Genomic DNA, 54,722 nt, shown 5'->3' on the forward strand with positions numbered 1-54,722 from the left:
CCATCCAGGCAAATATTTAATTTCTGTCTTGACAGAAATTTGTGTAAGCATAGAATGACAGGCATGGAACTGAAACCGATAGCCGAACGATTTGTACTGCACTGGGGCGAGATGGGTTCGCGCTGGGGCGTCAACCGCACCGTGGCGCAAATTCATGCGCTGCTGTACCTGGCCGCGCGTCCCATGGACGCCGAGGAGATCCAGAATACGCTGGGCGTGGCGCGCTCCAACGTCAGCAACAGCCTGAAAGAGCTGCAGTCCTGGAACCTGGTGAAAGTGGTGCACCTGAAGGGCGACCGCCGCGACCATTTCGAAACCTCGACCGATGTGTGGGAGCTGTTCAAGCTGATCGTGGCCGGGCGACGCCAGCGCGAGATCGATCCCACCGCCGCCGCGTTGTCGGAGTGTCTCGCCAACCCTGCGATGGCGGACGAGGACGAAGGCACGCGTGAACGGATCGAGGAAACGCTGAAGTTCATCGAAGTGATGGCGACGCTGTCGGATGAACTGCTGCGCTACAAGCCGGAAACGCTGATGAAGACGTTGGGCGTCAGCGCAAAAATCAGCCGGGCCATTCGCGGCAAGCAGTGATCGGGCAATAACGGAGGCGGGCGGCAATGCCCGTTTTTTTGAACATAAAATTTCTGTCTTTACAGAAATTACTGTCTGGGGAGGTTGTAAAATGTTGATCGCCTATGAAATCGTGATACCGCTGCTGGTTGGCCTGGCTGTCAGTCGCTACTTGCGTGATGTGCTGCGCCGCCTGCTGGTCGACCTGTGCGGAACGGCGGAACGCTCCGAATTCTGGGTGCGTGTGACCACGGTCCTGATTACCGCCTTCCCGGTGCTGTTGGCCTTGTGGTTCGGCCACAGCGACGCGCGCGATGCCAACCTGGCCAGCGTGCTGCGTACAACGCTGATCATGACTACCGCAGGCATCGTGGCAGGCGTCGCCGTGATGGCCTGGAGCATCGCAAAGTCGATTCCCAAGGCGGCCAAATGAAGGTCCTTGTTTGCGGCGCGGCTGGCTTCATCGGCCGCGCCATTTGCCTGCGATTGGCAGCGGCCGGACACGAAGTCCTGCGCGGAGTGCGCCGTCCTGCAAGGGGCGACGTGGCAGTCGATTACTCTGCCGACCTGCAGGCGGCCGACTGGCTGGAGCGCCTGCGCGGCGTCGATGCCGTAGTGAATGCTGTCGGCATCATCAGCGAAAACGGCGCGGCCACGTTCGAAGCACTGCACGCCCGCGCGCCGGTTGCCTTGTTTGCCGCATGCGCCCAGGCCGGCGTACGGCGCGTCGTGCAAATCTCGGCGCTCGGCGCGGATGGCGGCGACACCGCCTACTTCACCAGCAAGCGTGCGGCCGACGAAGCGTTGATGGCACTTCCATTGGAATGGATCATTTTGCGCCCATCGCTCGTGTTCGGTGCGGAAGGCGCGTCGGCTGCAATGTTCTGCCGGGCCGCCAGCATGCCGATGATTGTTGCGCCGGCCTTGGGCAAGGCGCGCTTCCAGCCGCTTCACGTCGACGACCTGGCGCAGGCGGTAGCAGCTGCGCTCTCTCCGGCGACGCCAGCACAGCGCGTGATCGATATCGCTGGCGACAGTGCCGTCAGCTACGATGGCATGCTGTCCGCCTACCGTAGCGCGATGGCCTTTCCTCCTGCCCCAGTGCTGCACGTTCCCGCAACGATCATGGCGTGCGCGGCCTGGGCCGGACAGTTCTGCGGCGCGCTCCTGACGCCGGAGACCTGGCGCATGCTGCGTGCAGGCAGTGCACTTCCGGAAGGCTGCGCCGCCAGCGCCGCCCCGATATGCGAGCTATTGGGCCGTTCGCCGCGCGGCATCAACGACTTCATGACGCCCGCCGAACGTGAACTGTTTCGCCTGCGCGCGCTGGCCGGCTGGCGCACCGCTTTGCTGCGCTGGGTCATGGCGATCGTCTGGCTGGCGACGGCCATCGTGAGCGCCTTCGTCCACCCGCAAGCGGACAGCCTGGCATTGCTGGCACGTGTCGGCATTGAAGGAATCCCAGCCATCGCCGCGCTGTATGGCGCAGCGGCCCTGGACTTCGTATTCGGCATCGCCTGCATCGTCCGCCCGCGCCGCGCGCTCTGGCTGGCGCAGGGCGCGCTGATACTCGGCTACAGCGCGGCAATTGCGGCCTGCCTGCCGGAATACCTGTGGCATCCCTTCGGCCCCTTGCTGAAAAACCTGCCGATCCTGGCCATCCTGTTCATCTTGTTTGCGGAGGAAAAAACGTGGACTACCTGACTGTCAAGACCATCCACATCCTGTCCTCGGTGCTGCTGGTCGGCACCGGTTTCGGCACGGCGTTCTACCTGTTCTTCGCCAACCGTTCGCGATCGGTAGAGGCGATTGCCGTGGTCTCGCGGCTGGTGGTGCGCGCCGATTGGTGGTTCACCACGCCGGCCGTGATCGTGCAGCCCCTGTCCGGCGCCTGGATGATCCACCTCGCCGGCCACCCGCTGGACGCGTTCTGGATCAGGGCTTCGCTGGCGCTGTACGTCCTGGCGGGCGCCTGCTGGCTGCCGGTGGTGTGGTACCAGGTCAGGATGGGCAAGCTGGCGCTGGCAGCGCATGCCGCCAACATCGCGCTGCCGGCCCAGTACTGGCGTTATGCGCGGCGCTGGGAACTGCTTGGCTATCCGGCCTTCATCGCCATGCTTGCCGTGTACTGGCTGATGGTGCACAAGCCGGTATGAGGCTTACTTGTCCTGCGACTGCGGCTTGCCCTTGTCGATCACTTCTCGGCAGTCGCCTTTGAACCTTGCGTTGTCGTAGTTGGTCCAGCCGTAGCTGTCCACCACCCGCTTGTGCACCTGGAAGTCCTTGTTGAGGAAGCTCCAGGCCGGCTTGTCGTCCGGGTAGCGGATGTTTGCCACGTCCAGCATGGTATGGAAGATGTTTTCCGTTGCCAGCTTGGCCTTGCGGTTGCGCAGCAAGGCGCCCACCTTGTCCGGGTAGCGATCGAGATACTGGTCCGAGAACCACATGAAGGCCGGCACATGGAATTCATAGTCCGTGTTGTGGCCGTGGAAGGCCAGGCGGCATGTGCCGTCGTACAGGGTCTGGCCATGGTCGGCGACGTACAGCATCGATGCCAGCTGGCCCGTGCCTTTCAGGTCACCGATCACCTGCGACAGGAACCAGTCGGTGTACAGGATCGAGTTGTCGTAGCTGTTATTCAGTTGCTGCTTGATCTTCAGGTCGGTGTAGGCCGGCTTGTCGACGCCGAACAGCGAGGGCTGCCACTTGTCGAATTCCTTCGGGTGGCGCTGGCTGTAGTTCCAGTGGCTGCCCAGCGAGTGCAGCACGATCAGCTTTTTCGGCGCCGGGTCGGCCAGCGCGCGCTTGAGCGGCTCGAACAGCACGTCGTCGTAATTGGAGTGGTTGGTGAAGCCGCCCAGGTTGAGGAACTGGATCACGTCCGCTTCCTTGGCAAACACCGACACCGGCGTATCGTACTGGCCGAACGAGATCTGGTTCGACAGCCACCAGGTCTTGAAGCCGGCTTCCTTGTAGGCCGTCAGGAAGGATTTTTCGCTGAAGCCATCCTTCAGGCTCTGCGTGGCGGGCTTGCGCGAAATGATGACCGGCACCGACAGGCGCGTCGCCGATACCGACGTGATCACGTCCGACAGCGGCACCAGGTTGCTTTCCTTGGCCAGCAAGGGATTGGTCTCGCGCTTGTAGCCGTTCAGGCTCCAGCGGTCGTAGCGCGACGATTCGCCCACCACCATCACCACGATTTCCGGCTGCGTGCCGCCGTCGACCTGGCGCGCGCCGAACTCGAAGCTGGCGCTGCGTTCATTGAGGTCTGCCAGGTAGCGCCGCTCCTTGTAGAAATCATAGCCGCGCGCGGCCAGGCCGAAGGGCCAGGATTCGACGAAGGCGCTCGGATCGAACGGCAGGCGCGCCCAATAAGGCAGGGCCGGACCGGGCAGGTGCAGGGCGTGGGCGCCGGCTACTGCGGCGCGCGCTGAGGCGCTCTCGCTGGAATCGTCATCGCTGGCGGCGCTTTCGCTTGCACTGTCGCTGTCTTTCGCGGCGCTGGCGGCCACGCTGGCTGCCGGGCGCGCCGGCGCCGCGTTGATGCCGAATTCATAGCCCCAGGCCGCCGTGGCGGCCAGTACGACCAGGGAGAACAGTGCCAGCCAGCGCGAGCCACCATGCCAGTCCAGCCCGCGCGTCTGGCGCGCAGCGCGGAAGGTCAGTACCCACCATACGGCGACGCCCACCATCACGGCCAGCATGGTCCATACCTTGCGGCCGAGGAACTCCAGCGCTTCCTGCGGGCTGGTTTCGGCCAGGATGCCGAGGTGGTGGGTGGAAATGCCCTGGCCGTAAAATACGAACAGGTAAATTTCGGTCGGCAACGCCAGGAAGGCGGGGATCAGCAGCCAGTGGAAGTAGGCCGGGCGCTTGAACAGTGCCCATATCGTGACCCAGGCCACGAACTCGATTCCCAGCAATTGCCACGGCTGCTCCACCGGCTTGCCCAATAGCAAAGGCAGGAAAGGCACTGCGGATAGCGCCAGGTAGCTAAACAGGATGAACAGGGTGGAAGGGCGCGGCAGCATTGCTTACAGGAAAGTACAAAATGATCGCTATTATGCTGCCAATAGCGGGCCGTGGGGCGTTCCAATACTGCCACTTTATTCAGCATTCCGGTTGACTGAGCTGTTAACCAGGTATATACTCGCGAGTTCTCAATTTAGTCTGCGCATCGTATACGCCTCGTTTTGAGTGACGTTCAGCGCACACTGGAGATACCGTTTTAGCCCCCGGGCAAAGCTGCCCGGGTTGTCAATGCTGTAATTTTGTTGGATTTAAAACGATGCCAACCATCAACCAATTGATTCGCCAACCACGTACCAAGCTGGTCGTGAAGAGCAAATCGCCGGCACTTGAAAACTGCCCGCAAAAGCGTGGCGTGTGCACCCGTGTGTACACCACCACTCCTAAGAAGCCTAACTCGGCACTGCGTAAAGTTGCAAAAGTGCGTCTGACCAACGGCTTCGAAGTGATTTCGTACATCGGCGGTGAAGGCCACAACCTGCAGGAACACAGCGTTGTCCTGCTGCGCGGCGGTCGTGTAAAAGACTTGCCAGGTGTGCGTTACCACATGGTCCGTGGCTCTCTGGATACCCAGGGCGTGAAAGACCGTAAGCAAGCTCGCTCCAAGTACGGTGCGAAGCGCGCTAAGGCCGCTAAGAAGTAATTTGCAATTTAACTGAGTTGAGGCGGTCGCGAGACCGAGTAAGTGGAAGGCTATGATGGCCTCCGCGAGTGCCCGAGGCACTCAACTGAAGAAAAGGAAATGACATGCCACGTCGTCGTGAAGTACCCAAGCGCGAAATTCTGCCGGATCCAAAATTCGGTAGCACCGAAGTCGCTAAATTCGTTAACGTTCTGATGCTGTCCGGCAAGAAGTCGGTTGCAGAAAACATCATCTACGGTGCCTTTGACCATATCCAATCGAAGTCCGGCAAGGACCCGCTGGAAGTGTTCACCGCAGCGATCAACAACGCCAAGCCACTGGTTGAAGTGAAGTCCCGCCGTGTTGGCGGCGCTAACTACCAGGTTCCAGTCGAAGTGCGCCCAGTGCGCCGCCTGGCCCTGTCCATGCGTTGGCTGCGTGAAGCCGCTAACAAGCGCTCCGAAAAGTCCATGCCACAGCGCCTGGGCGGCGAGCTGCTGGAAGCCGCGGAAGGCCGTGGCGGTGCAATGAAGCGCCGTGACGAAGTCCACCGTATGGCTGAAGCGAACAAAGCGTTCTCGCACTTCCGCTTCTAATACGTTTGGCCGGCCATTCGTGGCCGGCCTAGTTCAAGCCGGGCGCATTTTTCTAGTAAAAATGTTGCTCGGTTTTGTCCATTCAAAGATTTAGGATCAATTATGGCCCGCAAGACCCCCATTGAGCGCTACCGTAATATCGGTATCTCCGCTCACATCGACGCCGGTAAGACCACCACTACCGAGCGCGTGCTGTTCTACACCGGCGTGAACCACAAGATTGGTGAAGTGCACGACGGCGCCGCCACCATGGACTGGATGGAGCAGGAACAAGAGCGCGGCATTACCATTACCTCGGCAGCGACCACCTGCTTCTGGAACGGTATGGCCAACAACTTCAAGCCACACCACATCAACATCATCGATACCCCAGGGCACGTTGACTTCACCATCGAGGTGGAGCGTTCGATGCGCGTTCTGGACGGCGCTTGCATGGTTTACTGTGCAGTGGGCGGCGTGCAGCCACAGTCTGAAACCGTATGGCGCCAGGCTAACAAGTACAAGGTCCCTCGTCTGGCCTTCGTGAACAAGATGGACCGTACCGGCGCCAACTTCTTCAAGGTCTACGAGCAGATGCGTTCGCGCCTGAAGGCCAACCCAATCCTGATCCAGATCCCGATCGGCGCTGAAGACAACTTCAAGGGCGTGATCGACCTGGTCAAGATGAAGGCCATCATCTGGGACGACGCGTCCCAGGGCATGAAGTTCGACTACGTTGACATCCCTGCAGAACTGCAGGATTCCGCGACCGAGTGGCGCGAGAAGATGGTTGAAGCCGCTGCTGAAGCGTCGGAAGACCTGATGAACAAGTACCTGGAAGAAGGCGAGCTCTCCGAAGAAGAGATCAAGCAAGCCCTGCGCCAGCGTACCATCGCGTCGGAAATCGTTCCGATGATGTGCGGCACCGCCTTCAAGAACAAGGGCGTGCAGGCCATGCTGGACGCCGTGATCGAATACCTGCCATCGCCAGTGGACATCGCTGACGTTGCCGGTACCGACGAAGACGAACAGCCAGCTACCCGCAAGGCTTCGGACGAAGAGAAGTTCGCTGCCCTGGCATTCAAGATCATGACCGACCCGTTCGTGGGCCAGCTGGCCTTCTTCCGCGTCTACTCCGGCGTGGTGAACGCAGGCGACACCGTGTACAACTCGGTGAAGCAGCGTAAAGAGCGTCTGGGCCGTATTCTGCAGATGCACGCCAACCAGCGTGAAGAGATCAAGGAAGTCCGCGCCGGCGACATCGCCGCTGCTGTGGGCCTGAAGGACGTGACCACCGGCGAGACCCTGTGCGATCCATCCTCGATCATCACCCTGGAAAAGATGGTGTTCCCAGAGCCAGTGATCCAGCAGGCAGTTGAGCCTAAGACCAAGGCCGACCAGGAAAAGATGGGCCTGGCCCTGAACCGCCTGGCACAGGAAGATCCTTCGTTCCGCGTCAAGACCGACGAAGAATCCGGCCAGACCATCATCGGTGGTATGGGCGAGCTGCACCTGGAAATTATCGTTGACCGTATGAAGCGCGAATTCGGCGTGGAAGCAACCGTTGGCAAGCCACAGGTTGCATACCGCGAAACCGTGCGCAAGTCGGTGTCCGACGTGGAAGGCAAGTTCGTCAAGCAGTCCGGCGGCCGCGGTCAGTACGGTCACGCTGTTGTTACCCTGGAACCACAGGAACAAGGCAAGGGCTTCGAATTCGTCGACGCGATCAAGGGCGGTGTGATTCCTCGCGAATTCATCCCTGCGGTGGAAAAAGGCGTGCGCGAAACCCTGAACAACGGTGTTCTGGCAGGCTACCCGGTTGTTGACGTCAAAGTCACCCTGACCTTCGGTTCCTACCACGACGTTGACTCGAACGAAAATGCATTCCGCATGGCCGGTTCGATGGCGTTCAAGGAAGCGTGCCGTCGCGCCAGCCCAGTGATCCTGGAGCCAATGATGGCTGTTGAAGTCGAGACTCCGGAAGACTACGCCGGTACCGTGATGGGCGACCTGTCGTCCCGCCGCGGTATGGTGCAGGGCATGGACGAGATCCCAGGCGGCGGCGGCAAGATCATCAAGGCAGAGGTACCTCTGTCGGAGATGTTCGGCTACTCGACCATCCTGCGTTCCGCGACCCAGGGCCGCGCGACCTACACCATGGAGTTCAAGCACTACTCCGAGGCGCCTAAGCACGTGATCGACGCAATCGTCACCGCTAAAGCGAAGTAAAATAAATAATTACCCGGGCGGGGGAGATCCTCCCGCCCGGTTTGACCTTAAATCTAAAGTTCTGAGGAAGAATTAAAATGGCAAAAGAAAAGTTCGAGCGGACTAAACCGCACGTGAACGTTGGCACCATCGGTCACGTTGACCACGGCAAGACCACCCTGACCGCTGCTATCGCAACCGTCCTGTCGAAGAAATTCGGCGGCGAAGCGAAAGCTTACGACCAGATCGACGCTGCTCCAGAAGAAAAAGCACGCGGCATTACCATCAACACCGCCCACGTCGAGTACGAGACCGCAACCCGTCACTACGCTCACGTTGACTGCCCAGGCCACGCCGACTACATCAAGAACATGATTACCGGTGCTGCGCAGATGGACGGCGCGATCCTGGTTTGCTCCGCAGCTGACGGCCCAATGCCACAGACCCGCGAGCACATCCTGCTGGCACGTCAGGTTGGCGTTCCGTACATCATCGTGTTCCTGAACAAGTGCGACCTGGTTGACGACGCAGAACTGCTGGAACTGGTCGAAATGGAAGTGCGCGAGCTGCTGTCCAAGTACGAATTCCCAGGCGACGACCTGCCAATCATCAAGGGTTCGGCACGTATGGCCCTGGAAGGCGCTGCTGGCGAAATGGGCGAAGACTGCATCATGCGTCTGGCTGATGCGCTGGATTCCTACATCCCAACCCCAGAGCGCGCTGTTGACGGCACCTTCCTGATGCCAGTGGAAGACGTGTTCTCGATCTCCGGCCGCGGCACCGTGGTGACCGGTCGTGTTGAGCGCGGCGTGATCAAGGTCGGCGAAGAAATCGAAATCGTTGGTATCGTTGACACCGTCAAGACCACCTGCACCGGCGTGGAAATGTTCCGCAAGCTGCTGGACCAGGGTCAGGCCGGCGACAACGTTGGTCTGCTGCTGCGCGGCACCAAGCGTGAAGACGTTCAGCGTGGTCAGGTTCTGGCGAAGCCAGGCTCGATCAAGCCGCACGCTCACTTCACCGGCGAGATCTACGTTCTGTCGAAAGATGAAGGCGGCCGTCACACCCCGTTCTTCAACAACTACCGTCCACAGTTCTACTTCCGTACCACCGACGTGACCGGCTCCATCGAGCTGCCAGCGGACAAGGAAATGGTTATGCCAGGCGACAACGTCTCCATCACCGTGAAGCTGATCTCCCCGATCGCTATGGAAGAAGGTCTGCGCTTCGCAATCCGCGAAGGCGGCCGTACCGTTGGCGCGGGCGTGGTAGCCAAGATCATCGACTAATTTTTAGTCAGTCGATCTGAATCAAGCGGGCCGGCATGTGCTATCATGTCGGCCCGTCGTAGTATTTACTTACATTGCCGGAAACATATTGTTGCCGGTTCGTTCTTTAAGGAATAAGCATGTCCGCTCCAAACCAAAAGATCCGTATCCGCCTGAAGGCTTTCGACTACAAGCTGATCGACCAGTCCGCACTGGAAATCGTTGACACCGCCAAGCGCACCGGCGCCGTGGTAAAAGGCCCAGTTCCTCTGCCAACCCGTATCCAGCGTTACGACGTGCTGCGTTCCCCGCACGTGAACAAGACCTCCCGCGACCAGTTCGAAATCCGCACCCACCAGCGCCTGATGGACATCGTGGACCCAACCGACAAGACTGTTGACGCCCTGATGAAGCTGGACCTGCCAGCTGGCGTGGACGTCGAAATCAAACTGCAGTAATACCGGTTTCGTCGCAAGACACCTGAAAAGCCCGCTCCTGAGCGGGCTTTTCTTTTTCCAGGAGATTGGCATGAAACGCTTCGCAGTCATCGCCGCCGTCGCGGCACTGTCCCTGCTGGCCGCCTGCGGCAAGAAGAACCCGGCCGACCAGGCGGCGCAAGACATCAAGGCCATGGGCGCCCAGCGCGACAAGGCGAAGGATGCGCTCAAGGCGGCGCAAGAGGCACAACAAAAGCAGAGAGATGAAGCCGACAAGAACTGACGCGCTATACTGCCGCGCATGAGTGACAAGACCATCCTGATCGTCGAAGACGAACAAGCCATTGCAGACAGTATTGCCTTCGCCCTCGGCAAGGAGGGCTTTGCTCCGCACCATGTGATGCTGGGCGAGCAGGCGCTGGCAGCCGCGCGCGAGCAGGCGCCGGCGCTGGTGATCCTCGATGTCGGCCTGCCCGATATCAGCGGCCTCGATGTGTGCCGCCGCCTGCGTCAGTTCTCCGAAGTGCCGGTAATCTTCCTCACCGCGCGCAGCGATGAAATCGACCGCATCGTCGGCCTCGAGATCGGCGCCGACGATTACGTCACCAAGCCTTTCTCTCCGCGTGAACTGGTGGCGCGGGTGCGCGTCATCCTGCGCCGCGCCGGCAACGGCAACGGCAACGGCGTCGCGCCCGCCGCGCCGGTCTCGCCCCCGTCGGCACCGGCTGCCTCCCGCACGCCAGGCTTCGAACTGCGCGCTGCCGAAGCGCGCATCCTGTTCCGCGGCCAGCCGCTCGACCTGACCCGCTACGAATACCTGCTGCTGAAAACCCTGGTCGAACATCCGGGCCACGTGCTATCGCGCGCCCAGTTGATGGACCGCGTCTGGTGCGACGCCCCGGAAACACTGGACCGCACGGTGGACGCCCACGTCAAATCCCTGCGCGCCAAGTTGCGCGCCATCGATGAAAGCGCCGACCCGATCCAGACCCATCGCGGCATGGGCTACAGCCTCCAGGCCGGCGCATGAAAATCGGCCTGCGCATCCTGCTGGGCTACTTCCTGATCGTCGGCCTGGCAGCCTGGTTCCTGCTCAACGTCTTCGTACAGGAAGTCAAGCCCGGCGCCCGCTCCACCCTGGAAGCGGCCATGAACGACACTGCGCAGCTGTTGGCCCAGGTGGTAGCCGACGATGTAAGGGACGGCGCTTCCGATCCGGCCCTGCTGGCAAAAATCGCCGCCGCCAGCCGCAACACCGACTACCGCATCACCATCACCGATGCGGCAGGCATCGTGCGTTTCGATTCCGCCGGCAAGGCTGTCGGCCAAGACTACTCTCGCTGGAACGATGTCTACCTCACCCTGCGCGGCAAATACGGCGCCCGCATGTCGAGCGACTCGCCGCGCGAATATGGCGGCGTCGCAATGTACGTCGCCGCGCCGGTGCGCGACGGCGCGAACACGATTGGCGTGCTGACGGTCTCCAAGCCCATCTCCAGCGTACAGGGTCTCATTGAGCGCAGCCAGCGCAAGATCCTCAAGTGGGGCGTGGTGTTGCTTGGCCTGTCGCTGCTGATCGGCATTGCCATCACCTGGCGCATGGCCAGCACCGTCAACAAGCTGATGGTCTTCGTGGAAGACGTGCAGGCCGGCCGCAAAGCCGTCATGCCCAAGCTGGGCAGCAGCGAGATCAGCACCCTCGGCCATGCGCTGGAAGCCATGCGCGCCAAGCTGGAAGGCAAGGACTACGTCGAGACCCTGATGCATACGCTCACGCACGAGTTGAAAAGCCCGATCGCGGCCATCCAGGCTACAGCCGAACTGCTGGAAGAGGAGATGCCGCCCGAGCAGCGGCGCCAGTTCCTGTCCACCATCCAGGCCCAGAATGCCCGCCAGCGCGACCTGATCGACAAGCTGCTCGCATTGGTGCGCGTCGAAAAGCAGCAGCGCATCGACGATGCAGCGCCGCTCGACGTCGCCGGCCTGCTGCAGGACGTGGCTGGCGACTTCCAGGCCCGCCTCGCCGCGCGCAAGCTGCAGTTGGCGATCGAAGCAGATCCCACCCTGCAGTTGCGCGGCGATGCCTTGCTGCTGCGCCAGGCGCTGGGCAACCTGCTCGACAACGCCATCGGCTTTTCCCCGGCCGGCAGCATGGTGACGATGGCAGCGCAACGCAGCGACGGCCACGTCGAGATCAGCGTGCGTGACGCCGGCCCTGGCATTCCCGCCTACGCCCAAGCGCGACTGTTCGAACGCTTCTACTCCCTGCCGCGTCCCGATGGCGCCAAGAGTACCGGCCTTGGCTTGCCCTTCGTGCGCGAAGTCGCCGCCCTGCATGGCGGCAGCGCACAAGTGGTGAACGGGGAGGGCGGTGGCTGTCGCGCTGCCCTGCTGCTGCCGCTTCACGCAGAACGCATCGCCAGCGCATAAACGCTCCCCACACTGGCGCTATTTGCGTAAGTGAGGGAGCACTCTTGAAACGAAAATCGATCTTCTTTGGTGTGGCGCTGCTTGGCTTGGCGCTTCTGGCTTCCAGTATCTGGGTCTGGCAGCGCAATGGCGCCTACGGTTTCAATGTCCTGAAGCGGCGCGGCGGAACCTACTGGATAAAGATGGGCGCCGACGACGCCAGGCTGCCGTTGCCCATGCGGGAAGCGCTCAAGGAGATCGTGCCGGCGGTATCAGCGGGCCAGTTCTACTGGCGCGAGTTTGAGCCCGGCTACGAGGTCGCCGAAATGCCTGTGATGTCGGCCACCGGCGAGGTGGACCGCATCCTGCTCAACCGGATCGATCCACAGCGTTTTCGCTTCGTGGTGCGCAGCGCGCCGGAAGGCGACAAGGGCCTCGACGAATGGGAACGCGCCCTGCCGAGCGCAGTGCTGATCGTGAACGGCAGCTATTTCGGCCTCAAGGGCCAGCCCGATACGCCGTTTCTCAGCGAAGGCGAGCAGCTTGGCCCGCGCCACTACAAGGCTCGCGCCGGCGCTTTTGTTGCGCGGGAAGATGGCAGCGCGGGCGTGCACGACCTGACGCGGGCCGATTGGCAAGGCGCTTTCACGGGCGCGCGCAACGCGATGGTCTCGTATCCACTGTTGCTGGGCGAAGATGGGCAGAATCACGTGAACGTGAAAAGCCGCTGGCTCGCCAACCGCAGCTTCGTGGCGCAGGACCGGGCCGGCCGCATCCTGGTTGGCACCACGAAGGAAGCATTCTTCTCGCTTGACCGCCTGGCAAGCTTTCTCCGCGATGCGCCCTTGGACCTCGCGCTGGCGCTCAACCTGGACGGCGGCCCGATTGCATGCCAGAGCGTGCGCCTGGATGGATTCCAGCGCAGGTTCTACGCGCAATGGGAAGCGCAGGTGCGCGAGGGCGCGCCGAAGGGGACCGAGGTGAGCTTGCTGCGTTGGCCCGTTTCGCAGGCGACATGGGCCATGCCGGTCGTGTTGACGGTCGAGCGCTCGCGTTGAGTCGGCGTGACAAGAAAGCAGGTGCCTTCACACAGAACGCATCTTCCCTGCACACCGGCTTTTTACACTGGCGCAACCATAACAACAGGAAGTGCCCACCATGCAAAAGAAACTCCTTTTCAAAGCCCTGCTCGTCGGCATGCTGATGCTGCTGCTCGGCGTTCCGCTGGCCATGATCCAGTCCACCATCAGCGAGCGCATCGCCTACCGCGACGAAGCGGCGCGCAGTATCGCTGCCGATTCGGTGGGCGAGCAGCATATCTACGGTCCGGTGCTGGTCATGCCATACACTGAGGTGTACGCCGTCGAAGAAAAGGACAAGGACGGCAAGCCGGAGATGAAGCGCTACCGCAAGCAATCGCAGCACCTGGTGTTTCCCAACGAGCTCGAAGTCCTGTCAAACCTCGGCACCGAGCGCCGCCACCGCGGCATCCACCAGGTCCTGATGTTCAATGGCGCCCACAAGATCAACGGCGACTTCATCGTGCCGGCAGTGGCTGAACTGCCCCACACCGAGACCGGGTCGCAGATCACGCCCGAACGGCCGTATATTGCGCTGGCGGTAGCCGACGTGCGCGGTGTGCGCGACATCCCGCGCCTTGTGTGGGGGACTCGCAGCTTCGAATTCGAACAGGGCTCCGGGCTGCGTTCCTCGCGCCAGGGCTTGCACGCCTTGCTGTCGATGGAAGATGCCGCGGCTGGCCAGGTGAAGTTCAGCTTCAACCTGAACCTGGCGGGCATGGATAGCCAGGCCTTTGTTCCGCTGGCGCGCAATAACCGCTTCGCCATGTCTTCGCCATGGCCGCACCCGCAGTTCAGCGGCCGCTTCCTGCCGGAGCAATATAGTGTCGGCGACAAGGGCTTTCAGGCCGTGTGGCGCATTTCCTCGCTGGCCAGCGAGGCGCAGGCACAGCTGCGCCTGCGCGAACAGTCGGCAGGGCAGGGCGAAAATGCCTTGCCGGCGCTTGATACGATCCAGGCTGCATTCATCGAGCCGGTCAACGTGTACTCGATGGCCGACCGCGCCACCAAGTACGGCTTGCTGTTTGTTGCGCTGACCTTCGCCGCCTTCTTCCTGTTCGAAGTGATGAAGCGATTGCCGATCCATCCGGTGCAGTACTTGTTGGTGGGGCTGGCACTGGCGCTGTTCTTCCTGCTGCTGGTCAGCCTGTCCGAGCACTACAACTTCGTTGCTTCCTACCTCGCCGCCAGCGCCGCCTGCATCGTGTTGATTGCTTATTACCTCATGCATGTGCTGCACGACTGGAGGCGTGGCCTCGGCTTTGGCGGCGCGCTGTGCGCCTTGTACGGCATCCTGTTCGGCCTGCTCAATTCGGAGAACAACGCCCTGATGCTGGGCGCGATCCTGCTGTTCGCCGTGCTGGCCGCTGTGATGGTCGCCACACGCAAGGTCGATTGGTACAGCCTGGGCAGCCCGGCGCCAATGCCGGCGGAGCAAGCGTGATGCTGCCGGGCGGCCTGCTGACGCCATCCCTCGTCGAGGGCGCGCAACTGGTGGTCCTGTGCGGCTACACGGCCAGCCAGCCCGCCGGTCCGGTGCGGGTAGTGCTGGACCAGCGCGGCGCGCGTGTGGCGCTGGTGCTGGCCAGCTATGAGACTGTGGCGTGGCAGCTGGATGTCCGCCCCGGTACGGAGCTGGTGGCCGTGGTGGCCAGTGCTTACCGCGAGGTTGCGGTGGCCGGGCATGGCCGCGCCCCAGCCTACCGCTTGGCCCTGCCGTGCGCACCGGCGCCGGACAGTGCTGCCTACCGGGACCTGATGCAGGTCCTCCAGGCGAGGCTGGGGCGTGGCCAGCCGGATACGTTCCGTGGCTACATCCGCTTGCCGGAGCAGGTGGCAATTGCTTCCTGCGGCTCAGCGCTGCCGGTGACGGCGCAGCCAGAGCCAGGCATACAACACAAGGTTCACGCCCAGCACGACGCCCGCCAGTATGTATTGCATGGGCGGCGTCAGCCCGGCAGGGTAGATCAAGGGAAGGAGATAATGCTCGATGAACCCCTCCGCATAGCCCTGTTGGCCTGCGTGCACGCGTAGCTCGTTTTCCAGGTAGGTGAGTGGGCAGATTGCGCCCATCAGTTCAATGCCGGCCGCCCACAGGGTAGCCGGCAGGTGAATCCGCCACATGCGCGGCCAGCGCAACGTCAAGGCAGCGCCGCAAAGGGCAAACAGGATGAAGGCCAGGTGCAGCAGCAAGACTGCATCGGCAGCGAGACGGAATAGCATCGCTGGATTTTACGCTGCCTTTCTGGATGAGCCCGTGTCACACCATGGGGTGTGACCCCATGGTGTGACACGGGCTCGGCGGTGCTTATGGGCGGGTGAAGCTCCATTGCTGATTGGTGCCGTTGTTCAGCGACCATTGGATGATCTGGGCGTTTTCGGCGGTGCTCTTGTTTTGCACGTCGACCACGTAGCCGCTCAGCAGGTTCTTGACCGTGTACCAGCCGCTGGCGGGGCTGGCGAAGCTCCAGTGCTGGCCGTTGCCGGCCCAGTAGGACCATTGCGCGATATTGGTGCCTGCCGTGGTGGAGTTTTCCCAGTTGTCGAGGCTGAGCAGGCTGCTGGCGTTGATGATGCTGTATTGGCCGTCGCCATGCCCGATCAAATACCACTGCTGGTGCTTGCCGCCGCTATACGTCTGCTGCTGCACCATGGCGCCGTTGCTGGTGGAGGCGTTGGCGACCGCCAGCGCTTTGCCGCTCAGGCGTGACTTGATTACGTAAGGGCCGTCGCTCATGCCGCCGCAACCGGCAAAATTCGTAAAGTTGCGCGTCAGGCTGGGCCAGCCGCCGCTATACGTCATGCGCAGGATGTCGAGCTTGGCATTGCCGCCGTCGTTCAGGTCGTAGTAGTGGATCGAAGTGAAGTTGCAGCCATCCTGCTTCAATACGCTGATGTGGCCGGGGCCTTTGTATTTGCCGTCGACATTCGGCAGCACGGTGCGGGTGCCGGAGTAGGGCCCGGTAATGCTGGTGGCGCGCTGCACTTCGACGTAGTAGGTGCTGTTGCTGCCTTTGCAGCAGGCGCCGCGGTTGACGAACAGGTAGTAGTAGCCGCCGTCGCGGGTGATGTAGGGCGCTTCGATGTCCTGGCCGTTGCCGCCCCAGATCTTGGTGACGTTGCCGGCCAGCTTGCCGGTCGACTGGTTGATCTCGGCCACGCCGATGCCGCCGAAGAAGGAGCCGTAGCTCATGTACACCTTGCCGTCATGGTCGCGGTACAGGGCCGGGTCGATGGCGTTGATCTCGCTGCTGCCGCCAAACGATTCGACCACGATGCCGAGGTCGGTCCAGGCCGGGTTTTTCAGCGAAGGCGAGCGGGCGACGCCGATGGCCGAGCTGGAGGTACCGAAGGTCGAGACCGAGTAGTAAATATAGTAATACCCATTCATGTGGATCACGTCCGGCGCCCAGAACGAGCCGCTGAAGTTGGGAATCTTGTTGGCGATCCAGCTTGGATAGGTGCTGAATACCGGCCCCGGGCCGCCCTGCCAGGTGGTCAAGTCGGTCGAGGTGGAATACCAGATCCCGGTGCCGGTGGTGAAGTTGAAATAGGTGTCGCCGTCCTTGGTGATGGTGCCCGGGTCGTGGGCGTTCTGCAGCCCGGCGAGGTTGATGGCCTGCGCCGCCAGGGCGTGCAGGCACAGGCAGAGTACTGCCAGCAGCTTTTTCATTCGGTCTCCTTATCTATTTATAGGGCGCACTAGCCCATCACCAGATTAGGAGGCGTTGCCCCAAGGCACCAATGAGTTTTTTATCCGCTGCGATACCGTTTCCGGCATAGTCCGAGCAGGCCCAGCCCGGCGCCCAGCATGCCCCAGTTGGCCGGCTCGGGCACCGGCGCGAGCGCGTCGACCATCAAGTTGGTTCGCCACAGCAGTTGCTGGTTGTAGGCAGTGTCGTTGTGCCAACCCAGCGAGAAGCTGTCGGTAAATCCACCCGGTTCTGCGCCCAGCGTACTGCCGCGCTTGTAGTCAGGTTCGCAAGTGCTTGGAGCCAGGTCGAGGCAGATGCCGGCGAAGCCGCTGCTCTTGGCGCCGCCTGCGGTGCTGTCGTGGAAGGCCAGTTGCAGGCGGCCGCTGACGGTCACACTGGCGCCCGGTGCAAGATTGAGAAGAATGTCGGTCCACAGGCTGCTTTCGCCGCTGCGCCAGGCGCCGTCTCCTTCGGCCATGTCGACCGCCAGGCTGCCGCCGCCGGCCAGCGGGTTCCATCCGCCCTGTGCCTGCGAGCCGTTGTGCTGGGCGTTGGTGGCCACGGGCTGCCAGCTATCCTTGTCGATGGCCCATTCGGCAATGTCCTTGTAAGTGTCGACGTTGACGATGCGCGAATACAGTTTGCGATGGTCCGGCTGCACGGTGTAGTTGCCGCTGCCCTGCAGCTGCAGCTGGTCGATCGTGAGGGTGGCGCCCACGTTGCCGGCGTGGGTCAGGGGAGCGGCCAGCAAGCCGGCCAGGAGTGCGGGAATTGCCAGTTTTACCATGGGAACCTCCGTACACAAAGGAGGCAATCTTATCCGCGAGTTAACTGACGGCGGCGCTCGCTTGCCGCCAGGCCAGAACATTTGACATACCTCGTACAAAGCTGTTGCGTCAAGGGGGAAATATCGGTACACTAGCCGGCTTCGGTATGGGTTCGTCTTTTTTGCCCGTATCTTTTTTTGTAGTTAAACAAAGCCCCGCCCAATCGTAGGTGGGAATGGAGAAAAAATGAGCCTTGGCCTCCTCGGTCGCAAGGTTGGTATGATGCGCATCTTCAACGATGACGGGGATTCGATCCCAGTCACCGTGTTGGACGTGTCGAACAACCGTGTTGCGCAAATCAAAACTCCTGAAGTGGATGGTTATTCCGCTGTTCAGGTTGTCTTCGGTCAGCGTCGCGCATCCCGCGTGACTAAAGCTGCTGCCGGTCATTACGCTAAAGCAGGTGTTGAAGCTGGTTCCTTCATCAAGGAATTCCGCGTTGACGCAGCTAAGGCAAACGAACTGAAAGCTGGTGAAGTTATCGCCGCTTCCCTGTTCGAAGTCGGTCAGAAGATCGACGTGCAAGGTGTGTCGATTGGTAAAGGCTATGCCGGTACCATCAAGCGTCACAACTTCGCATCGGGTCGTCAAACCCACGGTAACTCCCGTTCGCACAACGTACCAGGTTCCATCGGTATGGCGCAGGATCCGGGCCGTGTGTTCCCAGGCAAGCGCATGACCGGTCACATGGGCGACGTTACCGTCACTACCCAGAACCTGGAAATCGCTCGTATCGACGCTGATCGCCAGCTGCTGCTGGTGAAGGGTGCAGTACCAGGCGCGAAAAACGGCCAGGTTGTTGTATCGCCAGCTGTTAAAGTTAAAGCAAAGAAGGGAGCTTAATCGATGGAACTGAAGCTCTTGAACGCGCAAGGTCAAGTTGCGTCGAACGTAGCTGCCGCTGACACCGTCTTCGGCCGTGACTACAACGAAGCGCTGATCCACCAAGTCGTCGTTGCTTACGCTGCTAACGCACGTAGCGGTAACCGCAAGCAAAAAGACCGTGAAGAAGTCCACCACACGACCAAGAAGCCATGGCGCCAAAAAGGCACCGGCCGTGCTCGTGCTGGTATGTCCTCCTCCCCGCTGTGGCGCGGTGGTGGTCGCATCTTCCCGAACTCCCCTGACGAGAACTTCTCGCACAAGGTCAACAAGAAGATGTATCGCGCAGGTATCTGCTCGATCCTGTCCCAACTGGCCCGCGAAGAGCGCCTGGTTGTGATCGAAGACCTGTCGATCGAAGCTCCTAAGACCAAGCTGCTGTCGCAAAAGCTGACCGGCATGGGTCTGGATTCGGTCCTGATCGTTACCGACACCATCCAGGAAAACCTGGAACTGGCTTCCCGCAACCTGCCGAACGTGCTGGTTGTCGAGCCGCGTCACGCTGACCCAATGTCCCTGGTCTTCTACAAGAAGGTCCTGGTCACCAAGGCAGCTCTGGCACAGATTGAGGAGATGCTGGCATGAGCGCAGTTATCAAACACAGCGAAGAGCGCCTGATGAAGGTGCTGCTGGCTCCGGTCATTTCCGAAAAAGCCACCATGGTTGCGGAAAAGAACGAGCAGATCGTGTTCCTGGTTACCAAGGACGCGACCAAGCCAGAAATCAAGGCCGCCGTTGAACTGCTGTTCAAGGTTGAAGTGGAATCGGTGCAGACCGTGAACCGCGAAGGTAAGGTCAAGCGTTCCGGCCGTTTCATCGGTCGCCGCAACCACACCAAGCGTGCTTTCGTGTGCCTGAAGCCAGGCCAGGAAATCAATTTCACCGAGGAGGCTAAATAATGGCACTCGTTAAGATGAAGCCAACCTCCCCAGGCCGTCGCGGCATGGTGAAGGTTGTGAACGCCGACCTGTACAAAGGCCGTCCGTTCGCCGCCCTGCTGGAGAAGAAGTCCAAGACTGCTGGCCGTAACAACAACGGTCACATCACCACCCGCCACATCGGCGGTGGCCACAAGCACCACTACCGTGTTGTGGACTTCAAGCGCACCAAGGACGGCATCCCTGCGAAAGTGGAACGTATCGAATACGATCCAAACCGTACCGCACACATCGCCCTGCTGTGCTACGCCGACGGCGAGCGCAAGTACATCATCGCCCCTAAAGGCGTTGCTGTTGGCGACACCCTGCTGAACGGTTCGGAAGCGCCGATCAAGGCCGGTAACTGCCTGCCAATCCGCAACATCCCAGTCGGCACCAACATCCACTGCGTGGAAATGCTGCCAGGTAAAGGTGCCCAGATGGCCCGTACCGCTGGCGCCGTTGTGGTCCTGATGGCCCGCGAAGGTACTTACGCCCAGGTTCGCCTGCGCTCCGGCGAAGTGCGCCGCGTGCACATCGAGTGCCGCGCCACCATCGGCGAAGTTGGCAATGCTGAGCACAGCCTGCGCAAGATCGGTAAAGCCGGTGCCATGCGCTGGCGCGGTGTTCGCCCAACCGTCCGCGGTGTGGTAATGAACCCGATCGACCACCCGCACGGTGGTGGTGAAGGCCGTACCGCAGCTGGTCGTCATCCAGTGTCCCCATGGGGCCAGCAGACCAAGGGTAAGAAGACTCGCTCCAACAAGCGTACTTCTTCGATGATCGTCTCTCGCCGCGGCAAGAAATAAGGATAAACCATGACTCGTTCATTGAAAAAAGGGCCGTTCTGCGACGCCCACCTGGTGAAAAAAGTCGAAGCCGCTCAAGCGACCAAAGACAAAAAGCCAATCAAAACCTGGTCCCGTCGCTCGACGATCATGCCTGACTTCATCGGTCTGACCATTGCCGTGCACAACGGCAAGGTCCACGTGCCTGTGTACGTGTCCGAAAACATGGTTGGTCACAAGCTCGGCGAATTCGCGCTGACCCGTACCTTCAAGGGCCACGCTGCTGACAAAAAGGCTAAGAAATAATGGAAACCAAAGCTATCCTCAAAGGCGTGCGCCTGTCGGATCAAAAGGGTCGCCTGATCGCTGACCTGATCCGCGGCAAGAAGGTTGACGCTGCGCTGAACATCCTGCAGTTCAGCCCTAAGAAAGGCGCGTTCATCGTCAAGAAAGTGCTGGAGTCCGCTATTGCGAACGCCGAGCACAACGACGGTGCCGACATCGACGAACTGTTCGTGAAAACGATCTACGTCGAAAAGGGTCCAATCCTGAAGCGCTTCACTGCACGCGCTAAAGGTCGTGGCGACCGTATCTCGAAACAATCCTGTCACATTTACGTGACTGTCGGTAACTAAGGAGCTGCGATGGGTCAGAAAATTCATCCAACCGGTTTCCGTCTGGCGGTCACCCGTAACTGGGCATCTCGCTGGTACGCAACCAACGGTAACTTCGCTTCGATGCTGAACGAAGACCTGAAGGCACGTGCTTTCCTGAAGAAGAAGCTGAAAAACGCTTCCGTAGGCCGCATCGTGATCGAGCGTCCTGCCAAGAACGCACGCTTCACCGTGTACAGCTCGCGTCCTGGCGTCGTGATCGGCAAGAAGGGCGAGGACATCGAAGTCCTGAAGTCCGCCCTGACCAAGATCATGGGCGTGCCAGTGCACGTGAACATCGAAGAAATCCGTAAGCCGGAAATCGACGCTCAGCTGATCGCTGACTCGATCTCCCAGCAGCTGGAAAAGCGTATTATGTTCCGCCGCGCCATGAAGCGCGCCATGCAGAACGCAATGCGCCTGGGCGCCCAGGGCATCAAGATCATGTCCTCGGGTCGTCTGAACGGCATCGAGATCGCCCGTACCGAATGGTATCGCGAAGGCCGCGTGCCTCTGCATACCCTGAAGGCGGACATCGACTACGGTACCTCCGAAGCTTCCACCACCTACGGCATCATCGGTGTCAAGGTGTGGGTGTACAAGGGTGACCGCTCCGCCACCGGCGAAGCACCAGTCATCGACACCCCGGCTGAAGAGAAGAAGCCACGTGGCCCGCGCCGCGACGACGGTAAGCCAGCTGGCCGCCGTCCAGCTCCAGGCGCCAAAGCCCCAGCCGCCCGCCGCGCTGCCAAGCCGGCTGCAGCTGACAAAGCAGGAGAATAAGCATGCTGCAACCAAGCCGCAGGAAATATCGTAAAGAGCAGAAAGGCCGCAACACCGGCATTTCGCACTCCACCGGCACTAACGTGTCGTTCGGTGAGTTCGGCCTGAAGGCCGTGGCTCGTGGCCGTATCACTGCACGCCAGATCGAGTCCGCTCGTCGTGCAATGACCCGTCACATCAAGCGTGGTGGCCGTATCTGGATCCGTGTTTTCCCAGACAAGCCGATCTCCAACAAGCCTGCCGAAGTCCGTATGGGTAACGGTAAAGGTAATCCGGAGTACTACGTTGCCGAAATCCGTCCAGGCAAAGTCCTGTACGAAATGGATGGCGTTGGCGAAGAACTGGCACGCGAAGCGTTCCGTCTGGCTGCTGCTAAACTGCCTCTGGCTACCACCTTCGTGGTGCGCCAGGTTGGCCAATAATTGGAGTGAAATATGAAAGCATCTGAACTCCGTGGCAAAGACCAGGCTGCACTGCAGAAAGAACTGAACGACCTGCTGAAGGCGCAGTTCGGTCTGCGTATGCAAGCTGCTACCCAGCAGCTGGGCAACAGTTCGCAGCTGAAGAAGGTCCGCCGCGACATCGCCCGCGTGAAAACGGTAATGAACTCGAAGGAAGCGAAATGACCGAACAAGTTAAGCTGAAGCGTACTCTGATCGGTAAAGTCGTGTCCGACAAGATGGACAAGACCGTTACCGTTCTGATCGAACGTCACGTCAAGCACCCTCTGTATGGCAAGATCATCGTGCGTAGCGCCAAGTACCACGCGCACGACGAGACCAACCAGGTCAAAGCCGGTGATACGGTAGAGATCGTGGAAGGTCGTCCGATCTCCAAAACGAAGGCGTGGACGGTGACCCGTGTAGTGCAAGCTGCACAAATCGTCTAAGTAAGTTGCAAGCCGGGAGCGTGAGTTCCCGGCCACAATTTAATTAGTTCTTGCAGGCCCGCAGGTTTTATGTGATACTTGCGGGCTTCGTCCATGTATCCGCCGCAAAGTTTCTCTCCGTAGACGCGATAGCGGTCAGTACTTGTATGAAGATCAAGCACCCAATCAGCAGGCGTTGTGTTTGCTGGCGGGACCAAGACTGACCGATGTCCGCATTGTGTGGATTCTTCGGCTTAAGTTGGGAAAGAGATAACTATGATTCAAACTGAAAGCCGGCTCGAAGTGGCCGACAACACCGGTGCCAAGGAAGTCATGTGCATCAAGGTGTTGGGCGGTTCCAAGCGCCGTTACGCTGGCATCGGCGACGTGATCAAGGTCACCGTTAAGGTGGCTCAGCCTCGCGGCCGTGTCAAAAAAGGTGAAATTTATAACGCCGTGGTAGTGCGCACCGCTAAGGGTGTGCGTCGCCAGGACGGTTCGCTGGTGAAGTTCGACGGCAATGCTGCTGTCCTGCTGAACAACAAGCTGGAACCGATCGGTACCCGTATCTTTGGCCCAGTGACGCGTGAACTGCGCACTGAGAAGTTCATGAAGATCGTGTCCCTGGCACCGGAAGTCCTGTAAGGAGTCAGACAATGGATAAGATTCGCAAAAACGACGAAGTCATCGTCCTGACTGGTAAGGACAAGGGCAAGCGCGGCGTAGTGACCCAGCGTGTAGACGCTGAGCACGTCGTGGTGGACGGCGTTAACGTGGCTAAAAAAGCCGTTAAGCCAAACCCGATGACTGGTGTTCAAGGTGGCATCGTTGACAAGACCATGCCAATTCACGTGTCCAACGTTGCTCTGTTCAACGCTGCGACCGGTAAGGCAGATCGCGTAGGCTTCAAGGAAGTGGATGGCAAAAAAGTCCGCGTCTTCAAGTCCTCCGGCGAAGTAGTGAAAGGGTAATCAGAAATGGCCCGTCTGCAACAACTGTACAAAGACAAGATCGTCGCTGAGTTGACCGGCAAGTTCGGTTATTCCTCCGTGATGGAAGTGCCGCGCCTGACCAAGATCACCCTGAACATGGGTCTCTCGGAAGCCGTGGCTGACAAAAAAATCATCGAGCACGCTGTTGGCGACCTGACCAAGATCGCCGGCCAGAAGCCAGTCGTGACCAAGGCCCGTAAGGCAATCGCAGGTTTCAAGATCCGCGAAGGCTACCCGATCGGTACCATGGTGACCCTGCGCGGCGCCCGCATGTACGAATTCCTGGACCGTCTGATCACCGTGGCCCTGCCGCGCGTGCGTGACTTCCGTGGTGTGTCTGGCAAATCCTTCGATGGCCGTGGTAACTACAACATCGGCGTGAAAGAACAGATCATCTTCCCGGAAATCGAGTACGACAAGATCGACGCACTGCGTGGTATGAACATTTCGATCACCACCACCGCGAAGACCGACGACGAAGCCAAAGCGCTGCTCGCCGCCTTTAAATTCCCGTTCAGGAACTAAACGATCATGGCAAAACTCGCACTGATTAACCGTGAACAGAAGCGTGCTGACCTGGTAGCCAAGTTTGCTGCCAAGCGCGCCGCTCTGAAGGCCATCATTGATGACCAGACCAAGTCGGAAGAAGAGCGTTACGAAGCGCGCCTGAAACTGCAGGCCCTGCCGCGTAACTCGGCTCCAACCCGTCAGCGCAACCGCTGCCAGGTCACCGGTCGCCCACGTGGCACCTTCCGTAAATTCGGCCTGGGTCGTATCAAGCTCCGTGAATTCGCCATGCGTGGCGAAATCCCGGGTATGACCAAAGCCAGCTGGTAATAGGAGAATAAGCAATGAGTATGAGCGATCCTATCGCCGATATGCTGACCCGTATTCGCAACGCACAGACCGTGCAAAAGACCTCCGTGGCAATGCCATCGTCGAAGGTGAAAGTTGCGATTGCCAACGTCCTGAAAGACGAGGGTTACATTGAAGATTTCGCCGTGTCCACCAACGAGGGCAAGTCGGAACTGAAAATCGGTTTGAAATATTATGTAGGCCGTCCTGTGATCGAGCGTCTGGAACGTGTTTCGCGTCCAGGCCTGCGTATCTACAAAGGCAAAGATGAGATCCCAACCGTGATGAACGGCCTGGGCGTGGCAATCGTGTCGACCCCGAAAGGCGTCATGACCGATCGCAAGGCGCGCGCTACCGGTGTTGGTGGCGAAGTCATCTGCTTCGTGGCTTAAGGAGTAACACAATGTCTCGTGTAGCTAAAATGCCGATCGTTGTGCCTGCTGGCGCCGAAGTTGCCATCTCCGCACAAGCGATCACCGTCAAGGGCCCGCTGGGCACCCTGACCCAGAGCCTGAACGGCCTGGTAAAAGTTGAAAACAACGCTGGCACCCTGTCCTTCGACGTGGTGAACGACAGCCGTGAATCGAACGCCATGTCCGGCACCCTGCGTGCCCTGGTCAACAACATGGTCGTGGGCGTTACCAAGGGCTTCGAGAAGAAGCTGTCCCTGGTCGGCGTGGGCTACAAAGCCCAGGCTCAAGGCGACAAGCTGAATCTGTCCCTGGGCTTCTCGCACCCGGTCGTTCACGACATGCCTGCCGGTGTGAAGTGCGCAACCCCGACCCCAACCGAGATCATCATCTCTGGCGTTGATCGCCAAAAGGTTGGCCAGGTTGCCGCCGAAGTGCGTGCTTACCGCTCCCCTGAGCCATACAAAGGCAAGGGTGTCCGCTATGTGGACGAAGTGGTTAAGCTCAAAGAAACCAAGAAGAAGTAATTAGGGGCTGACGATGGACAAAAAAGAATCTCGTCTGCGCCGCGGACGTCAAACTCGCATCAAGATCGCGCAACTGAAAGTGAACCGCCTGTCGGTCCACCGCACCAACCTGCACATTTACGCGAACCTGATCAGCCCGGACGCCAAAGTTCTGGTTTCGGCCTCGACCGTGGAAGCGGAAGTGCGCGCCGAGCTGGCTGGCAAGTCTGGCAAGGGTGGCAACGCCGCCGCTGCCGCACTGGTTGGCAAGCGTGTCGCAGAAAAAGCACTGAAAGCGGGCATCACCGAAGTCGCCTTCGACCGCTCCGGTTTCCGTTACCACGGCCGCATCAAGGCGCTGGCTGAAGCCGCGCGTGAAGCTGGCCTGAAGTTCTAAGGGTACGATCATGGCAAAAATGCAAGCAAAAATGGCATCCGATAAGCCGGATGATGGCATGCGCGAAAAAATGATCGCGATCAACCGCGTGACCAAAGTGGTCAAGGGTGGTCGCATCATGGGCTTCGCAGCGCTGACCGTGGTTGGTGACGGCGATGGCCGCATCGGCATGGGCAAGGGCAAGTCGAAGGAAGTTCCGGTCGGTGTGCAGAAGGCAATGGAAGAAGCCCGCCGCAACCTGATCAAGGTTCCTCTGAAGAACGGCACCCTGCAGCACACCGTCACCGGCCGCCACGGCGCGTCGAAAGTGATGATGTCGCCAGCCAAGCCAGGTACCGGCGTGATCGCTGGTGGCGCCATGCGCGCTATCTTCGAGGTGATGGGCGTGACCGACGTGGTGGCAAAATCCACCGGTTCGAACAACCCATACAACCTGGTGCGCGCCACCCTGGACGGCCTGGCCAAAATGAGCACTCCAGCTGACATCGCTGCCAAGCGCGGCAAGTCGGTTGAAGAGATCCTGGGTTAATAGGGAGCACTTCAATGAGCACTATCAAAGTCAAACTGGTGAAGGGCCTGATCGGCACCCGTCAAGACCACCGCGCTACCGTGCGTGGCCTGGGCCTGCGTCGTGTGAACTCTGTCAGCGAACTGCAGGACACTCCTGCTGTGCGCGGCATGATCAACAAGGTCGCCTACCTCGTTAAAGTCGTTTCCTAAGCGACCCTTAGGAACTGGAGAAAACAATGCAACTGAATACCATTCAACCAGCAGAAGGCGCGAAGCACGCTAAGCGCCGCGTTGGCCGCGGTATCGGCTCCGGCCTGGGTAAAACCGCAGGCCGCGGCCACAAGGGTCAGAAATCGCGTTCGGGCGGCTTCCACAAAGTCGGCTTCGAAGGCGGTCAAATGCCTCTGCAGCGTCGTCTGCCTAAGCGTGGCTTCAAATCCCTGAATGCCACTTTCAAGGCTGAAGTGCGTCTGTCCGACCTGAACGCCCTGGCTGTCGGTGAAGTCGACATCCTGGTGCTGAAACAGGCCGGTGTGCTGAATGTTCTGGCACGCGACGTACGTGTGATCGCTTCCGGCGAAATCACCAAAGCAGTGACCGTAAAAGGCCTGAAGGTGACCGCTGGCGCGAAAGCAGCCATCGAAGCAGCTGGCGGCTCGGTAGCCTGAGTCAGCTAGCTTAATCGGAGCGAAAATTGGCAACGAACCAACAGCTTGCTAAATCCGCCGCCGCCGGCTTCCCTTGGAACCGGCTGTGGTTTTTGCTGGGCGCTCTGGTGGTGTACCGTATCGGTGCACACATCCCTGTTCCGGGTGTCAACCCGGTAGAGCTGGCACGGTTGTTTGAATCGCAGCAGAACGGCATCCTGGGCATGTTCAACATGTTCTCCGGTGGCGCGCTGTCGCGTTTCACGATCTTTGCCCTGGGCATTACTCCATACATTTCGGCCTCGATCATCATGCAACTGGTGTCGATCGTGTCGCCGACCATGGAGGCGCTGAAAAAAGAAGGTGAATCGGGCCGTCGCAAGATTACCCAGTACACCCGTTATGCAACTGTCGGTCTGGCTTTGTTCCAGGCGTTCGGCATCGCGGTCGCGCTGGAAGCCCAGCCTGGCCTGGTGATCGACCCTGGTATGGGCTTCCGCTTCGTCACCGTGGTGACGCTGCTGACCGGCACCATGTTCGTGATGTGGTTGGGCGAGCAGATTACCGAGCGTGGCCTTGGTAACGGCATCTCGATCATCATCTTCGCCGGTATCGCGGCTGGTCTGCCAAATGCGCTGGGTGGCTTGTTCACCCAGGTCAGCAACAACCAGATCAACGCTTTCTCGGGGATCCTCATCGTGGTCCTGGTAGCTGCGGTTACCTACGCGGTGGTGTTCGTCGAACGTGGTCAGCGCAAGATCCTGGTCAACTACGCCAAACGTCAGGTCGGTAACAAGATCTACGGTGGGCAGACCAGCCACCTGCCGCTCAAGCTCAACATGGCAGGCGTGATTCCGCCGATCTTCGCTTCGTCGATTATCTTGTTCCCGGCTACCATCGTGGACTGGTTTTCGAAAGGTGCGGACACCTCTAACCCAGTGGTCCGCTTCCTGAAAGATCTGGCTGCGTCGATGGCTCCTGGTGAGCCAATCCATGCACTGCTGTACGCCGTGGCAATCATTTTCTTCTGCTTCTTCTACACCGCACTGGTGTTCAACAGCAAGGAAACTGCGGACAACTTGAAGAAGAGCGGGGCCTTTGTGCCAGGGATTCGTCCCGGTGAGCAGACAGCCCGTTACATCGACAAGATCCTGATGCGATTGACCCTGGCGGGCGCCGTGTACATCACCGCCGTGTGCTTGCTGCCGGAATTCATGCAAGCCCAGTGGAAGGTGTCGTTCTATTTTGGTGGTACTTCGCTGTTGATTATTGTAGTTGTGACCATGGACTTCATGGCTCAAGTGCAAAACTATGTGATGTCGCAGCAATATGAATCGCTGCTGCGCAAAGCTAACTTCAAGGGCGGACTTCCGACACGATAAATGGCAAAAGACGACGTAATTCAGATGCAGGGCGAGATCCTGGAGAACTTGCCCAATGCAACTTTTCGAGTAAAGCTGGAAAACGGCCACGTGGTACTCGGCCACATTTCGGGTAAAATGCGGATGAACTATATCCGTATTCTCCCTGGCGACAAGGTCACGGTTGAATTGACGCCGTACGACCTGAGCCGGGCCCGTATTGTGTTCCGGACAAAGTAATTAATTAAGCAATTTCGAACATAAGAGAGTGCAATCATGAAAGTTAACGCTTCAGTTAAGCGCATCTGCCGCAACTGCAAGATCATCAAGCGCAAGGGCGTGGTCCGCGTAATCTGCGTGGAAGCTCGTCACAAGCAGCGTCAAGGTTAATTCGAGGGAATAACGAATGGCACGTATTGCAGGGGTTAACATCCCAAACCATAAGCACACCGTTATCGGCCTGACCGAGATCTACGGTATCGGCCGTCCTCGTTCGCAGTTCATCTGCGCACAAGCCGGCGTTGCAACCAACAAGAAGGTCAAGGACCTGGACGACAGCGAGCTGGAAAAGCTGCGTGAAGAAATCGGCAAGTTCATCGTCGAAGGCGACCTGCGTCGCGAACTGTCGATGAACATCAAGCGTCTGATGGACCTGGGCTGCTACCGTGGTCTGCGTCACCGTAAGGGCCTGCCGGTCCGCGGTCAGCGCACCCGCACCAATGCACGTACCCGCAAGGGCCCGCGCAAAGCCGCTCAATCGCTGAAGAAATAATCTAGGGAACTACTATGGCTAAGCAACAAAGCTCCGCAGCAGCCGCTCGCGTACGCAAGAAAGTCAAGAAGAACGTCGCTGAAGGTATCGCACACGTTCACGCTTCCTTCAACAACACCATCATCACCATCACCGACCGCCAGGGCAACGCTCTGTCGTGGGCGACCTCCGGTGGTGCTGGCTTCAAGGGTTCGCGTAAGTCGACCCCGTTCGCAGCGCAGGTTGCTGCTGAAGCCGCTGGTAAAGTTGCGCAGGAATGCGGCGTGAAGAACCTGGAAGTTCGCATCAAGGGCCCTGGTCCTGGCCGCGAATCCGCTGTTCGCGCACTGAACAACCTGGGCATCAAGATCACCGAGATCCAGGACGTGACCCCAGTGCCGCACAACGGCTGCCGTCCTCCTAAGCGTCGTCGCATCTAATATCTGCAAGACAATGGCCGGTCTGGTGTGGACCGGCCACCGTTTTTCAGAAGTCAAAATCGCTGGAACAGTGAACCGGAAACGGTTATACTGTCCGGCTATTTTTGCCTTTCCGCGCCGCTTTTCGTGGCCGGCCTGGCAATGTTGAGCCACCGCCTGCGCTGAAAGTGAGCCAGGCTAGCGCCTAACCGCATCCCGATGCGGCTGGGGCGTCATTTACATCATTAAGGAAAATACCGTGGCACGTTATATCGGACCAAAAGCAAAACTGTCCCGCCGTGAAGGCACCGACCTGTTCCTGAAGAGCGCACGCCGCTCCCTGGATTCCAAGTGCAAACTGGACGTCAAGCCAGGCCAGCACGGCGTGAAATCCGGCGCCCGCACCTCCGACTACGGCAACCAGCTGCGCGAAAAGCAGAAGGTCAAGCGTATGTACGGCGTGCTGGAACGCCAGTTCCGTCGCTACTTCGCTGAAGCTGAGCGCCGCAAGGGCCCAACCGGCGAAACCCTGCTGTCCCTGCTGGAATCCCGCCTGGACAACGTTGCCTACCGCATGGGCTTCGGCTCGACCCGCGCTGAAGCGCGTCAGCTGGTGTCCCACAAAGCCTTCACCGTGAACGGCAACGTGGTGAACATCCCTTCGTACAACGTGAAGACCGGCGACGTGATCGCCGTGCGCGAAAAGTCGAAGAAGCAGACCCGTATCGTTGAAGCCCTGTCGCTGGCTGAACAAGTTGGCATGCCAGCTTGGGTGTCGGTTGACTCCAAGAAAATGGAAGGTACCTTCAAGTCCCTGCCAGAGCGCAACGAAATCGCTGCTGACGTCAACGAATCGCTGATCGTCGAACTGTATTCCCGTTAATCTCGGGTGCTGTACCAAGGCGGGACGCGGTCCCGCCTTTTCCATTTAATGCCATCAGCCTTATCGGTGTAACGAGCCGAGGGTAATGAAAAGGACATTTACATGCAAAATAGCTTGTTGAAACCACGTATTATCGATGTTGAAGCCCTGGGCCACGGTCACGCCAAAGTCGTGATGGAGCCGTTCGAGCGCGGCTACGGCCACACTCTGGGCAACGCGCTGCGCCGCGTGCTGCTGTCTTCGATGACCGGCTTTGCGCCGACCGAAGTCACCATCGCCGGTGTCGTTCACGAGTACTCCTCGCTGGACGGCGTGCAGGAAGACGTGGTGGACCTGCTGCTGAACCTGAAGGGCGTCGTGTTCAAGGTGCACAACCGTGACTCCGTGACCCTGACCCTGAAGAAGGAAGGCGAAGGCCCAGTGATGGCGTCGGACATCGACCTGCCACACGACGTGGAACTGATCAACCCGGACCACGTGATCGCCAACCTGACCGCTGGCGGCAAGCTGGACATGCAGATCAAAGTCGAAAAAGGCCGCGGCTACGTTCCTGGCAACGTGCGTCGCCTGTCGGAAGACGCCAACAAGACCATCGGCCGCATCATCCTGGACGCTTCGTTCTCGCCAGTGCGCCGTGTTTCCTACGCTGTCGAATCGGCACGTGTGGAACAGCGTACCGACCTGGACAAGCTGATCATCAACATTGAAACCAATGGCGTGATCACCCCGGAAGAAGCGATCCGTCAATCGGCCCGCGTGCTGGTCGACCAGCTGAACGTGTTTGCTGCCCTGGAAGGCACCGAAACCACCGCTGAAGCGCCATCGCGCGCTCCAATGGTCGATCCGATCCTGCTGCGTCCAGTGGACGACCTGGAACTGACCGTGCGCTCGGCCAACTGCCTGAAAGCAGAAAACATCTACTACATCGGCGACCTGATCCAGCGTACCGAAAACGAGCTGCTGAAGACCCCGAACCTGGGCCGCAAGTCGCTGAACGAAATCAAGGAAGTGCTGGCATCGCGCGGCCTGACCTTGGGCATGAAACTCGAGAACTGGCCGCCGGCTGGTCTGGAGAAATAAGTAACAAATTGGTGACAGTGCTGGACATCGCGCAGCGATGTTCTGCCCTGTTACCAACTGATTAGCAGTAACTTTAACCATAACCGGACCGCGCCGAGGCTTGCCAAGGCGATCGAAGATCTCGGATTTAAACATTATCGAAAGGAAGTACCATGCGTCACCGTCACGGCCTCCGTAAACTGAACCGTACCTCGTCCCACCGTCTGGCAATGCTGCGCAATATGACTGTTTCGCTGCTGCGTCACGAAGCGATCAAGACCACCCTGCCAAAGGCAAAGGAACTGCGTCGCGTTGTGGAACCAATCCTGACCCTGGGCAAGACCGACACCCTGGCCAACAAGCGCCTGGCTTTCTCCCGTCTGCGCGACCGCGAGATGGTTCTGAAGCTGTTCGCTGAACTGGGCCCACGCTACGCAAACCGCAACGGCGGCTACCTGCGCATCCTGAAAATGGGTTTCCGTCATGGCGACAACGCTCCAATGGCTTTCGTTGAGCTGGTGGACCGTCCAGAAGTCAGCTCCGCTGACGAGGCACCAACCGCTGAGTAATCTCAGACAGGTTTATTGAAAAGCCGGGCACTGCCCGGCTTTTTTTATTTCTGCTGGTAACAGCTTAAAGCAGCGTTAAGCCGCCCGGTGTACCATTGGCGTGCCCGATCGATTCACCGCTCAAGACCATGCACCGACAAGCGTCCTCCTTCCAGGCGTGGCTGTTCGCCGCGCTCTCGCTCTTTGTTCTCCTGTTTGCCGGTGCGGCGCGGGCCGACGAGGAATTCCTCGATCCCCAGGTAGCATTCAAGTTTTCCGCCAAAGTGGTGGAGGGCAAGGCCATCGCCGTAACGTATGAGATCGCGGACGGCTATTACATGTACCGCGAGCGCTTCAAGTTCGTTGCCGACGGCGCAACGTTGGGCGAGCCGCAAATCCCGCCGGGCAAGGTGAAATACGACGAGACCTTTGCCAAGAACGTGGAGACCTATCGCCACCAGGTGACGATCGTGATCCCGGTCGAGGCGCCCGGGCCATTCACGCTGATGGCTACCAGCCAGGGCTGCTCGGAAAAGGGCCTGTGCTATTCGCCGATGGAATCCTCGGCGCGCCTGATGGTGGTCGGCGGCAGCAGCGCACCGGCTGGCGGCAGCGTATTCGGCATTGGAACAAAACAAGGCACAGCAGGCGTTGCGCAAAGCGTGCCTGTCGCAGTTTCGCAAGCTGGCGTGGACATGCCTGCAGCTGCCGGCGCCACGACCCCGGCAGCGCCAGTCGCCGCCGCGGGAAGCGAGAGCGAAATGGGCAAGATCGAATCGGCGTTGAAAGGAGGCAGCCTGCTGGTGATCGCGCCGCTGTTTATCCTGCTTGGGCTGGGCCTGTCCTTCACGCCCTGCGTGTTGCCGATGGTGCCGATCCTGTCCTCGATCATCGTTGGCGATGGATCTTCCGGCAATCGCTCCCGCGGCTTCGTGCTGTCGGTCAGCTACTCGCTCGGCATGGCCATCGTCTACACCGTGCTTGGCGTGGCGGCGGGCCTGATTGGCCAGGGTTTGTCGGCCGCCTTGCAAAACCCGTGGGTGTTGGGCTTCTTCGGCCTGGGGATGGCCGGCATGGCGCTATCCATGTTCGGCGTGTATGACCTGCAAGTCCCGGCGGCGATGCAATCGCGCCTGGCGGGCGCGTCGAATCGCCAGTCCGGTGGCAAGCTGGCCGGCGTCTTTGCGATGGGAGCCATCTCGGCCCTGATTGTCGGCCCGTGCGTCGCGGCCCCCTTGGCTGGCGCGCTGGTCTACATCAGCCAGACCCGCGACGTCGTGATCGGCGGCAGCGCCCTGTTCTCAATGGCTGTTGGCATGAGTATTCCGTTGCTGCTGGTCGGTATTTCGGCCGGCGCCCTGGTGCCGCGCGCGGGTGTCTGGATGCAGGCCGTGAAACGCTTCTTTGGCGTGCTGATGCTGGCGATGGCCCTGTGGCTGGTGTCGCCGGTCTTGCCGGGCAAGCTGCAGATGATTGGTTGGGCCATACTGGGCGTGGGCTATGCGTTCTTCCTGCTGACCCATGAACGCGGCAAATGGCTGCCGAAAGTTATCGCATTCTTCTTTGCGGTACTGGGGCTGATCCAGGTCGCGGGCTTAGCGACAGGCAGCGCCGATCCGTTGCACCCGATTGAAAGACTGGCCGGACGCGCCGATCGCCACCTGCAATTTACCCGCATCAAAACGGTCGCTGACCTGGATGCCGTGCTGGAGCAAACCGGCGGCAAAACCGTGCTGCTGGATTTCTATGCCGACTGGTGCGTGTCGTGCAAGGAAATGGAAAAGCTGACCTTCATCGACCCGGCGGTCCAGCAGAAACTGGCCAATACGATTTTGCTGCAGGTCGATGTCACGGAGAACAACGAGGCCGACAAGGCGATGCTGCAGCGGTTCACTTTGTTTGGCCCGCCGGGCATCATCATGTTTAATGCCATGGGCCAGGAAATCCCGGATTCGCGGGTCATTGGCTTCCAGAATACCGAGAAATTCCTGCGATCACTTCAAAAGCTGAACTAATCCAAGGGCGCGAAAGGCGCCCTTTTTTTGGATTGTTTATTAAGATAAAATCAATAAATCTTGCTGGGTGTAATGGCTAATCGAAGGAAACGCATGAATGTTCGTAGTTTTGCCGTGATGGTGATGGCAGCCTTGCTGGCCGCCTGTGGTGGTGGTGGTGGCGATGATAGGAGTGGTGGTGTCAATGCAGGCGAGAGTGTCCAGCTGCCTGCCGGTCCCAAGACGTATGTCGCAGCCGCTGCAACGGTGGGCGACTATTATTCGTACAAGCAGGTGTGGCAGGTTTCAGGGCAAAACGATTCGACCACTTATGAATCGCGTTTGGTCAGCGGGGTTGCAACGGATGGGGGAACAACCGTCAAAGCCGTGTCGGCACTAGCAGGGCAAAGCGAGCTAATGGTGGCTAGCTCGAAAACAAGAACGGAAGAATACGACAGCTTGGGACGCCTGCTGAGTATCAGAGATTACCCCTGTGTTTCTACGACCAAACCAGCGTATCACATGGTGGCGCTCAAGACGATCGCGGCCGGGATGAACTGGCAGCATGCTGGCGTGTATGAAACCAATTGCGGTTTCGAGCCTGAGCAATCAACCCTTGAGTTCAAGGATGTAGTCGGTGCCCTGGAACGGGTGACCGTGCCTGCTGGTACCTTCAATGCGCTCAAAATAACTCGGAACCACACCTCGAACAGCGCGACCTGGACGGCGGTGCGAGAGCGCACCTGCTGGTGGGAGCCTGAGCTGGGCGTGGAAGTGAAATGCATCGCCAATACGGCGCGAACGAAGAAGGCGACTGGCGAAAAGACGAGCTATGCGGACACCTATGAGTTGCAGGCATTCTCCAATCGTGCATTGGGGCGCAAAGTTGATTCGACCCTGCGTTTCACCGGCTCCTGGGCTGGACGCTTGCTGGGCGACGCCTACGGCAAATGTACAGCGATGTTCCTCCCGGATGGGACGATCAAGGGTAATTGCGCAGACAGTGGATTCGAATTCGATTTAGTCGGCAAGGTCAATCCGGACGGGACCCTGGCACTCAACCTGGTCAGCAATGGTGTCACAGGTCAGACGATCACGGGTAAGTTCGATAGTCTGCAGCAGATCAGCGGCACTTGGAGCGTGCCCAATCATGGCAGCGGTACTTGGGTGATCAACCAAGACTAAGTCTTGCCGAAAAAGGGCGCCAACCGGCGCCCTTTTGTTTCCCGTCCAGGGATCAATGATGGTTGCGCATGGCATGACGGTGCATGCCATGACCGAAATGTCCAGCCTTCTCATCGAACAGCTTTTGCTGTTCAGGCGTCAGCACGGCGTAGAAAGTCTTGGTTGCTGCCAGGTTGCTTTCCATGCGGCTCAAATGGGCCTTCGCCATCTCGATCCGCTTTTCCATGCGCTCCGGCGCCGGCATATTCTTGAATGCGGCGCGGTCGAACTGGCCGCGCTGCGGCATATTCGATTTCAGCGCCGACAAATAGGCCTGCCATGCACCTTCCTGGGCCGGCGTGATCTTCAGCGTATCGTGCATGCGCTTGGCATGCGCATCCATACGCTCCTGCATTTGGACTGGATCGAATTTGGTGGCCGCATATTGGTGCTGCGGAGCCTCCTCAGCCATGGCCGGCAAAGCCGCCGCGCCAAATCCGAACACAGCTGCGCCGATGACGAATGCTTTATGCAAGGTTTTCATGATTAATCCCTTCAGTATTGAACACAATTGAATGTGCACTCGCACTGCACATGGGAGCATCTTCCGGCTTTCCTGTTTCGGACAAGTGTCCCGGAGCAAGGACTTTGTATCCAGATGTTGCGCTTTTGATTACTTTGTGGCAATATTGTTGGTTTTTCGTTTAATAATAGTCTCAAAGGGAATCGATGCGTAAGTGTGGCTTGGCAGTGTTGGCGGTGGCAGGCGTGCTTGCCGGTTGTGGTGGAGGCTCCGGTGGTGAGAACAGCTCGGCGCCACTGCCTGCGGCCCCTCAAACTTTTGTGGCGGCGAAGGCGACCGTAGGGGATTATTTCACATGGGAAACCACAACGCGTGACAAGAACACCGGCGAAGAGGGTTACAGCTACAGCACCAAGTATTTTCGTAGCGTAGGAAGCGATGGCGCGGCAACGGTCAATTACTTTTCCGATTATGCGAATGCGACAGTTTCCCCGGTCTTTACCTCGAGCATGAATTCAATGGACCTGGACAGCCTGGGGCGTGCGCTGCGCGTCAGCTATGGCGAATGCACGGAGACGACGAACCCGCCACTTCATATGGTGGCGCCGTATGCCGTGGCAGTGGGCATGAACTGGCAATATTCCGGTGTTGTCCAAGCCCAGTGTTCGTTTAATCCTGCCACACAGACCTCGATTGAGTTCAAAGACAGCGTTTTGGCGATTGAGCAGGTAACCGTTCCGGCTGGAATCTTTACGACCCATAAGATAAGCCGCAATGAAACTGACGAAGACGGCAATTTCCGAACAGTTGTCGATCGCATCTGCTGGTGGGAGCCCGACCTGGGAGTCGATGTCAAATGTGTCAGCAATATCACCAGGACCAATAAACTTACCGGAGCCAGTCGTGCCGCGACCCAGACTGAGGTACTGGAGGGCTATTCGAAGCAGAAGCTGGCGCGGAAATTCGATACCGCGCTGCGCTTTATCGGCAACTGGAAAGGGCGCATCGACGGCACCACGGCGTTCGGACAGAACGTGGCCGGGACGTGCACCGTTGCCATTGACTGGGATGGCGACATCAGCGGTGGTTGCTTCGGCAGCGGCGTGGCATTGAATGTCACCGGCAAGGTCAATGCTGACGGAACGCTGTACTTCAATTCGGTCAACAATAGCGATGGAAGCCCGTCTTTCACCGGCAAAATCGATAGCCTGCAGCAGATGAGCGGTGTCTGGAACATCCCGGCTGTTGGCAACGGCACCTGGGCCATCATTCAAGACTGATCAGCGCTGCCAGAGTTTTGTAACGCCATGTTTCGACAAGCAATATCTAAACATGGCGATACAAACTGTCTACCCTTGGCCAGCGTTGCAAGGGATAATTGTACGCATGGAAAATGCTGCCACTATCCTCATCGTCGACGACGACCGTGATATCCGCACCCTGTTGCAGGATTATCTGGAAACTAACGGTTACCGCACCCATGGCGCCGGCGACGGCGCGGCCATGTGGAAGCTGCTCGACAACACCAAGCCCGACCTGATCGTGCTGGACCTGAACTTGCCGGGCGAAGACGGCCTGACCCTGTGCCGCAAGCTGCGCGCCCACTCGACCCTGCCGGTCATCATGCTGACCGCGCGCAGCGAGCCGCTGGACCGCATCCTTGGCCTGGAAATGGGCGCAGACGATTACCTGCCCAAGCCATTCGAGCCGCGCGAACTGCTGGCCCGCATCCGCAGCGTGCTGCGCCGCAGCGCCAATGCTGCCGTCAGCGGCGTCGAGAAAGCCAGCCGCATCCGCTTCTCCAACTGGGTGCTGGACCTGACCGCGCGCCACCTGGTCAATCCGCAGGGAACGGTCATCATGCTGTCCGGCGCCGAATTCCGCCTGCTCAAGGTCTTCCTCGAGCACCCCAACCGGGTGCTCAACCGCGACCAGCTGTTGAACCTGACCCAGGGCCGCGACGCCGATCCATTTGACCGTTCGATTGATATTCAGATCAGCCGCCTGCGCCAGAAGCTGGGCGAAGACGCGCGCTTGCCGCAAATCATCAAGACAGTGCGCAATGGCGGCTACGTACTGGCGGGTACGGTGGCCGTGGAGCCTGACTAATGAAAGCGTTTTTCAGGGGCATGACGGGCCGGGTCTTCCTGGTCCTGATGCTGGGCATCATTGCCTCTGCCGCGCTGACCCAATATCTCGCCGTCAATGAACGCCAGCGCACCCTGCAGCGCTACCGCGACTTCTTTGCCCTCGAGCGTGCCGAGCAGATCATTTCCACCGCAGTTGTCGTGCTGCCGGAATCGCGCAACCAATACCTGCGCGTCGCCAGCATGGGCGCCATCAAGCTCGAGGTCCTCGACGACTTGGCCGGCATCAGTCCGGAAATGAGCGAATTCGGCGCCACCCTGGCCAACCGCCTCGGCAAGGAATACACCCTGCAATCCCTGCTGGACCGCCCTGATGCCTGCGAGCGCCCGACGCCCGCCTACACGGCTTTCTCCGTGTTTGGCGCCGGCACCGGCACCTGGCGCGGCACCTGCGAATCGCTGGCGGTCACCATGCCCGACGGCCAGCACCTGAAATTGTCCATCCTGCCGCCGCGCCAGCCCGCGCCGACAGGCAAAAATGAATATGCCGCTTTTGTTCCCTTCCTCCTCAGCATTGCCGTGCTGGCCTACCTGGTGGCCCGCATGACGATGGGTCCGCTAAAGAATCTGGCCGTCGCCGCCAAAAACCTGGGTCACGACATCAATCACCCGCCGATCAAGCTGGGTGGCGCGACGGAAATCCGCACCGCCTCGGCCGCCTTCAACGCCATGCAGGCGCGCATCCGCCAGCACATCGCCCAGCGCACGGAAATGTTGGCAGCCATCACGCACGACCTGCAGACCCCTCTGACCCGCATGCGCCTGCGCCTGGAAAAAGTACAGGACCCGGAACTGCAGGGCAAGCTGCTGGAAGACCTGTCGGCCATGCAGCAGATGGTCAAGGAAGGCCTGGACCTGGCGCGCAGCATGGACACCACCGAAGCCATGCAGCGCGTCGACCTCGACGCACTGCTCGACAGCGTATGCGCCGACGCCACCGACGCCGGCCAGCAGGTTGACCTGACAGGCCGCGCAGGCATGGACTTGATGGGCCGTCCGCTCGACATCCGCCGCTGCCTGGTGAACCTGATCGACAACGCGGTCAAGTATGGCCAGCGCGCGCACGTGACGGTGGAGCGCGAAGCAGGCGCGTCGCGCGTGCGCATCCGCGATGAAGGCCCGGGCATTCCGGCCGGCCAGCTGGCCCAGGTGTTCGAGCCGTTCTACCGCCTGGAATCGTCGCGCAACCGCTCGTCCGGCGGCACTGGCCTTGGCCTGACGATTGCACGCAATATCGCTGAACAGCATGGCGCCAGCCTGAGCCTGGCCAACCACGCGAGCGGCGGCCTGGAAGCCACCCTCGTGTTCCCCGAATTTTATGCAGGAAAATAGTTAAACCTCTCATGAAGAAGAAAACTCTGGCAGTAGTGGTGGGCCTGGCCGTGGCAATCGGTGGCGGCGCCTGGTATGCGAGCAAGGCCCCGGCCGAGCAGGGCGCCGAGCATGGACAAGGCAGCGCCGCTGGCGGCAAAGGCAAGGGCGAACAAGGCCCGACCACGGTCAACGTGGTGGCGCCGCTGCGCCAGGACGTGCCGGTGGCGTTGTCGGCCAATGGCACCGTGAGCCCGATCTCGACTGTCGACCTGCACCCGCAAACCACCAGCACCATCGTCAAGGTGCATGTGAAGGAAGGCCAGTTCGTCAAGCAGGGCGAGCTGATGTTCTCGCTCGACGCCCGCACCGAGGCGGCCAACGTCGAGAAAGCCGATGCGCAAGTGGCCAAGGACCGCGCCACCCTGGCCGACCTGGAACGCCAGTACAAGCGCGCCCAGGAATTGCGCACCCAGAACTTCCTGGCCCAGAGCGCAGTCGACACGCTGAAGAGCCAGGTGGACTCGAGCCGGGCCACGCTGGAAGCCGACATCGCCGTCGCCCGCGCCAGCAAGGTCGACCAGAGCTTCTCGCAAATCCGCTCGCCGCTGACCGGCCGCGTCGGCGCCATCAACGTCTATCCGGGCAGCCTGGTGCAACTCAGCACTTCGCTGACCACGGTGACCCAGCTGAATCCGATCAACGTCGCTTTCACCGTGCCGGAATCGAGCCTGGCGGCCTTGCTCGATGCGCAGCGCGCGGGCAAGGTGGCGGTGCAAGCGTTCCAGAACAATTCGGACAAGCCGATCAAAGGCCAGCTCAGCTTTGTCGACAATACCGTCGATCCGGTGGCTGGCGTAATCCGCGTCAAGGCCGTATTCGACAATGCCGATACCCGCCTGTGGCCGGGCCAGTACGTGAACACCAAGCTGACGGTCGCTACCCTGAAAGATGCACTGGTTGTGCCGCAGAACGCTATTATTACCAATACCAAAGGTACTTTTGTATACACGGTTGCGCCTGACCAGACGGCCAAGGTAGTCAACGTCCAACGCATCCACGGCTTCGGCGCATTGGCCGCGGTCACCGGCCTGAATGGCGATGAGCAGATCATCGTGGAAGGCAAGCAGAACCTGCGACCTGGCGGAAAAGTCCGCATCGCCGAACCGGCAGTCGCGCAGAACGGCAAGGCCCACAAGAAGGGTAAGGCAGAATGAACCTTTCCGAGCTGAGTATCCGGCGCCCCGTGATGGTGGTGCTGCTCTCGCTGAGCCTGATCCTGGCAGGCGTGCTGGCCTATTCCCACATTCCCGTCGCCGCACTGCCAAGCTACAACACCCCGGTCATCAACGTCAGCGCCGACCTGCCGGGCGCCTCGCCGGAAACCATGGCCTCGTCGGTTGCGCTGCCGCTGGAAAAACAATTCTCGACCATCGGCGGCCTGTCGATGATCACCTCCACCAGCACGCTGGGCAATACCTCGCTGACGCTGGAATTTGACCCGTCGATCAACGTCAACGAAGCGGCCGTCGACGTGCAGGCGGCGCTGCTGCGCGCCCAGCGTTCGCTGCCGCAGGAGATGACGGACCTGCCGTCCTACCGCAAGGTCAACCCGGCCGACGCGCCGGTGCTGTTCGCCACCATGACTTCGCCGTCGCTGAGCCTGTCCGAGCTCAACGATTACGCGGAAAACCTGGTGGCGCCCAACCTGTCCACCCTGCCGGGCGTGGCCCAGGTCTCGGTCAACGGCCAGAAGCGCTTTGCCGTGCGCGTGCGCGCCAAGCCGGACCTGATGAACTCGCGCAACCTGACGCTCGACGAGCTGCAGGCCGCCATCAAGGCTGCCAACGCCAACACGCCGCTCGGCACCATCGATGGCCCGAGCCAGACCCTGACCATCCAGGGCAATGCCCAGCTGATGCGCGCCGCCGATTTCGCCGACCTGATCATCGCCACCCGCAATGGCCAGCCGGTGCGCCTGAAGGAAGTGGCAACGGTGGAAGACAGCTACCAGTCGATCAAGGCTGCCGGTAGTTACAACGGCGAGCGCGCCATCGTGCTGCTGGTACAACGCCAGCCCGATGCCAACACCGTGCAAGTGGTCGATGCGGTGCGCAAGCTGCTGCCGCGCTTCCGCGCCCAGTTGCCGGAATCGGTGTCGATCAACCTGGTCAACGACCGCTCGGTGTCGATCCGAGAGGCAATCCACGACGTGAACCTGACGCTCGCGCTGACTGTGGTGCTGGTGGTGCTGGTGATCTTCCTGTTCCTGCGCCGCCTGGCTGCCACCTTCATCCCGGCCGTCACCATGCCGATCTCGCTGCTCGGCGCGCTGTCGCTGCTGTACGCGCTGGGCTACAGCCTGGACAACGTGTCCCTGCTCGGCATCACGCTGGCGGTTGGCCTGGTGGTCGACGATGCGATCGTGGTGCTGGAAAACATCGTGCGCCATATCGAACTGGGCAAGAAGCCTTTGCAGGCGGCCCTCGTCGGTTCGAGAGAGATGGGCTTCACCATCGTGTCGATTTCGATTTCGCTGGTGGCGGTGTTCATTCCGATCTTCTTCATGCCGGGCGTGATGGGCCTGATGTTCCACGAGTTCGCCGTGGTGGTCGGCCTGTCGGTGCTGGTGTCGGCGATCGTGTCGCTGACCCTGGTGCCGATGCTGGCCTCGCGCTTCATGCCGGCCGACTCGCATGAGACTTCGGGCGACGATACCTTCATCGGCCGCCACTTCGAGCGCGCCTTCCATGCCACGCGCGACGCCTATGCGCGCACGCTGGACCTGGCCCTGCATCACCGCTTTGTGGTGCTGGGCATCGCCGTCGGCACGTTCGCGCTGACCGCCTGGCTGTACATCGCGATCCCGAAAGGCTTCTTCCCTGAGGAGGACCTGGGACAGATTCGCGTGAATACCGAAGCGTCGGAAGACATCTCCACCTCCGCCATGCTGCAGCTGCAGGAAAAGGTCGCCGCCACGATCCAGGCCAACCCGAACATCAAGGATGTGACTTCGTTTACCAGCGGCGGCAATACCGGCCGCATGTTCATCGTGCTGAAGCCGCGCGGCGAACGCAAGAAGATGACCGAGGTGCTGGATAGCCTGCGTAAGGAAACGAAAAAGATTGCCGGCATCCAGGTCTACCTGAGCCCGGTGCAAAACCTGCAGCTGGGCGGCCGTCCTTCGAAGAGCCGCTACCAGTACACGCTGCAATCGGTCAGTCCGGATGCGCTGAACGACTGGGCAGCCAAGTTCCTGGACCAGATGCGGGCCGATACCGATTTCCGCGACGTCACCAGCGATTCGCAGAACCGGGGCTTGCAGGCGCAACTGAAGATCGACCGCGACAAGGCCAATATGCTGGGCGTCAAGCTGGCCGATGTGCGCACCGCGCTGTACCTCGCTTTTGGCGAGCGCCAGGTGTCGACCATCTACTCCTCGGCCGCCAGTTATTTCGTGATCCTGGAAGCGGCCACCGAAGACCGCCAGTTCGACGATTCGCTGACCAAGCTGTCGGTGCGGAACAGCAGCGGCCAGCTGGTGCAGCTGTCGAGCTTTGCCACCGTCGAGCGCACGGTGGGCCCAACCTCGGTCAACCACCAGGGCCAGTTGCAGGCGATCACGATTTCCTTCAACCTGGCGCCGGACGTCCCGCTGGGCAATGCCACCGCCAAGATCGAAAAGATGGGCATGCAGATGGGCCTGCCGGCCTCGATCATCACCAGCTACGGCGGTGATGCGGCCGTGTTCAAGGATTCCCAAAGCAGCCAACTGATCCTGATCGTGGCGGCGCTGGGCGTGATCTATGTGCTGCTGGGCGTGCTGTACGAAAGCTATATCCACCCGCTGACCATCCTGGCCGGCCTGCCGTCTGCTGCTGTGGGCGCGCTGCTGACCTTGTGGATCTTCAAGATGGACCTGACCATGATCGCCATCATCGGTATCCTGATGCTGATCGGTATCGTGAAAAAGAACGCCATCATGATGATCGACTTCGCCCTGGTGGCGCAGCGGGAGGAGGGCAAGGCGCCGATGGATGCGATCCGCGAGGCCTGCATCCTGCGCTTCCGCCCGATCATGATGACCACGCTGGCGGCCCTGATGGGCGCCTTGCCGATCGCGCTTGGCCTCGGTGCCGGAGCCGAACTGCGCCAGCCGCTGGGCTTGGCGGTCATTGGGGGCCTGCTGTTCTCCCAGGTGATTACTTTGTATATCACGCCGGTGATTTACCTGTTCCTGGATAAATATTCCGGCAGCGGTCCGATGAAGGACCAGGACCTGGATGATGGATCGGCAACGGAAGCCGTGCAACCGGTCGAGCTCAGGGCCGTCAAAGCGGCCAAACACTGATAATATGCGGGGCGGCGCTTACAACCTGTAACATTGGTCAAGGGCGAAAGTCGGTAAGCTTCCACCCCAGCATCTTCAGTTAAAAGCCAATATCTTGCACCAGTACACCCATTCCCACGCCGAACTTGCGGCCCACGACGGGCATACCTGCCCGACCTGCGGCCAGCCATGGCCGCAGGACAAGGTACTCGAATATGGTGCGAGCAAGCCAAACCGCTGGGGTATTGCCTTCACCATCGGCCTGCACTTGCTGGTCGTACTCATCTATTTCATCAAGCCCAAGGAAAAGATCGACATTACGCCGCCTTCCAAGGCCGGTGAAATGGTCTATATCACCCCGGGCAAGCCGGCGCCACAGCCAAAACCCAAATCGCAGCCGAAGGCAAAGCCGTCCAAGGAAACGCCGCGCTCGTCGCGTGCCTACCTGCCGCCAAACAAGAATGCGATCACCGAAGTCGTCAAGCCGCAGGAGAAGATTGTGCCGCCCGAGCAGGCCAAGCTGACGCCGGTGCCGGATACGGTGCCGGACATGGCTGCCCTGATCGAGCAGCGCCGCCGTGCGCGCCAGGGCGATTCGCAGCAGCCGGCGCAGGAAGAAGATGCTGGCGCCACCGGCAAGGCGCGCGCCTTGGCCAATATCATGGGCGCACAGGGCCGTAACGCCAATGGCGAGCGCAACGACACCGGCGGGGTGTTCCAGATCGTCAACCAGACCTTCAATGGCGCGGATATCAAGTTCCGCGGCTTCAGCACCAACTTCAAGCGTACCTGGCAGCAGCAGGTCCATGTGGACCAGGGCTCGGAAAAAGATATCGAAACGGCAATCGTGAAGAAGATGATCGAGATGATCCGCAAGGAGAAGCCGGGCGACTTCATCTGGGAATCGCACCGCCTAGGCCGCAACGTGCCGATGAGCGCGCGCAAGGAAGACGAGAAGGAGCTGCAGGCTTTCCTGCTGCTCGAGTTCTGGCCGAACTACGGGAAGTTGCGCTGAGCGATGGCGGCGTCGCCGATTGCCACCAGCCTGGAACTGTGTACCGCCGGACTCGGATTTTTCCTCGCGGTGCCGCTGCTGGCCATGGCCAGGCGACGTCCTGCCAACGGCTGGCTGGCCGCCTTTGCCGCCAGTTTTGCCTCGCTGGCGCTGGCAGACTTTTGCTATAGCGCGGGCATTTACCGTCAATATCCGGCAATCTGGGGGCTGTTCGACCTGCCGCTGGCTTGCCTGGGCGCTTCCTTTTATTGCTACACCCGCGGGATGACTGGCTTGGGCGTCAGCCGGCGCCAGGCATGGCACCTGCTGCCGCTGCCCCTATGGCTTGGCGTGATCTTGTCGCTGCGCGCAGGTGTTGCGCCGGGTTGGCTGTTCGTTGTCGCGGTACTGGCCTTGCAGTTGCTGACGCTGGCGTATGGCCTGGCCGTCCTGTGGCGCCTGCGCCAGTACCGCCACGCCGTGCGCCAGAACTTCTCGTCCATGCGCCAGCGGGACCTGCACTGGCTCAGCCGCCTGACCGCTGCCCTGATGGTGTTGCTGCTTGTCTGGTTCCCGGCAACCTTGCTCGGTGGGGCGTGGGACGTCCTGCTGTTGCTGGGACGGCTTGCTGTACTGTGCTTTGCAGGCTGGTTCGGCATGCGCCATGTGCCAGTGTTCGTGCCAAGCTGGCAGAAGGCCGTTCCATCGGAGCCGCTTGCACCTGTAACTGCGCCAGCGTGCGAACCTGCGGCCCGGACCGTGGCAGAGCCTGAGCCGGCAACGGATGGCAAGTACGCCCGTTCAGGCATGACTCCGGCCGCAGCCGAAGAAATCGGACGGCGCCTCCTCCAGCGGGTAGGGTGCCAGCATGACAATCGCGAGCCCGAACTGACGCTGGCCGAACTGGCTGGCCGTGTCGGCACGTCGCCGCAACTCCTGTCCCAGTACCTGAACGAGATTCAAGGCGTCACGTTCTATGACTACGTCAACGGCCTGCGCGTGGCCGACGTGCAGCGCATGATGTCCGATCCGGCACGGCGCGGCGATTCCCTGCTCGACCTGTCGCTGGCGGCCGGCTTCAATAGCCGCTCCACCTTCAATGCCGCGTTCAAGAAAGTGGCCGGCATGCCGCCTTCCCAGTGGCGCAAGCGAGCCGGCGGCATGCCCGCGCCGATCGGCCAGGACGACAAACAGCCCGCCTGAGCCGAAAGTGCCTGCATTCCAACCGTAGAGTTGGATCATCTATTGAAGAGGAATGCATGAGACTTATTACCCAAGCCGGCTTGGCCGTCGTGGCCTTGTTGTCGCAGTCCGCCATGGCAGCCCAGCCGATCGAACCGCCGATGGCCGCCATCCCGGCCGGCAAGTTCCTGATGGGCGACCCGCAGTCGCCACCTTCCGATGGCCAGATGATTTCCTCGGCCCCGCAACACCAGGTCAGCGTCAAATCCTTCCAGCTGTCCAAGTACGAAGTAACGGTCAAGCAGTTCCGCCAATTCGTCGACGCCACCGGCTACCAGGCCGGCGGTGAACCTGGCGAATGCTGGAAATGGGTCAAGCCCGGTGCCGGAGCCATCCCGGACGCGCCGCTTACCCCGGCGCCGGGCCGCTGGAACAGCCCTCAATACGCGCCATCCGATTACCACCCGGTCATGTGCGTGAGCTGGCAAGATGCCCAGGCCTATGCCCAATGGCTGTCCAAGGCCACCGGCAAGCATTACCGCCTGCCGAGTGAAGCGGAGTGGGAATACGCCGCCCGTGCCGGCGTCACCGGGGACTATCCGGGCGATGGCAAGCCGGACAGCATGTGCCGCTATGGCAATGGCTTCGATGTCAGCGGCCAAGTGGCGTTTGCGCGCGACCTGGGCTGGGAGCGCAAGGTCCCGTCGTGCGACGACCAGGCGCCCTACACGGCGGTGGTAGGGTCCTACAAGCCAAATGCTTTCGGCCTCTACGATATGTTGGGCAACGTTGCCGAATACGTCGAGGATTGCCAGCACAATGATTATCAGGGAGCGCCGGCAGACGGCTCGGCCTGGACCAGCCAGTGCAAGGATGGCGAAGAACGCATGCAGATTACCCGGGGAGCGTCCTATGGCGCCAACCTTCCGCAACTGTCGCTGAGCCTGCGCGGCCACGCCAGCCCGGACAATCGGAGCAGCCTCGGCGAGGGCTTTCGCCTGGCGCTGGATGGCCAGCAGGCAGCGGCTCCCAGCGCTGTCGCTTTCGAACGGGAGCTGGCCCAAGCGCGTGCCGCCGGGGCGCGGAGGACTGCTGGCCGCTGAGGTGTTGTAGATTGTCAGGGTGATGTGTAAAAAGCGCTAATTTCTTGATTCAGCCGAAGTTCTTGCAGCTATAATCGCGAAATTTGCCGCTTGGAGCCGGAGTTTTCGCCGCGATGAACATCACCCTGATTTCCTTTGTTGTGCTGTACCTGCTGGGCACGCTTGGCCTTGGCGTGTGGGCCGGTACCCGCATCAAGAATACGACCGACTTCGCGGTGGCCGGCCGCAGCCTGCCACTGATCATGGTGGTGACGACAACTTTCGCGACCTGGTTTGGCGCGGAAACCGTGATGGGCATTCCTGCCAAATTCGTGCAGGGCGGCCTGAACGCCATTGTGGAAGACCCGTTCGGCGCGGGTACCTGCCTGATCCTGGTCGGCATGTTCTTCGCGGCCCGCCTGTACAAGCTCAACCTGCTGACCATCGGCGACTTCTACCGCCAGCGCTTTGGCAAGGGCATCGAGGTGTTCTGCTCGGTGGCCATCATCATTTCCTACCTGGGCTGGGTGGCGGCACAGATCACCGCCCTTGGCCTGGTATTCTCCGTGCTGACCAACGGCGCCATGTCGGAAACCGCCGGCATGATTGTCGGCACCCTGGCGGTGCTGATCTATGTGGTGATCGGCGGCTTCCTGGCGGTGGCCTGGACTGACTTTATCCAGATGATCGTGCTGGTGGTGGGCCTGTCCGTGATCGCCTTCTTCTCCGCCGACCTGGCGGGCGGCGCCGGCAAGGTGGTCGACATGGTGGCGAGCAAGGACTTGGGCAATTTCCTGCCGCCGGCGCAGTTCACCGACATCGCCTTCTTCGTCGGCTCGGCCGTGACAATGATGCTGGGCTCGATTCCGCAACAGGACGTGTTCCAGCGCGTGATGTCGGCCAAGAACGCACCGACTGCGCGCACCGGCGCCATCATTGGCGGCGCCAGCTACATCCTGTTCGCGGCGGTACCGATGTTCATTGTCTCCTGCGCCATCATCGTGCTGGGCGACCACGGCCTCGAAATGGCCAAGAACGATTACCAGCGCCTGCTGCCGACCTTCGTGCTGACCAAGATGCCGCTGGTGATGCAGATCCTGTTCTTCGGCGCGCTGCTGTCGGCGATCAAGTCGACTTCGTCGGCAACGCTGCTGGCGCCGTCCACCAGTTTCGTGGAAAACATCCTGAAGAACCTGCGTCCAGGCATGGGCGACAAGCAGCAACTGTTCGCAATGCGTGCCACGATCGTCGTGTTCGCCGCTTCCGTGCTGTTGTACGCGGTAGCGATGAAGGGCACTTCGATTTATGAGCTGGTGTCGAGCGCTTACCAGGTCACGCTGGTCGGCGCCTTCGTGCCGCTGCTGATGGGCCTGTACTGGAAGCGCGCTACCACGCAGGGCGCGATCCTGTCGCTGGCATTCGGCATCGGGACCTGGCTGGTATTCTTCCCGCAGATCGGCGGCGAAGAACTGGCCGCGAAATTCCCAGGCCAGTTGGCCGGCTTGGCTGCCGCCTTCGTTGGCATGATCGTCGGTTCTTTGATACCGCAAGTCCTGCAGGACCGGCAGGAAGGCGTACACCACGTCAAAGGCTTGAACGCCTGATTGCGTGAGTCAAGGCACGGGCGCCATCGAGCAGCCCGTGCTTAATGACAGGAAATTATTTTCTTGTTATTATCTGGTAGTTAATATTGCCACTTGGCTATTAAATTCCAGATGAAGAATTCCCTCCCCAAATTCCTCTTGGCTGCTGCCGCTTCGTGTGCGGCGCCGGCCATTTTCGCTAATCCGATAACGCTGAATTTCAAAGCCAGCATCCTGACCCAGATCAATTCGACTGGCCAGGAAGTGAAGGATGTGCCCGGGCAGTTCTTCGGATCAGTAACGATTGACGCCACCGGCTCGCCATACGTCTATGGTCCGGTTGGTTCGCGTATTGCATCCTGGTCCGGCAAGCAGGGTTGCGGTCTTTACATCGACGGAGCTTGCTCCGAAAACGTGGAAACGTACGCCCCGGCTTTACTCGGTTATTCGTTGACGCTGCCACAGGGCCGGACGGTCGATGGCTTATCGATTTTCAATGAATGGGGCCGCAGAACCTCGGTCCTGAAGTCTGAGAGCGGCACCAAGCAGGGCATTCATTTCGGCTTCGAAGAGCGCATAGGCATCACGGAAGGCGGTGCGATGCGAAGTGAAGAAAAGAACTTATGGCTCAACCTGGGGGGCGAACTTGGCAGCCTGTTTACCAGTCTGGGCGAACTGGATTTCAAACCTGCCGGCGCTACCACGGCCAGCGGCATGTTTTACTATTCCAAGAAGGGTTGCGGTCCGGACTTCGGGAACTCATGTGGTGTCGATCCGGCCTCGGTCGCGTATCAGTTCAAGATAGACGAGCTAAGTTTTGGCCCGGCGGCCAAGGTGCCGGAACCGGCGGGTGCCGCGCTGTTCGGCCTGGGCCTGGCCGGCCTCGCGCTGGCAAGGCGCCGCAAGCAGTTGGGGTAAGAAAAAACGCCGCGGTTAACGCGGCGTTTTTTTATCAGGCCAAGCCCTTGAGCTTGCGAGCGATGTCGAGGGCAAAGTAGGTGAGGACGCCGTCGGCGCCGGCGCGCTTGAAGGCCATCATCGATTCCATCATCACCTTGTCGTGATCGAGCCAGCCGTTCAGCGCGGCGGCCTTCAGCATGGCGTATTCGCCCGACACCTGGTAGGCGTAGGTCGGCACCTTGAATTCATCCTTCACGCGGCGCACGATGTCCAGGTAGGGCATGCCTGGCTTGACCATCACCATGTCCGCGCCTTCGGCGATGTCCAGCGCCACTTCGCGCAAGGCTTCGTCGGTATTGGCCGGATCCATCTGATAGGTGAACTTGTCGGCCTTGCCCAGCGCCGCTGCCGAACCGACCGCATCGCGGAACGGGCCGTAGAAGGCGGAGGCGTATTTCGCCGAGTAAGCCATGATGCGGGTGTGGATCAGGCCTTTGTCTTCCAGCGCCTTGCGCATCACGCCGATGCGGCCGTCCATCATGTCGGACGGGCCGACGATATCGACGCCGGCTTCGGCCTGGCACAGCGCCTGGCGCACCAGCATCTCGGTGGTTTCGTCGTTCAGGATCGAGCCTTTTTCGTCGACGGTGCCGTCCTGGCCGTGGCTGGTGTACGGGTCCAGCGCCACATCGGTCATGATGCCCAGCTCGGGGAAGTTTTTCTTCAGCTCGCGCACGGCGCGCGGGATCAGGCCTTCGGGATTGGTGGCTTCCACGCCGTCATTGGTTTTCAGCGATGGGTCGATGTTCGGGAACAGCGACAGCACCGGAATGCCCAGCTTGACGCATTCCTCGGCCACATTCAGCAGGTTGTCGATCGAGATGCGGTCCACGCCCGGCATGGTGGTGACTGCTTCGCGGCGGTTGGCGCCTTCCACCACGAAGACCGGGTAGATCAGGTCGTCCACGGTGACGGTGTTCTCGCGCATCAGGGCGCGCGAGAACGGGTCGCGGCGCATGCGGCGCATGCGGATGGCTGGAAAATCAGGAGTGATCATTCTTCGCTTTCATCAGGAGTGGGCGCTTGGTCGCCGTCGGCGAGGCCGGCCAGTTCTTCGATCTTGGCCGTCGCTTCCTCGATGCCGAGGCGCTTCAGCGCGGAAAACAGTTGCACGGTGAAGGGGAAGCCTTCGCCGTCTTCATCGACGTAGCTGTCGAGCTTGGCCTTGGCCTGGCGCAGCACGTTGATGGATTCATTGCGGTTGAGCTTGTCGGCCTTGGTCAGGATGCAGTGGATCGGCTTGCCGGTTGGGGCGAACCATTCGATCATTTGCACGTCGAGGTCGGTAAATGGACGGCGCGCATCCATCATGAGCACCAGGGCGGCCAGCTGATCGCGGCGCTGCACGTAGTCGCCCAGCAGGCGCTGCCAGTGGTTCTTGGCGTCTCCCGATACTTCCGCATAGCCGTAACCCGGCAAGTCGGCGATCAGGCACTGCAGTTCGTCCATGTTGATCGGGTCGTGGCGGTGCATCGCGACGTGGGCGCCACCGATCGAGAAGAAGTTGATGTGCTGGGTGCGGCCCGGGGTTTTGGAGGCGAATGCCAGCCCTTTCTGGTTGCACAGGATATTGATCGCGGTCGATTTGCCAGCATTGGAACGGCCCGCAAAGGCGATCTCTGGCACCGTCGTGCGCGGCAGGTCGCGCAGATGGTTAACGGTTGTGAAAAAGCGGGCTTGCCAGAGTTTGGACATGGGGAAAGCAACAAAAAGAGGGCAAAAATGCAGGAAAGCTATTGTACAATAAGGGGTTACGAATTGTTGCCATGCTATATTGCCCAATTCTTATACTACTCATTATTTACTTCTGTCCCAAGGTGTCTGAATGAATCGTGCGTTTTCGCCATTTGTAAAATCCTTGTTCGTCGCAATGCTGGCTGTTTCCGGCGTGGCCTCCGCTAATGAAGCGCATGCCCCGGCAGCAGCCAAGGTTGATCCAGCCAAAGGCGCGACCCTGTACGCTGAAGGTGACAACGCACGCGGCATTCCAGCCTGCGTCTCCTGCCACGGCGCCAAGGGTGCATCGACCATCACCGTCAATCCCAAGCTGGGCGGCCAGGGCGAAGCCTACGTCTACAAGCAACTGGTGGCCTTCAGCGGCGATGCCCGTCCAGGCACCGTGATGACTGCCTTTGCCAAGGCACTGACCGACGAAGAGAAGAAGAACGTGGCTGCCTACCTGGCCACCGAGCCAAGCAAGGCCGGCGCGGCCAAGAACAAGGACACCGTTGAACTGGGCAAGAAGATCTACCGCGGCGGCATCGCTGAAAACCGCGTCCCGGCCTGCGCATCCTGTCACGGCCCTGCCGGCGGCGGCATGCCAGCCATGTACCCACGCGTAGGCGGCCAGCACCAGGACTACACCGCTGCCACCCTGAAAGCCTTCAAGGCCGGCACCCGCAAGTCCAGCCCTGAAATGCAGACCATCGCTTACCGCATGTCCGACAAGGAAATCGAAGCGGTTGCCGACTACATGGCCGGCTTGAAGTAATTGCAATGCGCCGCCCGATGCAGGGCGGTTCTGGACATGAAAAAAGGGTGGCCGCGCAAGCAGGCTGCCCTTTTTTTGTTATTCTCCTGACTTTTCCCTGAGCTGCAATGAGCGACACCCCAAGTACCTCCGGAATCCAGCTTCGCAACCGGCGCGGGCCACTGGCCGAGACGGTCGAGCTGCTGTCCTCGATGCGGTTTGCGATCGCGCTGTTTGTAGTGATCATCTTCGCGGCGATCATCGGCACCATCGTGCAGCAAAGCCAGCCAATGCCGAACTACATCAACCAGTTTGGCCCGTTCTGGTTCGAAGTCTTCAACAAGCTGGGGCTGTACGCGATCTACTCGTCGTGGTGGTTCGTCTCCATGTGCGGCTTGCTGGTGGTGTCGACCACGCTGTGTATCGTCCACAATACGCCGAAGATGCTGAAGGATATGCGTAGCTGGCGCGAGAAGGTACGCGAAGCTTCGCTCAACAATTTCCATCACAAGACGCATTGGCAGTCGCCGCTGTCGCGCGAGCAGCTCGCCGGCCAGACTGCCCAGCGCCTGGGCCATGCCGGCTACGGCACCAAGGTCATTGAGAAAGACGGTGCCATCCTGGTCTCGGCCAAGCGCGGCGCCGGCAACAAGTTCGGCTACATCTTTGCCCACAGCGCCATCGTCGTCATCCTGATCGGCGGCATGCTTGACTCCGACCTGCCGATCCGCTTCCAGCAGTGGGTGCTGGGGAAGACCGCCTTCGGCGGCACCGGCCTGATTGCCGACATCCCGGCCCAGCATCGCCTTGGCGTGCACAACCCGACCTACCGCGGCAATATCGCCCTGCCGGAAGGCACGGCCGGCAACACGGCCATCCTGGCGCGCCCGGACGGCGTGCTGATCCAGGAACTGCCGTTCACCATCCAACTCAAGAAATTCGATATCGACTTCTACAGTACCGGCATGCCGAAGCTGTTTGCCAGCCACGTCACCGTGCGCTCCAACGACAGCGGCAAGACCGTCGATGCCGTGGTCGAAGTCAACAAGCCGCTGATCTTCGAAGGCGTGGCGATCTACCAGTCGTCGTTTGAAGACGGCGGCAGCAAGCTGAAGCTGCTCGGCCACCCGATGAAGGGCACCGCTACCACCACCTTCGGCCTGGAAGGCGAAGTCAACGGCACCACCAAGCTGAACGATGAATACACCGTGGAGTGGAGCGATTTCCGCCCCTTCAATGTGGAAAACATCAGCGGCCAGGATGCGCGCGCCGTCACCAAGGGCGAAAGCCTGAATGAATCCTTCTCGCGCAGCCTGGGCAAGCAACTGGGCTCGGCCGCCAAGACGGCCCACAACAAGGACTTGAAGAACGTCGGCCCGTCGGTACAGTACAAGCTGCGCGACAAGACCGGCCAGGCGCGCGAATACCAGAACTACATGCAGCCGGTGACCATCGAAGGCGATACGGTGTTCCTGGCCGGCGTGCGCGCCAACCCGTCCGACCCGTTCAGCTACCTGCGCATTCCGGCCGACGACGAGCACAGCGTGCGCGAGTGGATGCGCCTGCGCGCCGCCCTGCAGGACCCGGCCTTGCGCCAGAAAGCCGCTGCCAGCTACGCGGCGCACGCCATGCCGCAATCGAAGGCCGGCGATGCCCTGCGCGGCCAGCTGGAAGCCTCCGCCCTGAAAGGCCTGGAAATCTTTGCCGGCGATACCAATGGCGCCGGCTTCTTCGCCATCAGCCGTTTCCTGGAGAAAGTGCCGCAGGCCGAGCAGACCAAGGCCGCCGAGATCTTCCTGAAAATTCTGAACGGTTCGATGTGGGAACTGTGGCAAGCCGCCCGTGCCCAGGACGGCAAGCCGGCCGCCGCAATGGACGAGGCCCACGGCCGCTTCCTGCAACTGGCCACCAACGCGCTGTCGGACAGCTTCTTCTACGGCGCCCCTGTCTATCTGCAGCTGGATGAGTTCACCCAAATCAAAGCATCGGTATTCCAGGTGACGCGTTCGCCGGGCAAGACTATCGTGTACATTGGCTGCCTTCTGCTGGTGCTGGGCGTATTTGCCATGTTCTACATCCGCGAGCGCCGTGTATGGGTGTGGATCAAGGACGGCGAAGATGGTGCGGAAGCCCTGATGGCGATGAGCACCCAGCGCAAGACGCTGGACTTCGAAAAGGAATTTAAGGAACTCAAGGAAAAACTGCCGCAATCGGCGTAAGCTGTTGCCAGGTTTTTGGAGAATTGCAAATGGAAGCAACACAAACTTATACCCAGCAGCCCGGCTATTTCAAGCGCCTGAACGCGTTCGACTGGCTGTTTGCGGTGGTGCTATGCGCAGGGGCGCTATACGCCTTCAACCGCTTCGGCGCCTACATGGACATTTATGAAAAGGCTATCCTGCTGGCATCGGCCCCGGTGTTTGCCGCGCTGGGCTGGTACTGGAAGCCGCTGCGCTGGCTGATGCCGCTGTCGTTTGCACTGGCGCTGTGGGCTGTCAGCCTGTACAGCGGCGACCTGGCGGCGGCGGACAAGCGCTTCTTCCTCAAGTACATGCTGTCGAGCCAGTCGGCCATCCTGTGGATGAGCACCATGTTCGTCCTGTCGACCCTGTTCTACTGGGGCGGCCTGGTGGCCCGTTCGGATTTCGGCGGCGCGATTGGCTCGCGCCTGTGCTGGGCCGGCATCGTGCTGGGCGTGACCGGCATGCTGGTGCGCTGGTACGAGTCCTACCTGATCGGCACCGACGTCGGCCACATCCCGATCTCGAACCTGTACGAAGTGTTCATCCTGTTCTCGCTGATCACCGCGATGTTCTACCTGTACTACGAAGAACACTACAAGACCCGCGCCCTGGGCCCCTTTGTGCTGCTGGTGATTTCGGCCGCTGTCGGCTTTCTGCTGTGGTACACCGTGGCGCGCGGCGCTTCGGAGATCCAGCCGCTGGTGCCGGCCCTGCAAAGCTGGTGGATGAAGATCCACGTGCCGGCCAACTTCATCGGCTACGGTACCTTCGCCCTGGCGGCCATGGTG

Annotated in this window: 64 protein-coding genes (1 of these 64 running past the window's edge); 57 read left to right on the plus strand and 7 right to left on the minus strand. The window is 60.3% G+C overall.

Annotated elements, in window-relative coordinates:
• Positions 1-63: 63 nt before the first annotated feature.
• From ACN9MY_RS04065 to ACN9MY_RS04080, 4 genes are all read left to right on the plus strand, one after another.
• Entirely contained in the window at positions 64-591 is a 528-nt protein-coding gene (locus ACN9MY_RS04065; protein WP_426167738.1) for a GbsR/MarR family transcriptional regulator, read from the plus strand.
• A gap of 91 nt (positions 592-682) precedes the next feature.
• A complete protein-coding gene (locus tag ACN9MY_RS04070; RefSeq protein ID WP_426167740.1) occupies positions 683-1,003 on the plus strand; it encodes a hypothetical protein in 321 nt (106 codons plus the stop codon).
• Positions 1,000-2,274, plus strand: coding sequence for an SDR family oxidoreductase (locus ACN9MY_RS04075; protein ID WP_426320672.1), 1,275 nt, complete (start codon positions 1,000-1,002; stop codon positions 2,272-2,274). The genes ACN9MY_RS04070 and ACN9MY_RS04075 overlap by 4 nt, the downstream gene beginning before the upstream one ends.
• Positions 2,262-2,726, plus strand: coding sequence for a DUF2269 family protein (locus tag ACN9MY_RS04080; RefSeq protein ID WP_426320674.1), 465 nt, complete (start codon positions 2,262-2,264; stop codon positions 2,724-2,726). The genes ACN9MY_RS04075 and ACN9MY_RS04080 overlap by 13 nt, the downstream gene beginning before the upstream one ends.
• Before the next feature lie 3 nt (positions 2,727-2,729).
• Here ACN9MY_RS04080 and ACN9MY_RS04085 read toward each other — a convergent pair whose 3' ends face one another.
• Entirely contained in the window at positions 2,730-4,604 is a 1,875-nt protein-coding gene (locus ACN9MY_RS04085; RefSeq protein ID WP_426320676.1) for a phosphoethanolamine transferase, read from the minus strand.
• A 257-nt stretch (positions 4,605-4,861) separates the two neighbouring features.
• Here ACN9MY_RS04085 and rpsL point away from each other — a divergent pair, with 257 nt between their 5' ends.
• The 10 genes from rpsL to creD all read left to right on the plus strand — a co-directional run bounded on the left by rpsL (position 4,862) and on the right by creD (position 14,644).
• Positions 4,862-5,245: a 30S ribosomal protein S12 gene (rpsL, locus tag ACN9MY_RS04090; protein WP_028102972.1), complete on the plus strand. Its 384-nt coding sequence runs from the start codon at positions 4,862-4,864 to the stop codon at positions 5,243-5,245.
• Positions 5,246-5,349: 104 nt separating this feature from the next.
• Positions 5,350-5,820, plus strand: a complete 471-nt coding sequence (gene rpsG / locus ACN9MY_RS04095; RefSeq protein ID WP_155452640.1) for a 30S ribosomal protein S7 — start codon at positions 5,350-5,352, stop codon at positions 5,818-5,820.
• A gap of 102 nt (positions 5,821-5,922) precedes the next feature.
• Entirely contained in the window at positions 5,923-8,028 is a 2,106-nt protein-coding gene (gene fusA / locus ACN9MY_RS04100) for an elongation factor G (RefSeq protein ID WP_426167749.1), read from the plus strand.
• Positions 8,029-8,105: 77 nt separating this feature from the next.
• Positions 8,106-9,296, plus strand: coding sequence for an elongation factor Tu (gene tuf, locus ACN9MY_RS04105; RefSeq protein ID WP_426167612.1), 1,191 nt, complete (start codon positions 8,106-8,108; stop codon positions 9,294-9,296).
• A 119-nt stretch (positions 9,297-9,415) separates the two neighbouring features.
• Entirely contained in the window at positions 9,416-9,733 is a 318-nt protein-coding gene (rpsJ, locus tag ACN9MY_RS04110; protein WP_028101676.1) for a 30S ribosomal protein S10, read from the plus strand.
• Between the two features lie 70 nt (positions 9,734-9,803).
• Complete coding sequence (locus ACN9MY_RS04115) at positions 9,804-9,995, plus strand: hypothetical protein (RefSeq protein ID WP_426167751.1); 192 nt, start codon at positions 9,804-9,806, stop codon at positions 9,993-9,995.
• A gap of 18 nt (positions 9,996-10,013) precedes the next feature.
• Positions 10,014-10,742 carry a two-component system response regulator CreB gene (gene creB, locus ACN9MY_RS04120; protein WP_426320680.1) on the plus strand — a complete coding sequence of 243 codons (729 nt, stop codon included), beginning with the start codon at positions 10,014-10,016 and terminating at the stop codon, positions 10,740-10,742.
• A complete protein-coding gene (gene creC / locus ACN9MY_RS04125; protein WP_426320682.1) occupies positions 10,739-12,142 on the plus strand; it encodes a two-component system sensor histidine kinase CreC in 1,404 nt (467 codons plus the stop codon). Before creB ends, creC begins: the two co-directional genes overlap by 4 nt.
• A gap of 44 nt (positions 12,143-12,186) precedes the next feature.
• Positions 12,187-13,179, plus strand: coding sequence for a phosphodiester glycosidase family protein (locus ACN9MY_RS04130; RefSeq protein ID WP_426320684.1), 993 nt, complete (start codon positions 12,187-12,189; stop codon positions 13,177-13,179).
• A 100-nt stretch (positions 13,180-13,279) separates the two neighbouring features.
• Positions 13,280-14,644, plus strand: a complete 1,365-nt coding sequence (creD, locus tag ACN9MY_RS04135) for a cell envelope integrity protein CreD (RefSeq protein WP_426320687.1) — start codon at positions 13,280-13,282, stop codon at positions 14,642-14,644.
• 410 nt (positions 14,645-15,054) lie between these two features.
• Here the strand turns inward: creD and ACN9MY_RS04140 are convergent, their stop codons facing one another.
• From ACN9MY_RS04140 to ACN9MY_RS04150, 3 genes are all read right to left on the minus strand, one after another.
• Positions 15,055-15,423: a DUF2784 domain-containing protein gene (locus ACN9MY_RS04140; RefSeq protein ID WP_426336857.1), complete on the minus strand. Its 369-nt coding sequence runs from the start codon at positions 15,421-15,423 to the stop codon at positions 15,055-15,057.
• An 85-nt stretch (positions 15,424-15,508) separates the two neighbouring features.
• Positions 15,509-16,873, minus strand: coding sequence for a family 43 glycosylhydrolase (locus ACN9MY_RS04145; protein ID WP_426336858.1), 1,365 nt, complete (start codon positions 16,871-16,873; stop codon positions 15,509-15,511).
• A gap of 80 nt (positions 16,874-16,953) precedes the next feature.
• A complete protein-coding gene (locus tag ACN9MY_RS04150; protein WP_426320693.1) occupies positions 16,954-17,682 on the minus strand; it encodes a PEP-CTERM sorting domain-containing protein in 729 nt (242 codons plus the stop codon).
• Positions 17,683-17,908: 226 nt separating this feature from the next.
• On the opposite strand from ACN9MY_RS04150, the gene rplC reads away from it, so the two are divergent.
• The 30 genes from rplC (at position 17,909) to ACN9MY_RS04300 (ending at position 35,130) form a co-directional block, all read left to right on the plus strand.
• On the plus strand, positions 17,909-18,565 hold the full coding sequence (rplC, locus tag ACN9MY_RS04155) for a 50S ribosomal protein L3 (protein ID WP_426167767.1): 657 nt from the start codon (positions 17,909-17,911) through the stop codon (positions 18,563-18,565).
• A 3-nt stretch (positions 18,566-18,568) separates the two neighbouring features.
• Positions 18,569-19,189: a 50S ribosomal protein L4 gene (gene rplD / locus ACN9MY_RS04160; protein ID WP_130315953.1), complete on the plus strand. Its 621-nt coding sequence runs from the start codon at positions 18,569-18,571 to the stop codon at positions 19,187-19,189.
• Positions 19,186-19,503 carry a 50S ribosomal protein L23 gene (rplW, locus tag ACN9MY_RS04165; RefSeq protein WP_130315952.1) on the plus strand — a complete coding sequence of 106 codons (318 nt, stop codon included), beginning with the start codon at positions 19,186-19,188 and terminating at the stop codon, positions 19,501-19,503. Before rplD ends, rplW begins: the two co-directional genes overlap by 4 nt.
• The gene (gene rplB / locus ACN9MY_RS04170; protein WP_130315951.1) at positions 19,503-20,330 is read left to right on the plus strand and encodes a 50S ribosomal protein L2; all 828 of its coding nucleotides are present in this window, start codon (positions 19,503-19,505) and stop codon (positions 20,328-20,330) included. Before rplW ends, rplB begins: the two co-directional genes overlap by 1 nt.
• Positions 20,331-20,339: 9 nt before the next feature.
• On the plus strand, positions 20,340-20,615 hold the full coding sequence (gene rpsS / locus ACN9MY_RS04175; RefSeq protein WP_093556914.1) for a 30S ribosomal protein S19: 276 nt from the start codon (positions 20,340-20,342) through the stop codon (positions 20,613-20,615).
• Positions 20,612-20,944: a 50S ribosomal protein L22 gene (gene rplV / locus ACN9MY_RS04180; RefSeq protein WP_207232949.1), complete on the plus strand. Its 333-nt coding sequence runs from the start codon at positions 20,612-20,614 to the stop codon at positions 20,942-20,944. The genes rpsS and rplV overlap by 4 nt, the downstream gene beginning before the upstream one ends.
• 9 nt (positions 20,945-20,953) lie before the next feature.
• On the plus strand, positions 20,954-21,745 hold the full coding sequence (rpsC, locus tag ACN9MY_RS04185; RefSeq protein ID WP_057264738.1) for a 30S ribosomal protein S3: 792 nt from the start codon (positions 20,954-20,956) through the stop codon (positions 21,743-21,745).
• A gap of 2 nt (positions 21,746-21,747) precedes the next feature.
• Positions 21,748-22,167 (plus strand): 50S ribosomal protein L16, encoded by a 420-nt coding sequence (gene rplP / locus ACN9MY_RS04190; protein ID WP_028101660.1) that lies wholly within the window; start codon positions 21,748-21,750, stop codon positions 22,165-22,167.
• A 12-nt stretch (positions 22,168-22,179) separates the two neighbouring features.
• Entirely contained in the window at positions 22,180-22,371 is a 192-nt protein-coding gene (rpmC, locus tag ACN9MY_RS04195) for a 50S ribosomal protein L29 (protein ID WP_028101659.1), read from the plus strand.
• A complete protein-coding gene (gene rpsQ / locus ACN9MY_RS04200) occupies positions 22,368-22,634 on the plus strand; it encodes a 30S ribosomal protein S17 (RefSeq protein ID WP_055937633.1) in 267 nt (88 codons plus the stop codon). The genes rpmC and rpsQ overlap by 4 nt, the downstream gene beginning before the upstream one ends.
• A 255-nt stretch (positions 22,635-22,889) precedes the next feature.
• Positions 22,890-23,258 (plus strand): 50S ribosomal protein L14, encoded by a 369-nt coding sequence (rplN, locus tag ACN9MY_RS04205; protein ID WP_028101657.1) that lies wholly within the window; start codon positions 22,890-22,892, stop codon positions 23,256-23,258.
• 11 nt (positions 23,259-23,269) lie between these two features.
• A complete protein-coding gene (rplX, locus tag ACN9MY_RS04210) occupies positions 23,270-23,584 on the plus strand; it encodes a 50S ribosomal protein L24 (protein ID WP_055937637.1) in 315 nt (104 codons plus the stop codon).
• A gap of 6 nt (positions 23,585-23,590) precedes the next feature.
• Entirely contained in the window at positions 23,591-24,130 is a 540-nt protein-coding gene (gene rplE / locus ACN9MY_RS04215; protein WP_155452625.1) for a 50S ribosomal protein L5, read from the plus strand.
• A 6-nt stretch (positions 24,131-24,136) separates the two neighbouring features.
• Positions 24,137-24,442: a 30S ribosomal protein S14 gene (rpsN, locus tag ACN9MY_RS04220; protein WP_055937643.1), complete on the plus strand. Its 306-nt coding sequence runs from the start codon at positions 24,137-24,139 to the stop codon at positions 24,440-24,442.
• 14 nt (positions 24,443-24,456) lie between these two features.
• Positions 24,457-24,852 (plus strand): 30S ribosomal protein S8, encoded by a 396-nt coding sequence (gene rpsH / locus ACN9MY_RS04225; RefSeq protein WP_130315945.1) that lies wholly within the window; start codon positions 24,457-24,459, stop codon positions 24,850-24,852.
• Positions 24,853-24,863: 11 nt separating this feature from the next.
• Positions 24,864-25,397, plus strand: coding sequence for a 50S ribosomal protein L6 (gene rplF, locus ACN9MY_RS04230; RefSeq protein ID WP_130315944.1), 534 nt, complete (start codon positions 24,864-24,866; stop codon positions 25,395-25,397).
• Between the two features lie 13 nt (positions 25,398-25,410).
• Positions 25,411-25,773: a 50S ribosomal protein L18 gene (rplR, locus tag ACN9MY_RS04235; protein ID WP_028101651.1), complete on the plus strand. Its 363-nt coding sequence runs from the start codon at positions 25,411-25,413 to the stop codon at positions 25,771-25,773.
• 10 nt (positions 25,774-25,783) lie between these two features.
• Positions 25,784-26,302 (plus strand): 30S ribosomal protein S5, encoded by a 519-nt coding sequence (gene rpsE, locus ACN9MY_RS04240; protein WP_057264732.1) that lies wholly within the window; start codon positions 25,784-25,786, stop codon positions 26,300-26,302.
• A gap of 14 nt (positions 26,303-26,316) precedes the next feature.
• A complete protein-coding gene (gene rpmD, locus ACN9MY_RS04245; protein ID WP_035373423.1) occupies positions 26,317-26,493 on the plus strand; it encodes a 50S ribosomal protein L30 in 177 nt (58 codons plus the stop codon).
• A gap of 26 nt (positions 26,494-26,519) precedes the next feature.
• On the plus strand, positions 26,520-26,951 hold the full coding sequence (gene rplO / locus ACN9MY_RS04250) for a 50S ribosomal protein L15 (RefSeq protein WP_028101648.1): 432 nt from the start codon (positions 26,520-26,522) through the stop codon (positions 26,949-26,951).
• A 26-nt stretch (positions 26,952-26,977) separates the two neighbouring features.
• The gene (gene secY / locus ACN9MY_RS04255; RefSeq protein WP_130315943.1) at positions 26,978-28,312 is read left to right on the plus strand and encodes a preprotein translocase subunit SecY; all 1,335 of its coding nucleotides are present in this window, start codon (positions 26,978-26,980) and stop codon (positions 28,310-28,312) included.
• Entirely contained in the window at positions 28,313-28,531 is a 219-nt protein-coding gene (gene infA, locus ACN9MY_RS04260; protein WP_005663428.1) for a translation initiation factor IF-1, read from the plus strand.
• Between the two features lie 36 nt (positions 28,532-28,567).
• Positions 28,568-28,681, plus strand: a complete 114-nt coding sequence (gene rpmJ, locus ACN9MY_RS04265; RefSeq protein WP_082507582.1) for a 50S ribosomal protein L36 — start codon at positions 28,568-28,570, stop codon at positions 28,679-28,681.
• 16 nt (positions 28,682-28,697) lie between these two features.
• The gene (rpsM, locus tag ACN9MY_RS04270) at positions 28,698-29,063 is read left to right on the plus strand and encodes a 30S ribosomal protein S13 (RefSeq protein WP_028101646.1); all 366 of its coding nucleotides are present in this window, start codon (positions 28,698-28,700) and stop codon (positions 29,061-29,063) included.
• 14 nt (positions 29,064-29,077) lie between these two features.
• Positions 29,078-29,482, plus strand: a complete 405-nt coding sequence (gene rpsK / locus ACN9MY_RS04275; RefSeq protein WP_028101645.1) for a 30S ribosomal protein S11 — start codon at positions 29,078-29,080, stop codon at positions 29,480-29,482.
• 238 nt (positions 29,483-29,720) lie between these two features.
• Entirely contained in the window at positions 29,721-30,344 is a 624-nt protein-coding gene (gene rpsD / locus ACN9MY_RS04280; protein ID WP_342118631.1) for a 30S ribosomal protein S4, read from the plus strand.
• Positions 30,345-30,446: 102 nt separating this feature from the next.
• On the plus strand, positions 30,447-31,424 hold the full coding sequence (locus tag ACN9MY_RS04285) for a DNA-directed RNA polymerase subunit alpha (protein WP_130315941.1): 978 nt from the start codon (positions 30,447-30,449) through the stop codon (positions 31,422-31,424).
• Positions 31,425-31,576: 152 nt separating this feature from the next.
• A complete protein-coding gene (gene rplQ, locus ACN9MY_RS04290) occupies positions 31,577-31,972 on the plus strand; it encodes a 50S ribosomal protein L17 (protein WP_130315940.1) in 396 nt (131 codons plus the stop codon).
• Positions 31,973-32,100: 128 nt separating this feature from the next.
• Positions 32,101-33,966 carry a protein-disulfide reductase DsbD gene (gene dsbD / locus ACN9MY_RS04295; RefSeq protein ID WP_426167779.1) on the plus strand — a complete coding sequence of 622 codons (1,866 nt, stop codon included), beginning with the start codon at positions 32,101-32,103 and terminating at the stop codon, positions 33,964-33,966.
• A gap of 93 nt (positions 33,967-34,059) precedes the next feature.
• Positions 34,060-35,130, plus strand: a complete 1,071-nt coding sequence (locus ACN9MY_RS04300) for a hypothetical protein (protein WP_426336859.1) — start codon at positions 34,060-34,062, stop codon at positions 35,128-35,130.
• Positions 35,131-35,182: 52 nt separating this feature from the next.
• Here ACN9MY_RS04300 and ACN9MY_RS04305 read toward each other — a convergent pair whose 3' ends face one another.
• Positions 35,183-35,653 carry a Spy/CpxP family protein refolding chaperone gene (locus ACN9MY_RS04305; protein ID WP_426336860.1) on the minus strand — a complete coding sequence of 157 codons (471 nt, stop codon included), beginning with the start codon at positions 35,651-35,653 and terminating at the stop codon, positions 35,183-35,185.
• A 200-nt stretch (positions 35,654-35,853) separates the two neighbouring features.
• Between ACN9MY_RS04305 and ACN9MY_RS04310 the strand changes: the two genes are divergently transcribed.
• The 10 genes from ACN9MY_RS04310 to ACN9MY_RS04355 all read left to right on the plus strand — a co-directional run bounded on the left by ACN9MY_RS04310 (position 35,854) and on the right by ACN9MY_RS04355 (position 49,179).
• Entirely contained in the window at positions 35,854-36,912 is a 1,059-nt protein-coding gene (locus tag ACN9MY_RS04310; protein WP_426336861.1) for a hypothetical protein, read from the plus strand.
• A 106-nt stretch (positions 36,913-37,018) separates the two neighbouring features.
• Positions 37,019-37,741, plus strand: coding sequence for a response regulator (locus tag ACN9MY_RS04315; protein WP_426167787.1), 723 nt, complete (start codon positions 37,019-37,021; stop codon positions 37,739-37,741).
• Positions 37,741-39,111 carry an ATP-binding protein gene (locus ACN9MY_RS04320; protein ID WP_426336862.1) on the plus strand — a complete coding sequence of 457 codons (1,371 nt, stop codon included), beginning with the start codon at positions 37,741-37,743 and terminating at the stop codon, positions 39,109-39,111. Before ACN9MY_RS04315 ends, ACN9MY_RS04320 begins: the two co-directional genes overlap by 1 nt.
• A gap of 11 nt (positions 39,112-39,122) precedes the next feature.
• Entirely contained in the window at positions 39,123-40,307 is a 1,185-nt protein-coding gene (locus ACN9MY_RS04325) for an efflux RND transporter periplasmic adaptor subunit (RefSeq protein ID WP_426336863.1), read from the plus strand.
• Positions 40,304-43,441: an efflux RND transporter permease subunit gene (locus tag ACN9MY_RS04330; protein WP_426336864.1), complete on the plus strand. Its 3,138-nt coding sequence runs from the start codon at positions 40,304-40,306 to the stop codon at positions 43,439-43,441. The genes ACN9MY_RS04325 and ACN9MY_RS04330 overlap by 4 nt, the downstream gene beginning before the upstream one ends.
• 94 nt (positions 43,442-43,535) lie before the next feature.
• Positions 43,536-44,435 carry a cell envelope integrity protein TolA gene (locus ACN9MY_RS04335; RefSeq protein WP_426336865.1) on the plus strand — a complete coding sequence of 300 codons (900 nt, stop codon included), beginning with the start codon at positions 43,536-43,538 and terminating at the stop codon, positions 44,433-44,435.
• A gap of 3 nt (positions 44,436-44,438) precedes the next feature.
• Positions 44,439-45,617, plus strand: a complete 1,179-nt coding sequence (locus tag ACN9MY_RS04340; RefSeq protein ID WP_426336866.1) for a helix-turn-helix domain-containing protein — start codon at positions 44,439-44,441, stop codon at positions 45,615-45,617.
• Between the two features lie 56 nt (positions 45,618-45,673).
• On the plus strand, positions 45,674-46,699 hold the full coding sequence (locus tag ACN9MY_RS04345; protein WP_426336867.1) for a formylglycine-generating enzyme family protein: 1,026 nt from the start codon (positions 45,674-45,676) through the stop codon (positions 46,697-46,699).
• Between the two features lie 113 nt (positions 46,700-46,812).
• Positions 46,813-48,282: a sodium:solute symporter family protein gene (locus ACN9MY_RS04350; RefSeq protein WP_426320725.1), complete on the plus strand. Its 1,470-nt coding sequence runs from the start codon at positions 46,813-46,815 to the stop codon at positions 48,280-48,282.
• A gap of 111 nt (positions 48,283-48,393) precedes the next feature.
• On the plus strand, positions 48,394-49,179 hold the full coding sequence (locus tag ACN9MY_RS04355) for a PEP-CTERM sorting domain-containing protein (protein ID WP_426336868.1): 786 nt from the start codon (positions 48,394-48,396) through the stop codon (positions 49,177-49,179).
• 34 nt (positions 49,180-49,213) lie between these two features.
• Here ACN9MY_RS04355 and hemB read toward each other — a convergent pair whose 3' ends face one another.
• Both hemB and yihA read right to left on the minus strand, forming a co-directional pair.
• A complete protein-coding gene (gene hemB, locus ACN9MY_RS04360; protein ID WP_426336869.1) occupies positions 49,214-50,218 on the minus strand; it encodes a porphobilinogen synthase in 1,005 nt (334 codons plus the stop codon).
• Positions 50,215-50,916: a ribosome biogenesis GTP-binding protein YihA/YsxC gene (gene yihA, locus ACN9MY_RS04365; RefSeq protein WP_426167801.1), complete on the minus strand. Its 702-nt coding sequence runs from the start codon at positions 50,914-50,916 to the stop codon at positions 50,215-50,217. Before yihA ends, hemB begins: the two co-directional genes overlap by 4 nt.
• Positions 50,917-51,046: 130 nt before the next feature.
• Here yihA and ACN9MY_RS04370 point away from each other — a divergent pair, with 130 nt between their 5' ends.
• From ACN9MY_RS04370 to ccsB, 3 genes are all read left to right on the plus strand, one after another.
• Positions 51,047-51,712, plus strand: coding sequence for a c-type cytochrome (locus ACN9MY_RS04370; RefSeq protein WP_426167803.1), 666 nt, complete (start codon positions 51,047-51,049; stop codon positions 51,710-51,712).
• A 107-nt stretch (positions 51,713-51,819) separates the two neighbouring features.
• A complete protein-coding gene (locus ACN9MY_RS04375) occupies positions 51,820-53,910 on the plus strand; it encodes a cytochrome c biogenesis protein ResB (protein WP_426336870.1) in 2,091 nt (696 codons plus the stop codon).
• A gap of 29 nt (positions 53,911-53,939) precedes the next feature.
• Positions 53,940-54,722, plus strand: partial view of a c-type cytochrome biogenesis protein CcsB gene (ccsB, locus tag ACN9MY_RS04380; RefSeq protein ID WP_426167807.1) — the 5' portion only. The gene runs 363 nt beyond the window's last position; 783 of the gene's 1,146 nt are visible here — the first part of the coding sequence; its start codon is at positions 53,940-53,942; its stop codon lies off the right edge, out of view.

Origin of the sequence: Pseudoduganella sp. R-31, assembly GCF_049913235.1 — a bacterium.
In the GTDB taxonomy this organism is placed as follows: Bacteria; Pseudomonadota; Gammaproteobacteria; order Burkholderiales; family Burkholderiaceae_D; genus Rugamonas.

Bases quoted from the DNA above. Each gene is read 5' to 3' on its own strand.
- rplR (WP_028101651.1), top strand. From the start codon at position 25,411: ATGGACAAAAAAGAATCTCGTCTGCGCCGCGGACGTCAAACTCGCATC.
- ACN9MY_RS04075 (WP_426320672.1), top strand. From the start codon at position 1,000: ATGAAGGTCCTTGTTTGCGGCGCGGCTGGCTTCATCGGCCGCGCCATT.
- rplO (WP_028101648.1), top strand. From the start codon at position 26,520: ATGCAACTGAATACCATTCAACCAGCAGAAGGCGCGAAGCACGCTAAG.
- yihA (WP_426167801.1), bottom strand. From the start codon at position 50,916: ATGTCCAAACTCTGGCAAGCCCGCTTTTTCACAACCGTTAACCATCTG.
- hemB (WP_426336869.1), bottom strand. From the start codon at position 50,218: ATGATCACTCCTGATTTTCCAGCCATCCGCATGCGCCGCATGCGCCGC.
- creD (WP_426320687.1), top strand. From the start codon at position 13,280: ATGCAAAAGAAACTCCTTTTCAAAGCCCTGCTCGTCGGCATGCTGATG.
- rplW (WP_130315952.1), top strand. From the start codon at position 19,186: ATGAGCGCAGTTATCAAACACAGCGAAGAGCGCCTGATGAAGGTGCTG.
- ACN9MY_RS04300 (WP_426336859.1), top strand. From the start codon at position 34,060: ATGAATGTTCGTAGTTTTGCCGTGATGGTGATGGCAGCCTTGCTGGCC.
- infA (WP_005663428.1), top strand. From the start codon at position 28,313: ATGGCAAAAGACGACGTAATTCAGATGCAGGGCGAGATCCTGGAGAAC.
- tuf (WP_426167612.1), top strand. From the start codon at position 8,106: ATGGCAAAAGAAAAGTTCGAGCGGACTAAACCGCACGTGAACGTTGGC.
- ACN9MY_RS04330 (WP_426336864.1), top strand. From the start codon at position 40,304: ATGAACCTTTCCGAGCTGAGTATCCGGCGCCCCGTGATGGTGGTGCTG.
- ACN9MY_RS04070 (WP_426167740.1), top strand. From the start codon at position 683: ATGTTGATCGCCTATGAAATCGTGATACCGCTGCTGGTTGGCCTGGCT.
- ACN9MY_RS04350 (WP_426320725.1), top strand. From the start codon at position 46,813: ATGAACATCACCCTGATTTCCTTTGTTGTGCTGTACCTGCTGGGCACG.
- rpmJ (WP_082507582.1), top strand. From the start codon at position 28,568: ATGAAAGTTAACGCTTCAGTTAAGCGCATCTGCCGCAACTGCAAGATC.
- rpmC (WP_028101659.1), top strand. From the start codon at position 22,180: ATGAAAGCATCTGAACTCCGTGGCAAAGACCAGGCTGCACTGCAGAAA.
- ACN9MY_RS04285 (WP_130315941.1), top strand. From the start codon at position 30,447: ATGCAAAATAGCTTGTTGAAACCACGTATTATCGATGTTGAAGCCCTG.
- rpsL (WP_028102972.1), top strand. From the start codon at position 4,862: ATGCCAACCATCAACCAATTGATTCGCCAACCACGTACCAAGCTGGTC.
- rplP (WP_028101660.1), top strand. From the start codon at position 21,748: ATGCTGCAACCAAGCCGCAGGAAATATCGTAAAGAGCAGAAAGGCCGC.
- ACN9MY_RS04150 (WP_426320693.1), bottom strand. From the start codon at position 17,682: ATGGTAAAACTGGCAATTCCCGCACTCCTGGCCGGCTTGCTGGCCGCT.
- ACN9MY_RS04325 (WP_426336863.1), top strand. From the start codon at position 39,123: ATGAAGAAGAAAACTCTGGCAGTAGTGGTGGGCCTGGCCGTGGCAATC.
- ACN9MY_RS04085 (WP_426320676.1), bottom strand. From the start codon at position 4,604: ATGCTGCCGCGCCCTTCCACCCTGTTCATCCTGTTTAGCTACCTGGCG.
- rpmD (WP_035373423.1), top strand. From the start codon at position 26,317: ATGAGCACTATCAAAGTCAAACTGGTGAAGGGCCTGATCGGCACCCGT.
- creB (WP_426320680.1), top strand. From the start codon at position 10,014: ATGAGTGACAAGACCATCCTGATCGTCGAAGACGAACAAGCCATTGCA.
- rpsK (WP_028101645.1), top strand. From the start codon at position 29,078: ATGGCTAAGCAACAAAGCTCCGCAGCAGCCGCTCGCGTACGCAAGAAA.
- ACN9MY_RS04370 (WP_426167803.1), top strand. From the start codon at position 51,047: ATGAATCGTGCGTTTTCGCCATTTGTAAAATCCTTGTTCGTCGCAATG.
- rpsQ (WP_055937633.1), top strand. From the start codon at position 22,368: ATGACCGAACAAGTTAAGCTGAAGCGTACTCTGATCGGTAAAGTCGTG.
- creC (WP_426320682.1), top strand. From the start codon at position 10,739: ATGAAAATCGGCCTGCGCATCCTGCTGGGCTACTTCCTGATCGTCGGC.
- rplX (WP_055937637.1), top strand. From the start codon at position 23,270: ATGGATAAGATTCGCAAAAACGACGAAGTCATCGTCCTGACTGGTAAG.
- rplD (WP_130315953.1), top strand. From the start codon at position 18,569: ATGGAACTGAAGCTCTTGAACGCGCAAGGTCAAGTTGCGTCGAACGTA.
- ACN9MY_RS04375 (WP_426336870.1), top strand. From the start codon at position 51,820: ATGAGCGACACCCCAAGTACCTCCGGAATCCAGCTTCGCAACCGGCGC.
- dsbD (WP_426167779.1), top strand. From the start codon at position 32,101: ATGCACCGACAAGCGTCCTCCTTCCAGGCGTGGCTGTTCGCCGCGCTC.
- ACN9MY_RS04145 (WP_426336858.1), bottom strand. From the start codon at position 16,873: ATGAAAAAGCTGCTGGCAGTACTCTGCCTGTGCCTGCACGCCCTGGCG.
- fusA (WP_426167749.1), top strand. From the start codon at position 5,923: ATGGCCCGCAAGACCCCCATTGAGCGCTACCGTAATATCGGTATCTCC.
- ACN9MY_RS04115 (WP_426167751.1), top strand. From the start codon at position 9,804: ATGAAACGCTTCGCAGTCATCGCCGCCGTCGCGGCACTGTCCCTGCTG.
- rplQ (WP_130315940.1), top strand. From the start codon at position 31,577: ATGCGTCACCGTCACGGCCTCCGTAAACTGAACCGTACCTCGTCCCAC.
- rplF (WP_130315944.1), top strand. From the start codon at position 24,864: ATGTCTCGTGTAGCTAAAATGCCGATCGTTGTGCCTGCTGGCGCCGAA.
- ACN9MY_RS04140 (WP_426336857.1), bottom strand. From the start codon at position 15,423: ATGCTATTCCGTCTCGCTGCCGATGCAGTCTTGCTGCTGCACCTGGCC.
- rplE (WP_155452625.1), top strand. From the start codon at position 23,591: ATGGCCCGTCTGCAACAACTGTACAAAGACAAGATCGTCGCTGAGTTG.
- rplC (WP_426167767.1), top strand. From the start codon at position 17,909: ATGAGCCTTGGCCTCCTCGGTCGCAAGGTTGGTATGATGCGCATCTTC.
- rpsH (WP_130315945.1), top strand. From the start codon at position 24,457: ATGAGTATGAGCGATCCTATCGCCGATATGCTGACCCGTATTCGCAAC.
- ACN9MY_RS04065 (WP_426167738.1), top strand. From the start codon at position 64: ATGGAACTGAAACCGATAGCCGAACGATTTGTACTGCACTGGGGCGAG.
- rpsJ (WP_028101676.1), top strand. From the start codon at position 9,416: ATGTCCGCTCCAAACCAAAAGATCCGTATCCGCCTGAAGGCTTTCGAC.
- ACN9MY_RS04305 (WP_426336860.1), bottom strand. From the start codon at position 35,653: ATGAAAACCTTGCATAAAGCATTCGTCATCGGCGCAGCTGTGTTCGGA.
- rpsM (WP_028101646.1), top strand. From the start codon at position 28,698: ATGGCACGTATTGCAGGGGTTAACATCCCAAACCATAAGCACACCGTT.
- rplN (WP_028101657.1), top strand. From the start codon at position 22,890: ATGATTCAAACTGAAAGCCGGCTCGAAGTGGCCGACAACACCGGTGCC.
- ACN9MY_RS04345 (WP_426336867.1), top strand. From the start codon at position 45,674: ATGAGACTTATTACCCAAGCCGGCTTGGCCGTCGTGGCCTTGTTGTCG.
- ACN9MY_RS04315 (WP_426167787.1), top strand. From the start codon at position 37,019: ATGGAAAATGCTGCCACTATCCTCATCGTCGACGACGACCGTGATATC.
- rpsG (WP_155452640.1), top strand. From the start codon at position 5,350: ATGCCACGTCGTCGTGAAGTACCCAAGCGCGAAATTCTGCCGGATCCA.
- rplB (WP_130315951.1), top strand. From the start codon at position 19,503: ATGGCACTCGTTAAGATGAAGCCAACCTCCCCAGGCCGTCGCGGCATG.
- ACN9MY_RS04340 (WP_426336866.1), top strand. From the start codon at position 44,439: ATGGCGGCGTCGCCGATTGCCACCAGCCTGGAACTGTGTACCGCCGGA.
- ACN9MY_RS04320 (WP_426336862.1), top strand. From the start codon at position 37,741: ATGAAAGCGTTTTTCAGGGGCATGACGGGCCGGGTCTTCCTGGTCCTG.
- rpsN (WP_055937643.1), top strand. From the start codon at position 24,137: ATGGCAAAACTCGCACTGATTAACCGTGAACAGAAGCGTGCTGACCTG.
- rpsE (WP_057264732.1), top strand. From the start codon at position 25,784: ATGGCAAAAATGCAAGCAAAAATGGCATCCGATAAGCCGGATGATGGC.
- rpsC (WP_057264738.1), top strand. From the start codon at position 20,954: ATGGGTCAGAAAATTCATCCAACCGGTTTCCGTCTGGCGGTCACCCGT.
- rpsS (WP_093556914.1), top strand. From the start codon at position 20,340: ATGACTCGTTCATTGAAAAAAGGGCCGTTCTGCGACGCCCACCTGGTG.
- ACN9MY_RS04355 (WP_426336868.1), top strand. From the start codon at position 48,394: ATGAAGAATTCCCTCCCCAAATTCCTCTTGGCTGCTGCCGCTTCGTGT.